This window comes from Vibrio pectenicida, from assembly GCA_024347015.1.
Taxonomy (GTDB): Bacteria; Pseudomonadota; Gammaproteobacteria; order Enterobacterales; family Vibrionaceae; genus Vibrio; species Vibrio pectenicida.
In genome coordinates this window covers 1557131-1614801 of the sequence record AP024889.1, presented here as the reverse complement: position 1 = coordinate 1614801, position 57671 = coordinate 1557131, and the positions used below count along the sequence as shown (strand labels likewise).

At 39.8% G+C, this 57671-nt stretch carries 47 protein-coding genes and 1 pseudogene (2 of these 48 running past the window's edge); 21 read left to right on the top strand and 27 right to left on the bottom strand.

Annotation, left to right across the window (positions count from 1 at the left end):
- Both OCV27_RS07550 and fabA read left to right on the top strand, forming a co-directional pair.
- On the top strand, positions 1–306 hold the end of the coding sequence (locus tag OCV27_RS07550; protein WP_125321353.1) for a S16 family serine protease. It extends 1338 nt beyond the left edge of the window; the window shows 306 of its 1644 coding nt (coding positions 1339–1644); its start codon lies beyond the left edge, outside the window; the stop codon is at positions 304–306.
- Between the two features lie 91 nt (positions 307–397).
- Positions 398–916, top strand: a complete 519-nt coding sequence (fabA, locus tag OCV27_RS07545) for a bifunctional 3-hydroxydecanoyl-ACP dehydratase/trans-2-decenoyl-ACP isomerase (RefSeq protein ID WP_125321391.1) — start codon at positions 398–400, stop codon at positions 914–916.
- 79 nt (positions 917–995) lie between these two features.
- Here the strand turns inward: fabA and rmf are convergent, their stop codons facing one another.
- The 14 genes and pseudogenes from rmf to OCV27_RS07475 all read right to left on the bottom strand — a co-directional run bounded on the left by rmf (position 996) and on the right by OCV27_RS07475 (position 21776).
- Positions 996–1169 carry a ribosome modulation factor gene (gene rmf, locus OCV27_RS07540; protein WP_114785731.1) on the bottom strand — a complete coding sequence of 58 codons (174 nt, stop codon included), beginning with the start codon at positions 1167–1169 and terminating at the stop codon, positions 996–998.
- Positions 1170–1332: 163 nt separating this feature from the next.
- The gene (locus OCV27_RS07535; RefSeq protein ID WP_125321355.1) at positions 1333–2946 is read right to left on the bottom strand and encodes a DUF3466 family protein; all 1614 of its coding nucleotides are present in this window, start codon (positions 2944–2946) and stop codon (positions 1333–1335) included.
- 6 nt (positions 2947–2952) lie between these two features.
- A complete protein-coding gene (locus tag OCV27_RS07530; RefSeq protein WP_125321357.1) occupies positions 2953–4869 on the bottom strand; it encodes an ABC transporter ATP-binding protein in 1917 nt (638 codons plus the stop codon).
- On the bottom strand, positions 4847–5089 hold the full coding sequence (locus tag OCV27_RS07525) for a glutaredoxin family protein (protein WP_125321359.1): 243 nt from the start codon (positions 5087–5089) through the stop codon (positions 4847–4849). The genes OCV27_RS07530 and OCV27_RS07525 overlap by 23 nt, the downstream gene beginning before the upstream one ends.
- An 11-nt stretch (positions 5090–5100) precedes the next feature.
- A complete protein-coding gene (gene rlmKL / locus OCV27_RS07520; protein ID WP_125321360.1) occupies positions 5101–7224 on the bottom strand; it encodes a bifunctional 23S rRNA (guanine(2069)-N(7))-methyltransferase RlmK/23S rRNA (guanine(2445)-N(2))-methyltransferase RlmL in 2124 nt (707 codons plus the stop codon).
- Between the two features lie 467 nt (positions 7225–7691).
- Entirely contained in the window at positions 7692–8243 is a 552-nt protein-coding gene (locus tag OCV27_RS07515; protein ID WP_125321392.1) for a cell division protein ZapC, read from the bottom strand.
- Between the two features lie 175 nt (positions 8244–8418).
- Positions 8419–9429, bottom strand: coding sequence for a quinone-dependent dihydroorotate dehydrogenase (pyrD, locus tag OCV27_RS07510; protein ID WP_125321361.1), 1011 nt, complete (start codon positions 9427–9429; stop codon positions 8419–8421).
- Between the two features lie 83 nt (positions 9430–9512).
- A complete protein-coding gene (locus OCV27_RS07505) occupies positions 9513–14354 on the bottom strand; it encodes an NAD-glutamate dehydrogenase (protein WP_125321363.1) in 4842 nt (1613 codons plus the stop codon).
- 187 nt (positions 14355–14541) lie between these two features.
- Complete coding sequence (locus OCV27_RS07500) at positions 14542–14760, bottom strand: DUF2835 domain-containing protein (protein WP_125321364.1); 219 nt, start codon at positions 14758–14760, stop codon at positions 14542–14544.
- Between the two features lie 93 nt (positions 14761–14853).
- Positions 14854–17460 (bottom strand): aminopeptidase N, encoded by a 2607-nt coding sequence (pepN, locus tag OCV27_RS07495; protein ID WP_125321365.1) that lies wholly within the window; start codon positions 17458–17460, stop codon positions 14854–14856.
- Positions 17461–17754: 294 nt separating this feature from the next.
- Positions 17755–18417, bottom strand: coding sequence for a hypothetical protein (locus tag OCV27_RS07490; protein WP_125321367.1), 663 nt, complete (start codon positions 18415–18417; stop codon positions 17755–17757).
- 131 nt (positions 18418–18548) lie between these two features.
- Positions 18549–20564: a carboxy terminal-processing peptidase gene (prc, locus tag OCV27_RS07485; protein ID WP_125321369.1), complete on the bottom strand. Its 2016-nt coding sequence runs from the start codon at positions 20562–20564 to the stop codon at positions 18549–18551.
- Between the two features lie 17 nt (positions 20565–20581).
- Positions 20582–21214 carry an RNA chaperone ProQ gene (proQ, locus tag OCV27_RS07480; RefSeq protein WP_125321371.1) on the bottom strand — a complete coding sequence of 211 codons (633 nt, stop codon included), beginning with the start codon at positions 21212–21214 and terminating at the stop codon, positions 20582–20584.
- Positions 21215–21314: 100 nt separating this feature from the next.
- Positions 21315–21776: pseudogene (locus tag OCV27_RS07475) on the bottom strand (GAF domain-containing protein).
- Between the two features lie 84 nt (positions 21777–21860).
- Between OCV27_RS07475 and OCV27_RS07470 the strand changes: the two are divergent.
- The 4 genes from OCV27_RS07470 (at position 21861) to rsmF (ending at position 29094) form a co-directional block, all read left to right on the top strand.
- Complete coding sequence (locus tag OCV27_RS07470) at positions 21861–23657, top strand: ABC transporter ATP-binding protein (RefSeq protein ID WP_125321373.1); 1797 nt, start codon at positions 21861–21863, stop codon at positions 23655–23657.
- 33 nt (positions 23658–23690) lie between these two features.
- Positions 23691–24962: a paraquat-inducible protein A gene (locus OCV27_RS07465; protein WP_125321375.1), complete on the top strand. Its 1272-nt coding sequence runs from the start codon at positions 23691–23693 to the stop codon at positions 24960–24962.
- A complete protein-coding gene (locus OCV27_RS07460) occupies positions 24955–27588 on the top strand; it encodes an MlaD family protein (protein WP_125321377.1) in 2634 nt (877 codons plus the stop codon). Before OCV27_RS07465 ends, OCV27_RS07460 begins: the two co-directional genes overlap by 8 nt.
- 81 nt (positions 27589–27669) lie before the next feature.
- Positions 27670–29094 carry a 16S rRNA (cytosine(1407)-C(5))-methyltransferase RsmF gene (gene rsmF / locus OCV27_RS07455; protein ID WP_125321379.1) on the top strand — a complete coding sequence of 475 codons (1425 nt, stop codon included), beginning with the start codon at positions 27670–27672 and terminating at the stop codon, positions 29092–29094.
- Between the two features lie 44 nt (positions 29095–29138).
- Here rsmF and OCV27_RS07450 read toward each other — a convergent pair whose 3' ends face one another.
- Positions 29139–29975, bottom strand: a complete 837-nt coding sequence (locus OCV27_RS07450) for a CvfB family protein (RefSeq protein ID WP_125321381.1) — start codon at positions 29973–29975, stop codon at positions 29139–29141.
- Positions 29976–30064: 89 nt separating this feature from the next.
- Here OCV27_RS07450 and OCV27_RS07445 point away from each other — a divergent pair, with 89 nt between their 5' ends.
- On the top strand, positions 30065–31450 hold the full coding sequence (locus tag OCV27_RS07445; protein ID WP_125321383.1) for a hypothetical protein: 1386 nt from the start codon (positions 30065–30067) through the stop codon (positions 31448–31450).
- On the opposite strand, the gene OCV27_RS07440 is transcribed toward OCV27_RS07445, so the two are convergent.
- Positions 31419–31898, bottom strand: coding sequence for a PaaI family thioesterase (locus OCV27_RS07440; protein WP_125321385.1), 480 nt, complete (start codon positions 31896–31898; stop codon positions 31419–31421). The genes OCV27_RS07445 and OCV27_RS07440 overlap by 32 nt on opposite strands.
- 223 nt (positions 31899–32121) lie before the next feature.
- Here OCV27_RS07440 and OCV27_RS07435 point away from each other — a divergent pair, with 223 nt between their 5' ends.
- Entirely contained in the window at positions 32122–33174 is a 1053-nt protein-coding gene (locus OCV27_RS07435) for a 3-deoxy-7-phosphoheptulonate synthase (protein ID WP_125321387.1), read from the top strand.
- An 18-nt stretch (positions 33175–33192) separates the two neighbouring features.
- Entirely contained in the window at positions 33193–33678 is a 486-nt protein-coding gene (locus tag OCV27_RS07430) for a YajQ family cyclic di-GMP-binding protein (RefSeq protein WP_125321388.1), read from the top strand.
- Positions 33679–33729: 51 nt separating this feature from the next.
- Here OCV27_RS07430 and OCV27_RS07425 read toward each other — a convergent pair whose 3' ends face one another.
- Positions 33730–34665, bottom strand: coding sequence for an NAD(P)-dependent oxidoreductase (locus OCV27_RS07425; RefSeq protein WP_125321389.1), 936 nt, complete (start codon positions 34663–34665; stop codon positions 33730–33732).
- 460 nt (positions 34666–35125) lie between these two features.
- Between OCV27_RS07425 and OCV27_RS07420 the strand changes: the two genes are divergently transcribed.
- The 6 genes from OCV27_RS07420 to OCV27_RS07395 all read left to right on the top strand — a co-directional run bounded on the left by OCV27_RS07420 (position 35126) and on the right by OCV27_RS07395 (position 40621).
- Complete coding sequence (locus OCV27_RS07420; protein ID WP_125323381.1) at positions 35126–36154, top strand: amino acid ABC transporter substrate-binding protein; 1029 nt, start codon at positions 35126–35128, stop codon at positions 36152–36154.
- A gap of 69 nt (positions 36155–36223) precedes the next feature.
- Positions 36224–37429 (top strand): amino acid ABC transporter permease, encoded by a 1206-nt coding sequence (locus tag OCV27_RS07415; protein WP_125323382.1) that lies wholly within the window; start codon positions 36224–36226, stop codon positions 37427–37429.
- 1 nt (position 37430) lies between these two features.
- Positions 37431–38528 (top strand): amino acid ABC transporter permease, encoded by a 1098-nt coding sequence (locus tag OCV27_RS07410; RefSeq protein WP_125323383.1) that lies wholly within the window; start codon positions 37431–37433, stop codon positions 38526–38528.
- 21 nt (positions 38529–38549) lie between these two features.
- Positions 38550–39296, top strand: coding sequence for an amino acid ABC transporter ATP-binding protein (locus OCV27_RS07405; protein ID WP_125323384.1), 747 nt, complete (start codon positions 38550–38552; stop codon positions 39294–39296).
- Positions 39297–39493: 197 nt separating this feature from the next.
- A complete protein-coding gene (locus OCV27_RS07400) occupies positions 39494–40162 on the top strand; it encodes a Bax inhibitor-1 family protein (RefSeq protein WP_125322820.1) in 669 nt (222 codons plus the stop codon).
- A gap of 129 nt (positions 40163–40291) precedes the next feature.
- Entirely contained in the window at positions 40292–40621 is a 330-nt protein-coding gene (locus OCV27_RS07395; RefSeq protein WP_125322821.1) for a TusE/DsrC/DsvC family sulfur relay protein, read from the top strand.
- 4 nt (positions 40622–40625) lie between these two features.
- Here the strand turns inward: OCV27_RS07395 and yccX are convergent, their stop codons facing one another.
- Complete coding sequence (gene yccX, locus OCV27_RS07390) at positions 40626–40904, bottom strand: acylphosphatase (protein ID WP_125322822.1); 279 nt, start codon at positions 40902–40904, stop codon at positions 40626–40628.
- A 176-nt stretch (positions 40905–41080) separates the two neighbouring features.
- On the opposite strand from yccX, the gene OCV27_RS07385 reads away from it, so the two are divergent.
- Both OCV27_RS07385 and OCV27_RS07380 read left to right on the top strand, forming a co-directional pair.
- Positions 41081–42274 carry a class I SAM-dependent methyltransferase gene (locus tag OCV27_RS07385; protein WP_125322823.1) on the top strand — a complete coding sequence of 398 codons (1194 nt, stop codon included), beginning with the start codon at positions 41081–41083 and terminating at the stop codon, positions 42272–42274.
- Positions 42275–42353: 79 nt separating this feature from the next.
- Positions 42354–42707 carry a DUF2750 domain-containing protein gene (locus OCV27_RS07380; protein ID WP_125322824.1) on the top strand — a complete coding sequence of 118 codons (354 nt, stop codon included), beginning with the start codon at positions 42354–42356 and terminating at the stop codon, positions 42705–42707.
- 65 nt (positions 42708–42772) lie between these two features.
- Here OCV27_RS07380 and queC read toward each other — a convergent pair whose 3' ends face one another.
- The 9 genes from queC to OCV27_RS07335 form a co-directional block, all read right to left on the bottom strand.
- Positions 42773–43456, bottom strand: a complete 684-nt coding sequence (queC, locus tag OCV27_RS07375) for a 7-cyano-7-deazaguanine synthase QueC (RefSeq protein WP_125322825.1) — start codon at positions 43454–43456, stop codon at positions 42773–42775.
- Between the two features lie 15 nt (positions 43457–43471).
- Complete coding sequence (queE, locus tag OCV27_RS07370; RefSeq protein WP_125322826.1) at positions 43472–44140, bottom strand: 7-carboxy-7-deazaguanine synthase QueE; 669 nt, start codon at positions 44138–44140, stop codon at positions 43472–43474.
- A gap of 173 nt (positions 44141–44313) precedes the next feature.
- Positions 44314–44790, bottom strand: coding sequence for a GNAT family N-acetyltransferase (locus OCV27_RS07365; RefSeq protein WP_125322827.1), 477 nt, complete (start codon positions 44788–44790; stop codon positions 44314–44316).
- Between the two features lie 95 nt (positions 44791–44885).
- The gene (locus OCV27_RS07360; RefSeq protein WP_125322828.1) at positions 44886–46763 is read right to left on the bottom strand and encodes a propionyl-CoA synthetase; all 1878 of its coding nucleotides are present in this window, start codon (positions 46761–46763) and stop codon (positions 44886–44888) included.
- Positions 46764–46822: 59 nt separating this feature from the next.
- Positions 46823–48007 carry a 2-methylaconitate cis-trans isomerase PrpF gene (gene prpF / locus OCV27_RS07355; protein WP_125322829.1) on the bottom strand — a complete coding sequence of 395 codons (1185 nt, stop codon included), beginning with the start codon at positions 48005–48007 and terminating at the stop codon, positions 46823–46825.
- An 8-nt stretch (positions 48008–48015) separates the two neighbouring features.
- Complete coding sequence (acnD, locus tag OCV27_RS07350) at positions 48016–50607, bottom strand: Fe/S-dependent 2-methylisocitrate dehydratase AcnD (protein WP_125322830.1); 2592 nt, start codon at positions 50605–50607, stop codon at positions 48016–48018.
- Positions 50608–50849: 242 nt separating this feature from the next.
- On the bottom strand, positions 50850–51977 hold the full coding sequence (gene prpC / locus OCV27_RS07345; protein ID WP_125322831.1) for a bifunctional 2-methylcitrate synthase/citrate synthase: 1128 nt from the start codon (positions 51975–51977) through the stop codon (positions 50850–50852).
- A gap of 103 nt (positions 51978–52080) precedes the next feature.
- Positions 52081–52980, bottom strand: a complete 900-nt coding sequence (gene prpB / locus OCV27_RS07340; protein WP_125322832.1) for a methylisocitrate lyase — start codon at positions 52978–52980, stop codon at positions 52081–52083.
- Between the two features lie 12 nt (positions 52981–52992).
- Entirely contained in the window at positions 52993–53697 is a 705-nt protein-coding gene (locus tag OCV27_RS07335) for a GntR family transcriptional regulator (protein ID WP_125322833.1), read from the bottom strand.
- 269 nt (positions 53698–53966) lie between these two features.
- Between OCV27_RS07335 and OCV27_RS07330 the strand changes: the two genes are divergently transcribed.
- From OCV27_RS07330 to OCV27_RS07315, 4 genes are all read left to right on the top strand, one after another.
- Positions 53967–54764 carry a hypothetical protein gene (locus OCV27_RS07330; protein WP_125323396.1) on the top strand — a complete coding sequence of 266 codons (798 nt, stop codon included), beginning with the start codon at positions 53967–53969 and terminating at the stop codon, positions 54762–54764.
- Positions 54765–54949: 185 nt separating this feature from the next.
- Complete coding sequence (locus OCV27_RS07325; protein ID WP_125323395.1) at positions 54950–56932, top strand: type VI secretion system Vgr family protein; 1983 nt, start codon at positions 54950–54952, stop codon at positions 56930–56932.
- Positions 56933–56935: 3 nt separating this feature from the next.
- On the top strand, positions 56936–57505 hold the full coding sequence (locus tag OCV27_RS07320) for a DUF6931 family protein (RefSeq protein WP_125323394.1): 570 nt from the start codon (positions 56936–56938) through the stop codon (positions 57503–57505).
- On the top strand, positions 57502–57671 hold the 5' portion of the coding sequence (locus OCV27_RS07315) for a PAAR domain-containing protein (RefSeq protein ID WP_125323393.1). The gene runs 133 nt beyond the window's last position; only the first 170 of its 303 coding nucleotides appear in the window; the start codon lies at positions 57502–57504; the stop codon falls past the right edge of the window. The genes OCV27_RS07320 and OCV27_RS07315 overlap by 4 nt, the downstream gene beginning before the upstream one ends.

Below are 57671 nucleotides of genomic sequence, written 5' to 3'. Positions count from 1 at the left end.
ATAGAAGGTTTTTATCGTGTTTGTAAACATCAAGGTTTGACTGGTAAGCAAGGTGTCATTATTCCCAAAACAAATTTGAAGCACCTCGCATTAAACAAGGAAGTAGTCACTAGTATTAAAAGTAATGAGTTTCATATCTGGTCTGTTGAGACAGTTGATGAGACGATACCAATTATCATGGGTAAACCCTTTCGTGGTGATGATGAAACAAGCGTGATTCATAAGATTGCCCAACGGATAGAAAGTTATGAAAAACATGAACATCCATTGGGAATTGTGGAACGCATCAAAAACTGGTTCTTATAGTGCAAACATTGTGCACATTGCAACTCATCGGAGTTGTTTAGCGTACACCTGTTCACTAACATGCAGCTATCAAAATTTGGAGTGATTGATGATGCAAAACAAACGTGATTCTTATAACCGTGATGATCTACTAGCCTCTAGCCAAGGCGAGCTTTTTGGCCCAGGCTACCCACAGTTGCCAGCACCCAATATGCTGATGATGGACCGCGTAGCTAAAATGTCTGAAACTGAAGGCGATTTCGGAAAAGGCTTGATTCTGGCAGAGCTTGATATTACTCCAGATCTTTGGTTCTTCGATTGTCATTTTCCTGGTGACCCTGTAATGCCAGGCTGTCTTGGTCTTGATGCTATGTGGCAATTGGTCGGTTTCTTCCTCGGCTGGGTTGGTGGGAAAGGGAAAGGTCGTGCATTAGGTGTTGGCGAAGTTAAGTTTACAGGTCAAATTTTGCCAACAGCAAAGAAAGTTACTTATGAAATACATATGAAAAGAGTTGTCAACCGCAAGTTGGTTATGGGTCTCGCCGATGGTCGAGTGCTGGTTGATGGTAAAGAAATTTACGTTGCCAAGGATCTAAAAGTAGGATTATTCCAAGATACTTCTTCTTTCTAAGTGCAGTGACTTTAGACCTTAAATAAAATAATAAAAGCCCCAATAATTGGGGCTTTGTTTCGTATGTGGATTGTGTATTTTATTTGTAGAGACCAGAGTGTCTATCTTCTCTGGCATCGCGCCAACCACCAAGCCAATGAGATCGAGCATCCATCTGTTGGTAAGGACATGAGTCCGTAGAGCGGCCATTTAAGCCTGCTTTATACCCTTGTGATTGAGCTCTTTCCATGCGGTCACGCTTTTGTCTCTTCATAGTGTCGTCCTCATACATATCGTTTTTCTAACGTACTACTATTAACTTTTTGTGGAGCTTTTGTTACTCCACAATTAAGGATCGTTCAAAATCTCACCTTTCTCAAGGTGAAAAAAAACACAGATCCAAAAATTTGAACCTGTGCCTAAGATTGAAATTTACCTTATTTTCTACGGAACCTTAGCAACCCTATGAGTGCTAAAGCAAACCAGGAAAGAGAACCACCTTTGCGATCAACTGGCGCAGGTGATAAGCCTCGTGTTTGAATATTTGATGAAGTAGCATTTTCGATAGGTACCAGCTTAACAGCAACAATTTTTTCTGCCCCTTGAGTACCACCATCGCATTTGGAATCAAGGTAGGTAGTATCATAGCCGCCAGCACAATAGTAAGCTGTTGCAGATATTACGCCTGCATCATTAATATCCGTAGCATCAATAATGCGGAATTGATTATTATTGGAGTCTGTATTTCCATCATTGGTCAAATCATCCAAATACCAACCTCTACCATTCAAAGGAGCCTTAGTTCTTGATGAATTCAAAGGTGTAATAAAACCCCTCTGACCTCTTTGATTACCATTACTACCTGTTTCCGTATGGGTTTGGTAATCAATAGAACCAACTGCTTCATCGTAATTATTGATTGCACCTGCTTTTCCGTTTGCACCTGTGAAGAAAATCGTTCCAGAGAATTCTTTAAAACTACCATTGGGATTTGTAGGATCAGTGATATAGAACAAGCTATTTGCGTAAGTACCATTGATTCGTGTTGCATATTTGGCTTCACCAATAGCGTACCCATTATTATTGATGGAAGTGAGAAGCGAATTTAAATAATCAGTGGACGAATATCGATTAATTATTGATGATGTTGCTGTTAGGTTAGTTCGGTCTACATTAAATACGGTAGCCACCGGTCTCTCTTCGGAATCTGAGTTATACCCTACCGCATATGTTATCCCCCCTACAATAGCGACATCCCTTGCACTACCTTGAGGCGCTCTTCGGTTCTCTTCCGCAGCTCCTTGCCAGGTTACTATTTTAGCGCTAGTTCCGTCATCTCTCCAAATAGTGGCATAAGAAATATAGTCGTTTCCATTCTGCGTAGATTGCTTACTAACACTGCCGACAATTATATCGTCTGAACCGCTCGATGTTTTGGCCCAAACTTTATTTTGATTGAAAGTTTGGCTGGAAGCAGTAAGAATTGGTGAGTTACCACCAGAGTATGCGACTGTTCTGTTTAATAAACTCCCACCGTAGTAGGTGCCAATTACATCGGCGGTAGACGTGAAGTTATTTATGATAACATTAGGCTGTGTATTTTGTACTTGATTAGTAGAGCTTTCTATATACGCATAAGAAGTATTACTACTTTCCTGTGCGTATCCTTTGTTATAGGCTTCATCAGCCCACCGAGAACACCCGCCATCGTTATAACCTAGAAAACTATTACAATAGCTTTTAAAACCATCGTAACCTTCTTCTAGCAAATCGTAGCCTAATGCGTATCGAAATGGAGCTTCATCTCTGTACTCAAACCCCTCATTATACAATTTTTCTTCGAATGCTATCTCATAATCCGCTTGGGAACAGTTTGTGCCATTCCAACAGTTAACTGTGCCATTTTCTGGTTTGATCGCAACTCCATAAGTCTTGGCACTCGAGTTAACGACGGGTTGGTAGTCATAAACGTTGTAAATAGCAGCATTTGCAGACAAAGAACCTACAAGTGATAAGGTAACAGATGATAGCTTTAAAATAGTCTTGCTCATATAATATTAACTTTCCTGTTGCATTGCTTCTAACGTTTCCCAACGCTCAAAAGCAATCTCAAGCTCCTGCTCTAAAGCAGCAAGCGTATCTATAATTGGTTGTGTTTCATCTATTGACTTAGAGAAAAAGTCTGGAGAATTTACCTTTTCCTGAGTTAACTCTATATCGACCTCTAGCTGTTCCAATTTTGCTGGTAACTCTTCAAGTTCGCGCTGAAGTTTATAAGATAACTTCTTCGTTTTACTTGATACTGGTTTAGTTTTAATAGATTGTTCAACGCACCTTTCAGATTGCATTTGCTCTTCCGTGTTGCGAACTTTTCGGCTTTGCTCACGTTGCTGCTGCGCATCATGGTAACCACCGACAAACTCTTCCACTTCACCTTCACCTTCAAAAATCCAACTCGTCATTACTGTGTTATCAACAAACTGGCGATCGTGGCTAACCAAAAGTAAGGTGCCCTGATAATTGGCAAGTAAATCTTCCAAAAGTTCCAATGTTTCAATATCAAGATCGTTGGTTGGTTCATCCAATATGAGTAAGTTATTGGGTTTTAATAAAATACGAGCGAGTAATAGTCTATTTTTTTCGCCACCTGATAATGCTTTAACAGGTGTCCTTGCTCTTTTAGGGGCAAATAAAAAATCTTGAAGGTAGCTCAAAGCATGTCGTTGACGACCACCAACCATTACTTCTTGTTTACCATCTGCCAAGTTATCAATAACCGATTTTTCAGGATCTAATAGTTCTCTATACTGATCAAAGTAGGCAGCTTCCAACTTAGTACCACAATGTAGCCTACCAGAGTCAACTTGGAGATCACCCAATAATAACTTTAGTAATGTGCTTTTTCCGCAACCATTTGGACCGATAAGAGCAATACGGTCACCACGCATAATGTTGAATGAAAAGTTGCTAACAATTTGTTTGCCATCGATGCTAAAGGAAATATTTTCAGCCTCAAATACAATTTTGCCAGAACGAGATCCATCATCTATTTGTATCTGAGCTTTTCCTAGAACTTCACGGCGATCATTACGTTCTTCTCGCAATTTTTTTAGCGCCCGGACCCGACCTTCGTTACGAGTTCGTCGTGCTTTAATTCCTTGTCGTATCCATACCTCTTCCTGAGCCAGTTTTTTATCAAACTCTGCATTTTGCATTTCTTCAACACGCAGCATTTCATCTTTTTCTACCAAGTAATTTTCATAATCACCAGGGAATGAAACCAGCTTACCTCGATCTAGATCAACAATACGAGTTGCCATAGACTTAATGAATGCTCGATCATGGGAAATAAAAATTATCGAGCCTCTAAAGTCTTTTAAAAAATTCTCAAGCCATTCAATGGTTGTTACATCAAGGTGGTTAGTTGGTTCATCAAGTAGTAAGACATCAGGCTCTCGAACTAAAGCTCTTGCTAATGCAGCCTTGCGCTGCCACCCTCCAGATAACTCAGTAAGCTTTGTGTTGCCATCAAGTTTAAGTGCTGCAAGCACATTTTTGATTCGGTCCTCAAAACGCCAACCTCCTGAATGCTCAAGTTGCTCCTGGATCCGAGCAAGTTTATTAATGTTTTTATCTGTTGGCGCACTCGATACCAGATCAAGCAAATCTTGATAGAGTTTTAATTGTTTACCAGCTTCAGCTAAGCCACCGGCGACATAGTCAAATACTGTACCATCTTCATTTCGAGGTGGATCTTGTTCAAGACGTGAAATTATGACGTCTTGTGTGATGTTAAGCTTGCCATCATCAAGAAATACTTCACTGGCTAAAATCTTCATCAAAGTCGATTTTCCAGCACCATTTCTGCCTACCAAGCAGACTCGCTCGTTTTCTTGAAGTGTAAAGTCAGTATGATCAAGTAAAGGATGATCGCCGTAAGCCAGCAGCCCATTATTTATGGTAAGTAATGCCATTTTTTTCTAACCACATTTGTAATTGTTGTAAATCGAACGGCCATTTAAGTTCACTACCGTTGATGCTTAATACTGGGATTGTGACGCTGTAACGTTCAAATAACTTGTCATCGGTTGCGATATCTACAATGTCGAGCATATGCTCGATATTAAGCTGTTGACAAAGATTATTCGCTAATTCACAGAGGTGACATCCTTCGGTGCTGTATAGTGTGACCATCTTTAATTCCATTAATCGCTATGAGAGACAATCCAGCAATTGTGGATATTCTTGTTGCGAGAAAAATCGAGCGGCAGTGTCAGCGAAGAGATATTTTGTGCGTCTAGATTAAGCTCTTTCATTGAATCCATATCCATTTTAAATTGCCGCTTATTATTAGAAAAAACAATCTGACCTTCAGGACGCAAAAGCCTTTTGAGATTTTTCATCAAATGGATGTGGTCTCGCTGCACGTCAAAGGTTTGTTGCATTCTTTTTGAATTGGAAAATGTTGGTGGATCAATAAATATCAAATCAAACTGAGAAGTTGTTGTTTCCAGCCATTGTAAGCAATCAGCTTGTTCAAATCTGTGTTGACGCCCTATCTGACCATTAAGTTTCATATTCTCTTGAGCCCATTCGAGATAAGTGTTCGACATGTCGATTGTCGTTGTAGATTTCGCTCCCCCACAAGCAGCATGAACTGTCGCAGAACCAGTATAAGCAAACAGATTTAAAAAATCTTTACCTGTAGCCCATTGACCAATTTTTTGACGTGTCAGCTTATGGTCGAGAAACAAGCCAGTATCTAAATAATCATGCAAGTTAACAATAAGCTTCACTCCATATTCAGATACGTTCATAATTTGTGATTGTTGTGATAATTTTTGATACTGTGAACGTCCTTTCTGCTTCTCACGTACTTTTAGGACAACCTTATTTGCTTCAGTACCAGTAACTTGAATTGATGCTCGAATGATGTCGGTAAGACGAAGTTTTGCTTTTTCCTCAGGAATATTTTTTGGTGCAGCGTATTCCTGTATAACTAGATGATCTAGGTAAACGTCAATGGCCACATTGTATTCTGGAAGATCGGCGTCATAGATTCGGTAACAATCTAATTGTTCTTTTTTTGCCCACTTTGAAATCTTGGCAATATTTTTTTTAAGGCGGTTTGAGAAATCAGGCGCTATTTTAGTTTTTGTTACAGCGTCACCATCGACAGTTCTCACCTTGCTGGAAATGGAGTAATTTTTCTGGTGACAGGGTAACGAGCCATTATCAAGCTTGTATTGTTTTTCTGCCCTCATACGTAAACAGCTGAGTAGCTCTTCGGAGCTTGAAAAAATGGAAGCCTTACAGCCTCTAAACTCTGACTTTAGTTGAGCACCGAATGCAGTATAAAGTGCTATTAAACCAGGGTGGGTACCAAGTCTTTCACCATAAGGAGGGTTGGATAAAATAGTACCTGAGTCGAAACCGGATGGTCGCTTTAAATCAGCGGCATCTTTGTGCTCGAAAGTAATTAATGAATCAACTCCAGCCCTACGTGCATTGTCTTTAGCAGTTTGAACTATGCTCGCATCACTATCGAAGCCATAAAACTTAGTGTCATTTTTTTTGACACCCTTTCTTCCTTGAACTGAGGCCTCAGTTTTAATTTCTGCCCAAGTCTGCGCTTCAAAGTCTTCTAAAGCTTCAAAGCCAAATTTATCACGTTTGATTCCTGGCGCAATGTTAGAGGCTAACATTGCAGCTTCAATAAGAAGTGTTCCTGAACCACACATGGGGTCTAAAAGAGGCTGCTGTATATCCCAACCAGAACGAAGAACAAGAGCTGCTGCAAGGGTTTCTCTTAAGGGAGCTTTACCTGATTCTAGGCGATAACCCCGTTGATGAAGGCCACCACCAACCATATCTATGCCCAGCAATGCTTTATCTTTATGAAGCCTTAGGTGAATCCTAAGATCTGGTTGATCTTTACTGATCGATGGTCTTGGTAAATCCCTTTTATTAAAGCAATCTACTATTGCATCTTTTACCTTCATTGCCCCATATTGGCTATTGCGAATTTCTCGGTTAGTCCCCTTAAAGTCGACAATAAACTTATTTGAACTATGAAATTGTTTGACCCAATTTACTGCTGAACTCGCAAGGTACAAGTCCATATCATTATTACAGGTAAACTCGGATAGGACTCGAACAAATCTCGACGCCAAACGGCTCCATAGACAACAGCGATAGACTTGTTCGTTAGAAGCATTAAATTTTACTCCAGCTTGAACAGGTTTAGCGTTTTCTATCCCTAGTTTACTTAATTCTTCAACTAACAGGTTTTCTAGTCCGTTGGATGTAACCGCAAGATATTGGTGCATAGTGTTCTTAAATAAATGGTAAACGACGAATGATTATACCTGTATCGTGTCCATTTGGTTAGCCTATTCCTTTCTATTCTTATAATGAAGCTCCCTAGTTGAGTGAAAATCATCCACCAATTAACTTAGACAGCCAATATGTTTGCAATAGATTGCTAGTGTAATTTTATTTCAATCAATATTGACTCGTTATCAAGTAGCAAACAAAAAATGCTTACTGTCACGATAGTGAATACTTATTTAATGCCAATCTGGTATATACCAGAGAGTTATTATATGGTTATTTAATTACAGAAATGGGTTAATAGAGGAATATTTAGCTTTTATGACGTTAAGGTAGGCTATTTTTGTATCAATTATTGATAAAAATAGTGATTATTTTTTACTGATTTGTTAAGTAAGGGATCTAAAATTAAAATATATCGGCACTTAGGCCCACCTAGAAGATAAAAAAGGAACGGAAAGAATTAACTCACTAATGCTATTGAATGTGAGTGTTGGTTTAAAATTTTATTTGCTGCAGACATTCGGTCATGCATCACTTTAATAGCTTGACCAAATTGAAGGAACTTAATGCCATCTAGAACAAAAGGGGCTACATCTACTGACGCACATAAGCTGGCGTTATCCCCTACTTCCAGCACAATAAAATAGCCTTCACTATGACTGTTTAAAAGCTGTACAAAATCGCCTTCTTCAGGGGAATACTCACCACAGGCGACAGGGTTAAAAAACCAGCTTTTGGGTTGAACAGGCTTGTGAAAGCGCTTAGCCGCTACGCAGTATAGTGTTAACTCTGCTTGTCTGGGTTCTGAAAGGTTAAGATGGGAGATTTGTTCTTTATATGTTTGGAAAGCAGAAGCGTCGTCAACTGAAAATTCATTAATTCCAATTGCGCAGTCTACAACCAATTTTTTTGACATATTCGTTCTGAATATGATGTCGTCACCAAGGTCCAGCATCAAGTGCTGTTCTGTGTCATCGTAATACCAAATCCACTTATCGCTCGGTTTGAGCATCATTTCAATCTCGTATAAAATTCAACTTAAGGTAAGAAAAATCCTACCCCAAAATACTACTAGTCAAATTTTATGTACTATTCAATGAAAAAAAAGAGGAAATGAATAATCATTTCCTCTTAAAAAAGCCAAGTAAATACGTTTATTTTATAGTGACATTGTCACACTTGATCGACTAAATATTTTTGACAATATCTCGAACAAGTTTAGGGCCATGGTATATAAATCCAGAATAAACCTGGATCAGCTGAGCTCCTGCCATCATTTTTTCTTTAGCTGCTACATAAGAGTCAATGCCACCCACTCCAATTACTGGAATTTGATCTTTTAGTTTGTTGTGTAATAGGCGAACAACCTCTGTACTCCTAGATTGTACAGGTCGTCCACTTAAGCCCCCTGCCTCATTTGCATACTTCATCCCCTCGACAATACTACGATCAAGTGTAGTATTGGTTGCAATTACTCCATCAATTTTATTCTTTAGCAAGGAATCACAAACCTGGTTAACTTCGTCATCACTTAAATCAGGAGCTATTTTTAGTGCGAGTGGGACATATTTTTGGTGCTTAGTGGCTAGTTCTGACTGCTTTTGTTTTAAATCGGATAGAAGTTCGTCTAATGCCTTTCCGTATTGGAGCGATCTTAACCCTGGGGTGTTAGGTGAAGATATGTTTACAGCTATATATCCAGCATACTGATATACCTTATCCATACAAATAAGGTAGTCTTCAGCTCCATTCTGAATTGGAGTGTCTTTATTCTTACCAATATTAATGCCAAGAATACAGTTAAAGTTAGCCTTCTTTACATTCTCAACCAAGTTATCAACACCCTGGTTATTAAAGCCCATTCGGTTAATAATGCCTTCTGCTTCTACTAGGCGAAAAAGTCGCGGCTTTTCATTCCCAGGTTGAGGTTTGGGTGTCACAGTTCCAACTTCAACAAATCCAAAACCCATAGCATCAAAAGCTTCTATACACTCCCCATTTTTATCTAAACCAGCAGCGAGTCCAACAGGGTTGCGAAAAGTGATTCCCATACATTCCACTGAGCGGCCAGGAAGTTGTTGGCGATACAGAAGATCGAGAGGTGTGCCGGTAAAACGTTTAAAGTTTTCAATTGCAAGATCATGTGCCTTTTCGGCATCAAGTTGAAAAAAGCCAGTTCTGGCTAGACGGTAAAGCATTGTGCCTCCGATAGAAAAAAGCCCCGTACAAACGGGGCTATATTATTTACTGTTTTACCGCATAATTCAATGAAAGATAAATACTACTCGTTAGCTGCGCAATTTAAGTTGAGTAACATCAATTCACGTAATGCAACTGAGAACTTAGCAAATTCATGTACTGATCCAACTTTGAACTCGTTAAGAATGTTTTCCCATCTGTGTAATGATACTTCGTTGCTTGAGATCCATTCGTCAAGAGCTTTCATTACATTTAAATCATCAGGGACACAATTACAACTTAGCACTTGGCCAGTTAGCTGGCGTTGCTGCCAATCCAGATCTTCTCTGAAAGCTGCTCGAGCGAGTGCTTGCCAATTGTTATCTACCGCTTGAGCATTGATTTGGTTTAGGAACCAGTGTAATGACAGCCTATCACCTAAGTTAAAGTAAAGTTTAGCCACCTGTTCAACCGAAATGCCTTTCTCACGAGATACTGTTGAGATATCCAATACAGAATAAAGGCTAGATAAACGAGATACGTAAATCGCTGTTTCTGGAGTGACTCCTTGATCAATCCAAGATTGTGCCATCTGCTTATGTTCTTCAACTTCAGCAGGGACAAGTATACTGTCCAACTTAGCATTGATATTTTCTACATCACCTTGATAAAGCTCTACAAGAGCTTTCACACATTGACGCCCTGTTCGATTTCGCAACACCCAACGGGACAGACGTCGCATGGTTCTGCGTACATAAAACATCATGTCATACTGAGCATCAGTAGAAGCCTTGTTATCAAGAGCACGTAATGATGTTAGAACTTTCTCTAAACCAAAAATCTCGCGACAAGCCGCGTAGGCATTGGCAATATCAACTATATGCGCACCTGTTTCCTCTTGCATGCGAGTTACATAGTTACAACCCATTTCATTAACCATTTGGTTTGCTAATGCAGTAGCTATGATTTCTGCGCGCAGTGGGTGATTATCCATTTGCTGAACATAGTCACGGCGTAACTTAGTTGGAAAATAGTTAACTAATTGTTGAGCATGGTAGTCATCATTGGAAATATCATCATGAACTAGATCCTCTTTCAAAACCATCTTGCCGTAGGCTACGAGAACAGCAAGTTCAGGCCGCGTAAGAGCTTGGCCTAGTTTCTCCCGTTCTAATAAAGTCTCGTCGTCTGGGATATGCTCTAAAGCGCGATCAAGATGGCCTGCTTTTTCCATATCGTGAATGAAGCGAATTTGTTCTTTAACTAGTCCCGTACCACGTTGCTCAGTTACTGAAACAGATTCTGATTGACAATAAGCATCATCTAAAACAATTTCGCCAACTTCATCTTCCATTGACTCTAGGATCTTATTGCGTTGTTTTACGGTCAAATCACCATTCGCAACAAGCCCATTGAGGAAGATTTTGATGTTCACTTCATTATCTGAACAGTCTACCCCACCAACATTATCGACAAAGTCGGTATTTACCCGGCCACCAGTTAGTGCATACTCAACTCTACCTAATTGAGTCATACCAAGGTTACCGCCTTCACCCACAACTTTGGCGCGTAAATCTCGGCCATCTATGCGTAATACGTCGTTTGCACGATCCCCTACATCAGTGTGAGTCTCGGTTGCAGACTTCACATAAGTTCCTATCCCACCGTTCCACAAAAGATCTACTTCCATTTTTAGAAGCATCTTGATCAGATCATTCGGCGCTAAAGACGTTTTTTTAGTTCCGATCATCTTTTGGATTTCAGGAGTTAGAGAAATAGATTTAGCACGACGGGGGAATATACCACCACCTTTTGAAATCAATTTGGTATTGTAGTCTTCCCAACTTGAGCGAGGAAGTTTGAATAAGCGATCACGCTCTTTCCAACTTTTCGCAGAATCAGGATTTGGGTCAATAAAAATGTGCAGATGGTTAAATGCGACTTGGAGACGGATATGCTTAGATAGTAGCATTCCATTGCCAAATACATCACCCGCCATATCACCTACACCGATTACTGTGAAATCAGTTGTCTGACAATCGATCCCCATTTCTCTAAAGTGACGTTTTACAGACTCCCATCCTCCTTTAGCTGTAATACCCATAGCCTTATGGTCATAACCATTAGAACCACCGGACGCAAAGGCATCTCCAAGCCAGAAATTATACTCATCAGAAACTGAGTTCGCCAAATCAGAGAAGGTTGCAGTGCCTTTATCAGCTGCAACAACCAAATATGGATCATCTTCATCATGTCGAATAACATTTTTGGGTGGGCTTACTTCACCTTCAACAATGTTGTCCGAAACATCAAGTAGTGCGCGTATAAAGCGCTTATAACATCGTTTGCCTTCGGCAAAAATCTCATCTCGACCGCTCAGAGTGTGTTGACGTTTACAAACAAAGCCACCTTTTGCACCTACAGGTACAATAACGGTATTTTTAACTTGTTGAGCTTTAACTAAGCCAAGAATCTCGGTTCGAAAATCTTCTTGGCGATCTGACCATCTCAATCCACCACGAGCAACTTTACCACCTCGCAGGTGTACACCCTCAATATCAGGTGCATAAACAAAAATCTCAAAAGCTGGGACTGGCTGTGGAATCTCGGGGATTTCACTTGGTTTCATCTTCAAGGAAAGCCAAGGTTTTGGTTGCTTGTTCTCATCCAATTGATAATAGTTTGTTCTCAAGGTAGCAGTGATCATTTCCATATATCGACGAATAATACGATCGTCATCAAGACTTTCAACATGATCGAGCTGTTCTGTCATGGAGTTGATCAATTCTGTCTGACCTTTTTGACTACCTTTATATTTAGGATCAAAACGTTTCACAAATAAAGCAACTAAGCATCTTGCTAATTCAGGATAATGGCTGAGGGTTTCCTCAATATATTGTTGACTAAATGGGAAACCGACCTGACGCATATATCGCGCATAAGCACGAAGGATAGAAATTTCACGACCAGTGAGTGATGCTCCTAAAACGAGTCGATTGAAACCATCACTTTCTAGATTCCCAGCCCAAATTGCGGCAAATGCTTGCTGAAAGCGATCTCTAGCTTCCCGAAGATCAACGGTTTTCTCGCTTTTGTGTAGCATTGAAAAGTCAAGAATCCAATAAATATGGCCGTCTGCTTTACGGACTTCATATGGTGATTCACCAATAACACGTAGCCCTAAGTTTTCAAGCATTGGCATAACATCGGAGAGATGAATAGGTTCATCACGATGATAAAGTTTGAATCGTACGGACTTTGAGTCTGAAGCTAGCTCTTGAGGACGGTAAAACAGCATTCCTAGCCTATTATCGTCACTCAGTGATTCTATACGTTCAATATCTGCTACTGCCGAGCCGGGTAAAACATCTTCCTTGTACGAACGCGGGAAAGCATGTAAGTATTCTTTTGCTAAAGGAAGTCCTTTGCTTTCACCAAAATTCGCTATAATCGAATCAGATAGACGATCGTCCCAAGTTGAAGATGCTTCCATTAAATTTTGCTCGATCATTTTCACGTCTACATCCATGTTGTTGTTATCAACACGGACAATGTAATGTGTCCTAGCAAGCGGACTCTCCGAGAAGTAAGTGGTAAACTCTACTTCGTTATTACAGCCAAAATATTGTTTGAGAATTTGTTGAGTTTTACGTCTTAGTTCAGTGTTATAGCGATCTTTGGTTACGTAAACCATACAGCTAAAGAAACGACCAAACGGGTCTTTACGAATAAACAAACGTAGCATATCACGATCTTGCATCTGAACTACGCCCATACCCACTTCTAACAGCTCTTCCTCATTTGCCTGAAGTAACTCATCACGTGGGTAATTTTCGAGTATATTATGTAAAGCTTTAAATGCATAAGAACCTTCACGGTATCGACTCGCTACCAATATACGTTCTACTTTTTCACGAATAAGAGGTATGCTTTCAACGCTCTGGTTATAGACCGCTGATGTGTAAAGACCTGTAAATCTGTGTTCGCCAACAACCTTACCATTTTTGTCAATTTTTTTGATACCAATGTAATCGGTATAGGCTGGTCGGTGAATGCGTGAAGGTGTGTTCCCTTTAGTCATTATCAGCAGGAAGGGTTTTTTCGCTTCAAGGCGTGCTGAATCTGGGAATTCAGATAACTTAACGCTGCGCACACGGTGGCGGTTCGCAAATAAACCTAAACCTTTATCAGCAGTCGGCCTGAGTTCTGTATCACCGTCAACGTGTACAAGGTCATATTCTTTATAACCCATAAATGTAAAGTTATGATCGCCTAACCAACGAAGAAACTTAACTGTCTCTTCATAACGGTTGTGTTCAGTTTTTATATAATCTTTCTGAGCTTCAACTTGGTTTGTAACTTCTTCAACCTTTTCTACCATGAGTAGCCAATCATGCACTACTAGAGCTGTATCTGTTATGATTTTCTCAAGCTCTTCACGTAAAGACGTCATGGTTTCTTTTGCACTGAGTCGATCAACTTCCATATGGAACAAAGATTGAAGTGTCCCTTTGCCCTTATTAATGCCAGTAATATCACCTACTTTATTACGCTCAATTTGTGTTGGACCATGAAGCATTAAGTGAGAAGCTAAATCTAATCTACTCAAGGCCATTTTCACAGAATCAACTAAGAAAGGGCTGTCCGGAACAACAATTTCTACAATGGTGTGGGTGGATTGCCATCCTTGACGACTAACAGTTGGGTTAAACACTCTCACAGAAACTTCGTCAGCTTTCTTTTCATTTATATGGTGCCAAAGGCTAATTATCGCACCGTAAAGATCAGATTCATTCCTTTCGACAAGGTCGTCATGAGAGATATTGCTAAATAAATGCTGAGCAAGTTGAGTGACAAGGGGTTGATGAGCAAGCTCGAGTTTGTCTTGAATCAGTTTGTAGACCTTTTCAAGCAGAACCGGCATCAGAGTTTCACGCGCGGTCATAATCACACTCCACAATTAGAATTTTATGTATTTTGAGGGCTGTTGTAAGCATAGTGCTTAACACGGGTAATGCCGCTTTATTGTAAAAGCATTATTGACAAATAGTTAATTCTTTTAGGAGTAGTAGGTGGTGAAATGTTTGATAATGTGACTAAGGTTCTATTTAAAGTCTTATAGAATCAAGTGCTCACAGCATTTCCAACTTTATAAACTTATTATTTTGGTCAGTTGTCAGACGAAAACGCCCACTGAGACCGATTTGGCTAAGGAATGGTCTGAACCTAGTAGCAGGTAATTGTAAACGCAAACCTTCATCTGTAACAACCAGAACATTACTCGCAGCCCCATTATAGTGTGCTAAGAAGGATTGATATGAGATGTTGAGTGAAAAATAATACTGATTCATTCTATTTATATATATGTTACAACCTGTTTCGGTTACGCCTCTATTATGGATACAAAGCAGCAACAAAAATATGCCACTGCTTTGTGATAAAACTCAAGAATCCAATGCTTTATTTACCTTTTCATAAAGATCATTGGCTAGATTATCCATGGCTTTAAGCTTTTCAAGTTCTGCTTTTATAAGGTTTTGACGCGTCTCATCAAATTTGCGGTACTTAAGTAGTGGATCAATTAGGCGAGATGCGACTTGAGGGTTACTACCGTTCAACTCTTTAAGGATCTCACCAGCAAACTGGTACCCTTCACCCGATTTAGAATGGAAACGAACAGGGTTCATATTGAGAAACGAACCTATGAGGCTTCTTATTCTGTTTGGGTTTTTGAGGCTAAATGCTTCATGATGCATGGTTGACTTAATAACCTCTAACGCATTCTTTTCAGGGTTACTTCCTTGCAGTGCAAACCATTTGTCCATGACAAGGCCATCATGCTTCCATTTTTCACTGTAGTCATCCATCAGTTTTTCACGACATTCAAGTTGAGCACTATTTGCTGAACTTATAGCTGCAATCGTATCTGTCATGTTATTGGCTGAAAAATATTGCTTCTCTATTAAAGTATTTCCTTGCTGCGTGTACGCTAGGTACGATAGAGCTGTATTACTCAAAGAACGTTTACCGATAGACTCATGTGAAATTGTATATTGTTCTTCTTTTAAACTGTGGTATAGCGCGCTAAATTCGTCCTCAAGAGCTTTAGCAAACTTAATTTTGATAGCTTTTAATACTTGTGCGATGGCGTCTACGTCAACTTGGCTGTACCAACCAGAAACTTCGTTATGGCTTGGAAGTGCCATAATTTCAGCGATGAGTGCAGGTTCTAATGTATCTGAAAGTAGTACTCCACGAAATGCATCTATTAAAGACGGCGGTAACTCAGTAATGTTGCCCGCTTGAACCGCATTAACATTACGACGAATATACTTAGCCAGCAGCATTTGTCCTGCATCCCAACGTGAAAATTCGTTATTAGCGTGTACCATTAAAAAAGCTAGTTCTTGATCGCTATAGTCATATTCCAAAATAATTGGAGCAGAAAACTCGCGCAATAAAGAAGGGATTGGTCTTTCTTTTACTTTTTCAAAAACAAAGGTTTGGCTTGATTCAGTAATATTTAAAACATTATCGGTTAGACTTCCGTTACAGTGTAACTCAATGGCTTCTCCATTTTCATTATATAACTCTACATCTAATGGAATATGTAATGGCTGTTTATTTTGCTGATCAAATGTTGCTTCAGTGCGTTGAGTCACTGTTAAAGAATATGTTTTTTTAGTCGCATCATATTCACTTTCTACCGTTACCTTTGGAGTTCCTGATTGACTATACCACAATCGAAATTGCTGTAAGTTAACAGCAGATGCATCTTCCATAGCAGTCACAAAATCTTCACATGTTGCTGCTGTACCATCATGACGGCTAAAGTACAACTTCATTCCTTTCTGAAAATGTTCTTCACCAAGCAAAGTATGTATCATTCGTATTACCTCACTACCTTTCTCATAGACAGTGAGAGTATAGAAATTATTCATTTCAATAACTTTTTCAGGACGAATTGGATGCGACATTGGGCTGGCATCTTCAGCAAACTGTGGACCACGGATAATACGAACGTTGTTTATTCTATTTACAGCACGAGAGCCCAGATCTGAGGAAAATTCCTGATCTCTAAATACAGTTAATCCTTCTTTCAGGCTCAGTTGGAACCAATCTCGGCAGGTGACACGATTCCCCGTCCAGTTGTGAAAATATTCATGACCTATAACTGCTTCTATACCTAGATAATCATTATCAGTTGCAGTTTTCTCATTGGCTAGAACAAACTTCGAGTTAAAGACATTTAGACCTTTATTCTCCATTGCACCCATATTGAAAAAATCAACAGCAACGATCATATAAATGTCCAAGTCATATTCAAGATCAAACCTTTCTTCATCCCACCTCATAGAATTTATCAAAGATGTCATGGCATGAGATGCCCTATTGAGGTTACCTTCATCCACGAAGATTTCGAGTTCGACTTTACGTCCTGATTTAGTCACATATGTATCTCGAAGAACATCAAAATTTCCTGCCACTAAAGCAAACAGGTAGGCAGGTTTAGGATGAGGATCTTGCCACTGTACCCAGTGTCGACCATTTTCTAGTGATCCCTTGGCTATTCGGTTACCATTACTTAATAAAAATGGATATTGCTCTTCATCGGCGATAACTTTAGTTGTGTACTTGGCGAGGATATCTGGACGATCTAAATAATAGGTAATTCTACGAAAACCTTCTGCTTCACACTGAGTACAAAATGCGCCATCTGACTTATACAAGCCTTCCAAAGCTGTGTTTCCTTCAGGATTTAACTCAGTAACAATTTTTAACTCAAACTCTTGCGGGAGAGATGAAATATGAAGGCCACCCTCTACTTCTTCATACCTAGTCCATATTTCTCCATTTATATCAATGCTTACTAACTTGAGATGTTCACCATCAAGGTGGAGGATATTATCTTCTTTTAGTTGTTTTACCTTAGAGGTTGCTGTAACCAAGGTGTTATTGTCATAAAGATCAAAAACCAGATCGAGTTCGGTAACTGTATGAGATGGGGATTTATAATCTTTACGGTATTTGGCTTGTGGCTTTTGAGACATATCTAAGTCCTTCTGAATAATTTGCACATAATACCAGTTTTTTTTACAAAAACGTTTGCAGAGTTTATGCTCTTCCGCTGAACATCTATTTTTTGAAACTATATTTCTGCTACCTAGCTAATTGGGAGAAAGAAAGTCTAGTCAGGAATACCATTATAAATATAGTTTCATATTTGATGCTAGAATTTGCTTCTTTCAATGAGATCTAGCTTAACCTGAGAATAAAAAAAAGACGAGGTATTATATGTCAATACATCGCCCATTATTCATGTAAAAATTTCGTATATTAGTAACTTACCTTATACGATTGAGTATCGCATAAAGCGCTCCTTCTTCCATTTCTAACGTCAGTATATCGCTATTTAGACTGTATCTAGTTTCATGTTCACCGTTTTCGTATAGTAATACTAAATGTTCACCTTCAGTGTAATATACACCTTTATGAATCGCTTCGGCCCCATCTTCATTGCTGACCCTAAACATGAATACAAAATCAGGTTGTAAAATCAAATCCACTTGCTCTACTTCACTCGCTAGAAACTCATGCCCACTCAGTTTCGCGCTAGACCACATACCTGCCAGTGCATTTGATAGTGCTTTGGTAAAAACAACCCCGTTCAAGTTAAGCATGTTATGGTTGCTCGAGTAATTATATATTTGTGGCTCCTCAGTATTGAGTCCAAGAATAAGAGTATCTTCATTCGCCGTGTATAGTCCTTCCCAATGGTCTACAGAATAATCACGCTTTTGAATATCAATTTTGAAGCTGTAGTTAGAATCTAAACTCAGCTTAATAGCCAAAAAATTTTCTTCTGATTGCTCTGGGTTAGGGTTAACAAGATACCAATCACCTAATAAAAAAGGTTGGTCAAACTGTGTTAAGTCACTATTATCGCGGACTTCATTGGCAAAACAAGACAGACTAAAACATGTAAGTAAAACGCCAATCCATCTCATAGTGCACCTCGCTCTTTTCTTTAAGCTTAGGCACTGAAGACCAAATATGCGAAAATCACGATCTAGCTCACGTTAGTCGCAAAAAAAAGCGAGCCTATAATAAGCTCGCTTTTGATGGATTTTGAATTTAATCAGATAGTTTTGTTTGGTGAAAACTTAAGCATATCAACCATTATCGCAACTGACTCATCGAGATAAACATCTGGTGCCTCATAATCTTTCGGAATATCTTCCAGTGACTTGAATGATTTCTCACCATGAGTTTTTTGCCTTTGATTTATACGTGCTAGGCGCTCATCATCGGCTTTATCACTTTCTTGTTTACGGCTTTTTTCACTAAGTGACAGAGTCTTGTCATCCTTCTCCGCTTTATATTTTGCAATATCTTCTGAAATAAATTTGAATTCAGGTTCATTCGAAACGCGAGTTTGGTGGGTAGTATTAAGCTTTTTAATTAACTTTTCGTTACGCTGTAACACCTTATAGTTTGCTTTGTCAATGCTATCCCAAGGCAAGGCATTATCTTCAACACTTTCTCCCGTTTCACTGTGAACGATAGGTGTTGGATACGCAATATCAGGTATGACACCTTTATTCTGAGTACTTCCGCCATCAATACGGTAAAATTTTTGGATCGTGTACTGAACGTAGCCTAACTCCTTATCAAACAAATCGTAAATATGATTGAGAGAACGATGTTGCTGAACAGTCCCTTTACCAAAAGAGTTCTCACCTAGAATGATTGCTCGTCCATAATCTTGCATTGCCGCTGCAAAAATCTCTGAAGCCGATGCACTGTAGCGATTAATCAGAACAGTCATTGGGCCGTCATAACTGATTTTACCGTCTGTATCGCTATTGACGTTGACTCTTCCGTAGCTATCTCGAACCTGTACAACAGGACCGCTGCTAATAAAAAGACCAGATAATGAAGTCGCTTCAGTAAGTGCTCCGCCTCCATTGTTGCGCAAATCGACAATAAGGCCATCAATGCCCTTTTCTTTCATCTCGGTAATTAGCTTATCGGTGTCTTTAGCAAGACCGACATAAAAACTTGGTACTTCCAAAATACCAATATTTTTACCATCTTTTTCTACTATATCCGACTTAACGGCTCGATCTTCTAGCCGAATTTTATCCCTTACTATGATGACAGTTTTAGCTTTTGCATCTTTCCCTTGTGGCAAAACTTGTAGGTTGACTTTACTACCTTTTGGACCTTTGATGAGCTGTACAACATCATCCAAACGCCAGCCTATAACATCAACAACATCTTCGCCATCTTGGCCAACACCGATAATACGATCACCTTCATCAAGCTGTTTACTCTTCGATGCAGGTCCGCCGGCAACCAGAGAACGAATTACAGTATAATCATCGGTCATTTGTAATACTGCACCAATACCTTCCAATGATAGGTTCATTTCAGTTTGAAATTGCTCTGCATTGCGCGGTGAAAGGTAACTTGTATGAGGATCAACCTCTCTTGCGAACGCATTCATATACAGCTGGAAGGCATCTTCATTATGAGTCTGGCTAAGGCGTTTCAAGGCATTATTATAACGCTTACCTAAAACATCTTTAATTTCATCCCAATCTTTACCTGCCAGTTTTAAATTTAATGCGTCATACTTAACCCGCTTTCTCCAAAGGTCATCTAACTCTTTAGTATCTTTAGGCCAAGCGGCTTTACTCCGATCCAACTCGATACTTTCATCAATATCAAACTTCATCTCTTTATCGAGGAGAGAAAGGGCGTAAACGAAACGTTCATAACGACGCTTCATAGACATATTGTAAACATCAAAAGCTATCTGATTGTCTCCAGACTTCAACTGATCATCTATATTAACGGCCCATTTCTTAAACGAATCCACATCTGCTTGATTGAATATGTTGCGGTTAAAATCTAGAGACTCAACATATCTCTGGAAGATAGCCTCAGAAAACCCATCATTTAAGGTAAAGTGCTTATAATGAGAACGAGTAAAACGAGATGTAACACGTTTACTTGCTGTAGAGTGTTGAGCTTCAGGGGCTAACACTGGAAGATCCTCTAAAGCAACATTTGCTTTGAGAGCATATGCTGAAGATGCTGCTAGCCATAAGCTAGCAGCAATCAGCGACATTTTTGAACGGCATTTCATGCGTAGGAGTATCTCCTTTATGCGCGTAGGTGCTCCGCTTTTACGACCATTTGTAGGCCGTTAGGCAGTTGAACACGCACATCTTCCTTATTGACTTCAACAATGGTCGCAGCCATATTCCCTTTGCCCATATTAACATTGACTTGATTACCAATGGTAATTTCTTCTACTGTCAGAGCACGTGTTTCTTGGGGGCTATTAACCTTGTTGTTCGTTTTATTTTGTTGTGGCCGACGGCTTTGTGGCTTTTTATTTGCCGGTTTTGCCTTCGTTTTACCTTCTTCTCTTACTTTCTGAGCTTGCTCTTTACGACGAGCTTGCACTTTAGCCTTGCTTTCGGCTAGAGCTGTTTTTGCATGCTCAACGTGCTCTTCCTCTAACTCACCAGCTGGATTACCATCAAGATCAACACGAATAGCACCGGCTTTAACACCATGTAGATAACGCCATGAAGAAGTATACTGTCTCAATGCTGCGCGAATCTGAGTTTTACTCACCTTTTGGTCGTCGGTAAGACGTTCCGCAAGATCTTGAAAAATACCAATTTTGAGCGGCTTTGCTTCACCTTCTAAAGTAAAGCACTTAGGGAAACATTCAGCAATATACGCAATCACTTCTTTGCTATTTTTTAACTTTTCAGTGTTTTCCATGAGGGGTCCTGGTTAAATGCGGTATCGTCCGCGAGCATTCAGATAAATATTTCAGGTATTATAGTGACCTGAAAACGAAAAACCACACTCAATATTGAATTTATGCACTGATAGCGTGTGAATTAAGCAGCTTTTCTACTTCATTCATCAAAAATGTTAAGCCATGTTCATCAATTACACCAAAGCGACCTAGTTTAGGGCTATCTATATCTAGAACCCCAGCAATACAATCACCTAGCTTAAACGTCTGAGTTACTTGCTGAATCACAGGCGATATGACCTTTAAAATGATGTACATTACCCACTCTCTGTACTTGTTTTTTTCTACCGCTGTCCCACATACACCATGCCCTACAGAAATCCTTACACATGCTGGTAAACCTTGAAATGGTCCTAAAACTAACTCTTGGCCTTGTACAAAGTAAAAACCGACCCAGTTTATTTCATCAAGCTCCATATTCAAAAGAGCGCCCAGGTTGGATAGATTAGCGATGAGATTTTTTTCTGATTCCATAAGTGCTAATGCTTGTTTGGTTAACCTTTCATATTGTTCTATTCTCATACTAGCTTTCGATTTAATAAGACTTGATTGATGAATCCACGTACAATTAATCAAACATCATAAAGAATAAACAGCCACACTATAATGTCTGAAAGAGCAAATACTATTAGCCGTCCTTGGCTGATAACTCAAGTAAAAAAACACAAGTCTCGGCTTGCTTTGGCGAATGTTATAGCAATTTTAGCTACCTTGTTGAGTGTGCCCATTCCTCTATTAATGCCACTGATGGTAGATGAAGTATTGCTAAATCAACCTGCCAAAGGTATAGAGGTAATGAATTCTATATTACCCAGTTCTCTACAAACCCCTACAGGCTATATTTTTCTGACTCTAGGACTGGTTATCCTAATGCGAACTATGAGTCAGGCACTCAATATTCTTCAAGGCCGTCAGTTCACACTGGTTTCGAAAAGCATCACCTATCAGATGCGCAGCAAAATGCTTGATAAACTTGGTCGTATAAGTATGAAGCAATACGAAACCAGAGGCAGCGGTGGTATTAATGCACATTTGGTCACTGATGTAGAAACAATAGATAAGTTTATTGGAGCTACATTGAGCAAGTTCCTCATTGGTTTGTTAACTGTACTTGGGACAGCAAGTGTGCTCCTTTGGCTTGAATGGCACCTCGGTCTCTTTATTCTTTTAGTCAATCCAATTGTCATATATTTCTCACGAAAGCTCGGTAACAAAGTTAAACACCTTAAAAAGAAAGAAAATCAATCTTTCGAACGATTTCAAAATCGATTAGTTGAGACCTTAGATGGAATCTACCAATTACGTGCAGCAAACAGGGAACGTGAATTTCTTACCGAACTAAAACAGCATGCAAACCAAATTCGTCTAGATGCTGACAAATATATGTGGCAATCAGAAGCTGCAGGACGTCTTTCTTTCCTTCTTTTTCTACTAGGATTCGAATTATTTCGCGCTGTCGCAATGCTTATGGTCTTGTTTAGCGACTTAACTATCGGACAAATTTTCGCTGTTTTCGGTTATCTTTGGTTTATGTTAGGCCCAGTCCAAGAGTTACTTGGAATTCAGTTCTCATGGTACAGTGCGAAAGCAGCCCTACAAAGAATTAATAACTTACTCACTTTAGAAGAAGAACAGCGACCTCAAAGTACTGTCAACCCATTTATTAACAACAAGCAAGTAGAAATTAACATTGAAAATGTCGATTTCTCCTACAATGATGAAGTAACTATATTTAACCACCTTAACCTCCACATTCCGGCAGGAAAAAAAGTTGCTTTGGTAGGAGCTAGTGGTGGTGGAAAGTCAACATTAATTCAATTGCTTATTGGAGTTTATCGCCAAGACTCTGGTATTATTAGGTTTAATGGTGAACCAACCAATTCTATAGGCTTTGACCTAATAAGGCAGAATATTGCTGTTGTATTACAACAACCTATATTATTTAATGACACTTTAAGGCATAATCTCACTCTTGGATCCGAGTATGAGGATGCTAAACTGTGGCATGCTCTGGAAGTTGCGCAGTTGGGTGATGTAGCCTGTCAACTCAGAGAAGGGCTTGATACACCTATCGGACGCAACGGAATTCGGTTATCTGGAGGTCAGAGGCAAAGGTTAGCAATTGCACGCATGGTCTTGACCAATCCTAAATTTGTTATTTTAGATGAAGCAACATCAGCCCTAGATACATCAACGGAATCTGCCATCCATAAAGCCCTGAATGAGTTTTTGGATGGTCGTACTACTTTGATAGTTGCACATCGTTTGTCTGCAGTTAAGCAGGCTGATTTGATCTATGTTTTAGAAGATGGCCAAGTAACACAGGCAGGAACACATGTTGAGTTGGTTAAACAAGAAGGCTTATACCAAACCTTGTATGGGAGTGCTCAATCTCACGCGTAGATGTAGTTTGTATAAGTATTATAGGTCGAACTAATGAACCCTCCCTACTCAGACTCTAAAAATATACCACAGTCGATCTCACACACTCACTTATGCCATGGTTGTGATCTTCCGATAAATTCTATCTCTTTAGGAAAAGGGAAAAGTGCCTATTGCCCGCGTTGTGGTATACATCTTTATAGAGGTGGCTCCCCTTCTCTTTCTGGTAATCTTGCTATTGCTGTCGCGTGCCTTCTATTGTATGTGCCCTCACACTTTTTTGCCTTCATTAGCATCCGCTTATTCGGTGTAATGATACCAGCAACCTTACCTTCTGGCATAATGACCCTGTATAATGAAGGATTTATTTTTCTATCACTACTAATTCTTTTTTGTAGCTCGATTGCGCCTTTTTTACTCTGTTTTTCTGTAATGGCTGCTCATATAGCACTACAATTTAATAACATACAAATCTTAAAATATGCTCTTTACACCATTAAACACTTGAAAGTGTGGGTCATGATTGATGTTTTTCTTGTTAGTATTGCGATTTCTTGTTTTAAACTTCAAGACTATTCAGACATCCATATGGGTATTGGTTTGTATGGTTTTGTCTTACTTCAGTTCATGACTGTACTTTTGGTTACTCGCGTGAGTGTTTATGGTTACTGGGAAAAATATAGAACTGAGTTTAGTTATCATTTTAATAAGAAAGAGTTACATTGCCTTCATTGCCACCTCTCACAGCCTAAAAATCATTTATGTGTTCGCTGTAAAAAACCTATTTCTCGTCGTAAACCCCGCTCGATACAGAAAACTTGGGCGTATATAACTGCTGCGACAATTGTGATCTTTCCAGCAAACTTAGTTCCAATATCAATACTGATAACCAATGGGCGGCGCATTGAAGACACTATCTTTTCAGGTGTCGTATCATTGGTCAAAAGTAATATGTGGGGTATTGCACTGATTATTTTTATAGCTAGTATTGTCGTCCCCGTTGCTAAAATTTTAGGGTTGGCCTATCTACTGCTTTCAATCAAGTTCAAACGTAGAATATTTTGTCGCCAAAGAATGACCATTTATTTCATCATTAAGTGGATAGGCCGCTGGTCGATGATGGACTTGTTCGTGATTTGTATAATGATGACGGTGATTGACCGTGGTCAAATACTAGATTTTACTCCAGGTTTTGGTGCAGTAGCATTTGGCCTTGTAGTATTACTAACTATGTTCGCAGCGGAAAGTATTGATCCTAGGCATATATGGGATGACCATTCCATAGAGCACAAAACAGAGCAAAGAGAAGAAACATCAAATGGCTAACTCAACTCCAAATCAACCCTCTTACTCACCTGATGTAAAGCCCAATAAAGGAATATCCCCTTTGTGGTTACTTCCAATATTAGCCTTGGTATTGGCAGGCTGGTTAGTTCTAAAAGCGGTTGAGGATGCAGGTGAACGTATTCAAATACATTTCTCTGATGCACAGGGGCTAGTCGCAGGTAGAACAACCATACGTTATCACGGACTTGAGGTTGGTATGGTCCGTGACATCAATTTATCCGATGACTTGGCTAGTATTTACGTTGAGGCCGAAATATATCCAGAAGCGACAAAACTTCTTTCTAAAAGAACTTTATTTTGGATGGTAAAACCAACAGCTAGTCTTTCTGGTATATCTGGTCTTGATGCTCTTGTATCTGGTAATTACATTGCAATTCAACCAAGCGACTCCCCTGCTAAGCCAGAAACAAAATTCACCGCCCTTGAGCGTCCTCCCTCTGATATTCGAGCTCCTGATGGGCTAAACATTACTCTAAGGGCCGATGAACTTGGTGGAATTTCGATAGGTTCACAGATCGTTTACAGAAAAATACCAATCGGTGAAGTTTACAGTTACCAACTTGATAAGGCAGAGAAAAATGTTCTTATTCACGCAACAATTCATGATGAATATAGGAATATTATCACCGATGAAAGCCGTTTTTGGAATGTTAGCGGTTTAGGTGCCAGTGTGGGGATTCATGGAATTGATCTCAAGTTAGACAGTCTTAGTTCATTAATTGGCGGCTCCATTGCTGTAGATTCTCCTGATGGAGGTGAACCTGTAGTCGATGATAGCCGATTTAGATTGTATCCCGATTTACAAACAGCAGGTCGAGGGATCCCCATAAAGATCACACTTCCTGAGAACAATCAAATAAGTCCTTCTGGCGCACCAATCATGTATCGTGGTATCAAAATTGGACAAATTAGTGACTTACAATTTAGTAATGGTCGAAAAGAGATAGTCGCACTAGCTGCTATTGAGCCAGCATTTTCTGATATTCTAACCAGTGGAAGTCATTTTATTCTTGAAGAAGCAAAAGTCTCACTTTCCGGCGTTAAAAATATCACGAATTTGATCAGAGGAAATTACCTAACTTTAATAGCAGGAAAAGGTGAACGCTCTCGTTACTTTACGGCAATTAGAAAAGAGCAATTTAATAAGCAACAAGCCAACTCTATTGTTATCACTTTAGTAGCAGAAAATTCTTTTGGCCTTGAGGCTGGTGCTAATGTTCTATATAGAGGTATCACTGTTGGAGAAGTGACTAGTGTGTCTTTAGTTGAGGATAAAGTTCATTTTGATTTGCTCATTAATACTAGCTATTCCTCTCTCATAAAAGCTGAAAATCGCTTCTTTGTGACTGGTAGTGCGACTGCAGAGTTGACTCAGTCAGGGCTTAATATCAACGTCCCTCCTGCTAAACAATTGCTAACCGGTTCAATCAGCTTTATCAGTGATGGTGAAAACTCTCCCCAAAGAAAGTATGTTCTATATCCCAGTCAATCACTGGCTGAATTAGCTCAGTATAATATATCAGGCTTTGAAAGCATCACACTATTAGCAGACCAGTTACCTTCTGTAAGTAAAGGCAGCCCTCTACTTTATAAGAATCTTAAGGTAGGCCACATCTCAGACTATCACCTAGTTGAAAGTGGTGTTGTGATAACGGCGAGTATAGAAAAGCAGTATAAGCATTTACTGAACAAGCAAACAGTATTTTGGAATTATTCCGGTATTGATATAGATGCGAGTCTCAATGGTATCAATGTAAAAACCGCCCCTTTAAAATCGTTAATCCAAGGCAGTATTGCTTTTGACTCACTGCCAGGGGTCGAAAACAAACGCGGTGAACAATGGTTATTATATAAAGACTTTAAAACAGCTCGAAAATATGGGCAAACTATCACATTGGTAGCCAAAGGAGAGAATCATATCTCTAATGGCACTAGCGTAAAATATAATGGCATCAAAGTTGGAGAAGCGATATCGGTTACTCCAGATTTTAACCATGATAGAGTCACTATTGAGCTTCGCCTGCTCCCCAAATATGCAGATATACTCGCTAAAGAAAATAGCTACTTTTGGATAGCTCAACCGACCTTAGGGTTAAGCGGTGTAAAGAACTTGCAAAATTTTTGGGCACCAGCGATTAATGTAAAACCGGGTAAAGGAAAGGCTACTTTTGAATTTAGTTTACATAAACAGCAACCGGATACAGACGGTATTCCGTTTACATTACAAAGTGAAACCCTTGGCTCAGTAACTATAGGCACGCCTGTTCTCTTTAGAGAAATGCAAGTTGGGCGAGTCATTAAAGTTGGTCTTGGTGAACTAGCTGACCGCGTAGTTTCAACTATCTCTATAGACCCAGAATACGCTTATCTTATAAGAGCAAACAGCATATTTTGGAATACCTCGGGTGTTGATGTTTCGATTGGGCTTGGAGGTGCCAATATCAAAGCAGGTACAATTGACAGTATCATCAAAGGAGGAATTACTTTTTCTACTCCTGATAATGTTCCACTTCAACCTATTGCAAAGCATGAACAATCTTTCTTTTTGTATTCAACACCTGAAGATACATGGAAAAAGTGGCGCACCCCAATCCCCAAGCCATAGAAATAAAAACGCAGTATTAACACTGCGTTTTGTCTTTTAATCCGTTATAATCTTTCACCTTTACGTGCACGAGACATAACTTTGCATCAAAACGTCTATTTGCCTGAAGAATTTCTGCAAGAAATACAGGCCATCATGCCCAATGGTCTAGATATTTCTGGCTTTATTGCTGCTTGCCAACGCCCACTTCGTAAAAGTATCCGTGTCAATACGCTTAAAATTTCTATTAGTGATTTTACTCAGCGTGCATCGGAAAAAAATTGGCGACTATCACCTATTCCTTGGTGTAAGGAAGGTTTTTGGATTGAAGCTGATGAATCCATCACTCCGCTCGGTAATACCGCTGAACATATGTGTGGTCTATTTTACATTCAAGAAGCCAGTTCTATGATGCCAGTATCAGCATTGTTCGATAACCTACACAATGAGTTTAATACTGTTCTCGATATGGCAGCCGCTCCTGGCTCCAAGACATCTCAAATTGCGGCACTAATGAATAACAGTGGCGTAATTGTAGCCAATGAGTTTTCATCCACTCGTGTTAAGGCGCTGCATGCCAACATACAACGATGTGGAATACGAAACACAGCACTAAGCAACTTTGATGGAAGAGTTTTTGGTGGTTGGCTACCAGAAAGTTTTGACGCTGTGCTTATCGATGCGCCATGCTCTGGAGAAGGAACAGTACGTAAAGATCCTGACGCAATGAAAAATTGGAGCAAAGAAACTGTTCTGGCTATCTCTGAGACTCAAAAAGATCTTATTGATAGTGCTTTTCATGCACTCAAAACAGGTGGAGTGATGGTTTATTCAACCTGCACTTTAAGTGTTGAAGAAAACCAGCAAGTTTGTTTGTATTTGAAAAAAAAATATCAAGATTTAATCGCTTTTGAACCACTCGATTCATTATTCGAGGGCGCAGGTAAAGCGATCACAGAACACGGCTTCCTACACATATTCCCTCAAGTTTATGACAGTGAAGGCTTTTTCGTAGCAAAGATTAAAAAATTAGGGCCAATGAAAGCACCTAAGGTTAATAAACGCCTTGGAAAATTCCCGTTCGAAAAAGCATCTGATAAAGTTCAACAACACATTGCCTACAATCTAAATGCGAGCTTAAATATTGAGTTACCAATGAATTCATGTATATGGCTCAGAGATAACGATGTGTGGTTATTCCCAAGTGCTTTGGAACCACTCTTAGGATCATTTCGATTTTCTAGAATGGGGATCAAGATAGCCGAATCCCACAAAAATGGCTATCGCTGGCAACATCAAGTTGCGACGGCTCTTGCATCAGGGCAAGAGCCTAATTGTATTGGACTCACCATTGTTGAAGCTCGAGAATGGTTCATGGGAAGAGATATTAGACCAGAAAATCAATCTGGAAAAGGTGAAGTGATTGTTAAGCTTGGTGATGACGTGATAGGTCTGGGTAAGTGGGTGGGAAATCGTTTAAAAAATGGTTTACCTAGAGAGTTGGTTAGAGACAAAAACCTATTTTAAATTAATTGCCCACTAGATTCCTAGTGGGCGGCATAACAAAAAGCTTAAGGGTTCAACCGAATCCCTTGCTCTTCTATCGTGATCTTGCCTTGTTTATACAATCCCCCGATTGTTTTTTTGAAGGTACCTTTACTGGTTCTAAAAGTAGAAAAAATACTTTCTGGAGAAGACTTATCATTTAAAGGTAAGTAACCCCCTTTCTTTTCTAGTAAATCAAGAACCTTTTGGCTTAGATCATCCATCTTAGCTGCTCCTACTTTTTGCAAAGTCAGGTCAATTTTTCCATCCTCACGAACAGCTTTAATATAACCTTTGAGCTTCTTACCAATGAATAGCTTACCGAATACATCAGACTTAAAAATCATACCCCAGTGTTGACCTTCAACTATGGCTTTGAAACCAAGATCACTACGCTCTGCAATAATTAAGTCAACTTGTTGGTTACATTGATAGTTTGACGGTGTTTTATCTAGCCATTTGTTAAATTTTGTTGTGCCAACAATACGGCCCGAAGCCTTATCTGTATATACATATACTAAAACGTTTTGCCCCGCGATAAAGCGAGTACGCTGTTCACTGAATGGAATAAGCAAATCTTTGCCTTTTATCCCCCAATCCGCAAATGCTCCAATACTATTGACACCGTCAATCCTCATTACTCCCCATTCTCCAACTTGAGCAACAGGCGTTTCTGTTGTAGCAACAAGTTGGTTGTCAGAATCAAAATATAAAAATACATCTAAGAATTGACCAATTTCAGCACTTGGTGGAACAAATCTATTTGGCAATAAGCTTGAGCCATAATCACCTGCATCAAGGAAAATACCGAAATCGGCTTTCTTAACTATTTCCAAGTGGTTTATCTGTCCAACTTTAATCATTTCAACGGTCTCTTACTAAATTTTAGGTTATTATACCGAAACTCTGTTATGCTTTCGCCAGGTAAAAAGAATTTTTTCAGGAGTATTCTTTGATCACCGTTGATAAGCAGGACGGCATCACACTTAAGATTTCCCATTCAATGGCCACATCAAAAAAGTCTGACCTTGACCTTTATTTTTTTGTCCCAGGTGAGATTGGCCTAACTCCCAACGTATTAAAAGAAACTGAATTTTATTATGAATCTATAGTACAAGAACGGGCTTATTTCAGTGATAAGACTCTTCTTCCTTTGGTCCACAGCCGATTAGCTAAGCGTGGTCGACTTTCCTCAACTCAATACCGTGTAAGTATCAGCTTATTTGCGTATCAATATGTCATTGCTTTAGATAAAGCCGTTAATGAATTGAACAAACATAACAGTGACATTATTACTAGCGAAGAAGTTGATGAAGTTATTGAACTCGCACTTGATATTTTAAAAAAGCTCAGGCGAGGTATTCCATATGAAGAAAGCTTAAAACGCTACTATGCCAATATCGATAACTACCTTTCTTGGTATACAGGACAACGCTTCATGTCATTAATCGCTCATATGCCAAGGGATAATGACTATAAGACTATCAAAGAAAGATTGCTTGCAATAGTGGAGAAAGAAGCGGCACATCGCAAGTTAAATAACTATAACTCGAAGAGTGTACGTGACGATGTAACAAGGTTGAGTAACAAAATGCGCTTACTGCGTCGATTAATTGAACATCCTGTAGTTCTAAAGGTAAAAACCCAATCTCTTGGCAAAAATATGAAACGCGTGGTAAAAGGCTCAGCAACTGGTTTTGTCATGGTTTTTGTTACCATTACGGCAATTCTTGCGCGAGATTATTGGGGTGAAATTACAGTCTCCTTCATCATATGGATGTCTTTTGTCTATGCTCTTCGTGAAATTTTCAAAGATGATCTTCGAGATGTTATGTGGCGATGGATTCGTAAGGGGCGGCCTAAATGGAGAAAGTACTACCTTGACCCCACTACAAATAAAGCCGTAGGACAAAAGCTGGAGTGGTTGGATTACAAAAGCTTACAAAAGCTCCCAGATCGTATACAAATGATTCGAAAAAAACGCGTCGTGCAAAGAGAAGAGCAAGTTCTTCATTATCGCTGTGAAACAGAGATGTCAACCTCAAAATTCATGAGTGGCTATGAAGAGACTCGCGAATCCATGATGCTTAGTATGCGTCCTCTAATGCGACTGATGGATAAAGGATCAAATAAAGTTTACACATTAAATAACAACCAAGTAAGTCAGGAGGCGGTCGAAAAACGGCATTTAGTTAATTTAATTGCTAAAGAATATAATCACAGCGGTGAACCCATCTACTACCGTTGGAAAATTGTGTTGAACAGAAACAAGATCGTAGCTATTGAGCAAGTTGAACTCGATACATCTACACAGCCACTTTCTTTAGCGACAGAGTAAGAAGAAATTCAGCCATCGGATCACTTCCGTGTAATTTGGGGCAAGTAGCGGTTATTTTTACTTGTTTATTGACTCGTTGTCCTGTGGCGATAGTTTCATCCAACATGGCATCGATTAACTCACCGTCATGACATGAAAAATGTACGTCACTTTCGGGTCTTTTATGAAACTGTCCATCTACCGCTTTAAAAGCCAAAGAGACAGTGTGCCCTCTTGATTTTGCTTTGTTCATCGCCATAAAACCTCCTGCAACGTCAGCTCCTATTGCTAAAACACCAAAGTACATGCTATTAAGATGATTCTTAGTTTTCCTTTTTAGCGGTATTTTAATTTCTACAATCTGTTCATCCAATCGCAAAATTTGGGGCCTACATAACCAAATGAGTGGAACTTTGAAAAAACCAAACAGTTTTAGGTATATATTTGCTTTGGCAAGAGTTGAAATCATAACTGGTCCGATATCTGGTTGCGTAACCCTAGTTGATAATGAATCAAAGGCAATGTCAATGGTTTGTTAACAATAATAATCTGAAATCATTATGTAAAAGTAGACAATAACTGTATTCGACATTTTAAATTAGAATAACATCAAGAATGTTATGCTAGAGGTTTATTAGTCATGAGCTTTCCGCTATCTTTACCGACTCGCGATAAAAACAACAGGCGCTTGTATGCCAATTAAAACCGATGAACTAAGAACTCAGCCATTAGGCCCAATGCCAACACCCGCAGAACTTGGGAATGCCCATCCAATAACTGAAGATGTTGCACAGCATGTCGCTGAATCCCGTCGTCAAGTAGAAAAAATGCTAATTGGTGAAGATAAACGCTTGTTAGTTATTGTCGGCCCTTGCTCCGTCCATGATACTCATGCTGCTCTCGACTACGCACAACGTTTAGTTGGTATAAAGGAAAAGTACCAAGATGAGTTATTCATCGTTATGCGTACGTACTTTGAAAAACCACGCACAGTTGTAGGTTGGAAAGGCTTAATTACTGACCCAAACCTCGATGGTTCTTACGCTCTAGAGACTGGTTTGAACAAAGCACGTAAGCTTTTGTTAGACATCAATAAACTTGGTTTAGCAACTGCGACAGAATTTCTTGATATGATTACAGGCCAGTACATTGCTGACCTCATTTCTTGGGGAGCGATTGGTGCCCGTACCACAGAATCTCAGATTCACAGAGAAATGGCATCAGCATTATCTTGCCCTGTTGGTTTTAAAAATGCTACCAATGGCAATGTGAAAATTGCTATTGATGCAACTCGTGCCTCACAAGCCTCACATTACTTTTACTCACCCGATAAAAATGGACGCATGACAGTATACCGAACAAGCGGCAATCCATACGGGCACGTCATTCTTCGAGGTGGTGACAAAGGACCAAACTATGATAGCGAGTCAGTGAACTCTGCATGTCAACAATTGGCGAATTTCGATCTTCCTGAACGACTTGTTGTCGATTTTAGTCATGCAAACTGTCTAAAACAACATAAAAAACAATTGGATGTCGCGCAAGATATTTGTGATCAAATAATATCTGGAAAGAATCAAATCGCTGGTATTATGGCAGAAAGTTTTATTGTTGAAGGTAATCAACCTATGCATGATATTGATAATTTGGCATATGGCCAATCGATTACCGATCCATGCCTTAGTTGGGAAGATACGGTCAAGATGTTAGATTTGCTATCTAATGCAATAAAATTAAGCGTTTAAATATAGGAGAAATGAGCAATGCCATCTTTTGATATTGTATCTGAAATTGATACTGTTGAGCTTCGTAATTCGGTAGACAACGCATCTCGCGAGTTATCAACTCGTTTTGATTTTCGTGGCGTCGAAGCCTCATTCGAAATGCTAAAAGATGAATCGGTCAAGCTTAATGCAGAAGGCGATTTTCAACTAAAACAAATGCGTGATATTTTGCGTTCACACCTTACTAAAAGGGGTGTTGATGTTAATGCAATGGAAGCAAAAGACGAAGAAGCATCAGGCAGAAAATGGCAACAAATAGTCATATTTAAACAAGGTATCGATACCCCTACTGCTAAAAAAGTCGTTAAAGCTATTAAAGATGCGAAACTTAAGGTTCAAGCGTCAATCCAAGGTGAAAAAGTAAGAGTGGTAGGCAAAAAACGAGATGATCTTCAAGCTACAATTGCAATGATTCGTAATGCAGAATTAGGCCAACCTTTTCAATACGAAAATTTCCGTGATTAAAGTCTATATATACATATCCCAAGCCCTAAATATGGGCTTGGGATCTTAATTTCAAATACTTCCTAAGCGGATATGCAAATCACGATTTATCAGTAGGTTATATTTGGTAGAAGTTGATGAAACAAGTACAATAACGCGTAAATTCTTTTGTCTTGCTCTGGCCAGTTTATCTGATAAATCAACATCATTAACATACTCTTGCCTTTCAGAATCTCTTCGTGTGATATCGATAAATTCAAAAGGACACTTTGAATCAAATAAAATCAATTCTGCTTGCTGCATTAATCTAAGTGCTTTCATTGGGAGCAGCTCTATATCTGGACCGAAATCAACCCAGGTTATACCAGCACCTTGATCAATTCCCTGTGATAATAACTTAGAGTATTCCATTTCTAATTGTGAACGTTCGGTTGCATTGTTAACCGCAGGGATACTAAAGAACATTTCCCAAAACTTACGACGCTCATCTACAGAAGGTAGTTGCTGTTTAATATCACTTCGTTTAGACAAACCAAAATCTGCTAATATAGATATATTAAAAGCTAAGCCTGCCTCTAACTGCTCTCTAATGTTACGTACAAGAACTGGAGATGCTCCCCCACTAGAGATAGCAATCTGAATTCTGCCGCGAGTAATCATTGAAGGTGTAATGAAATCACAATAGGGCTGGTCATCGACTACATTTACTAGGATTCCCACAGCTTTAGCATCATCATAAACGCGATGATTCAACTCTGGGTTATCTGTTGTCGCCCAAACCTGCACATATTTACTATCAAGTAACTCCTTGGAATAAAAATTTTGAATCCAGTCACATTCATTGTACTCAACTAAATTCTGTAAGAAGGGAGCTATTTGAGGTGAAACGATAGAAACTCTTGCTCCAGCTCGGACCAAACTATCGACCTTACGACAAGCGACCTCTCCCCCTCCAACGACTAAAATAAGCCGGTCTCTAAGATTCATGAACAGTGGAAAATATTGCATTTCTATCCTTAAGCAAACTTACTAACTATTACACAAGATTCTATCAAAAGTGTGATACACAAATACAGCTAGAATTGATAGCCGCAAAATTTACCACCAGATAATACACTAATAACAACATTATATCTTACCAATAAGTCGAACGATAAGTGTTACCGCTGTAAAACTAGACTTTGTGGGTATAGTTCTCCTTTGAACCATTAATGTGAAGTCTAACACTACCTCAAGGTGATTAATATTCAATCATTCTATGGTTAGAGGTAATGGCTGATTCACAAAATATCCGTTGATAAATGATATATTTGAGAATTTAGTGATCTTTTCCTACTCTTATAAATGTCTGATTTATATACAAGTCATTTTTTGAGTGATTTACCAATAAATATTGATAAAAACCACTTTTCCATTCGTTGCAACAGGTAGTACCTAATTTAACACGGATCATACAGGAAGGATTCAAATGGCAAACAAACTCATATTTATAGCTTCATTTGTAGCGGCTTCGACTGCTCTGATGTCTACGGGCGTATCTGCAGCAGATAGTACCTTAGCCAAAGTGACTAAACAGGGTTTCCTAACTTGTGGTGTCAGTACAGGTTTACCCGGGTTTTCTAACCCTAACTCCAAAGGCGAATGGGAAGGTATTGACGTCGAATATTGCCAAGCTCTTGCTGCGGCCATATTTGGTGACAAAACTAAAGTTAAATATGTACCTTTAACCGCGAAAGAGCGCTTTACTGCACTTCAGTCTGGTGAAATTGACGTTTTGTCTCGCAACACAACATGGACATTACATCGAGACACTGCACTTGGTCTGAATTTTGTCGGCGTAAGTTATTACGATGGTCAAGGTTTCATGGTCAAAAAAGAGCTTGGCCTGAAAAGTGCTAAGGAACTTAACGGCGCTTCAGTCTGTGTTCAGTCCGGTACCACTACAGAGCTCAATCTTGCTGATTATTTCAGGAACAGTGGTATGTCGTATAAACCTGTGGTTTTTGACACGGCAGCTCAAACTTCAAAAGGTTTTGACGCCGGTCGTTGTGATGTGTTGACCACGGACCAATCTGGACTTTATGCCTTGCGCCTAAACCTGCAAGATCCAGCTTCTGCTGTAGTATTACCAGAAATTATCTCTAAAGAGCCACTAGGGCCTGTGGTTCGCCAAGGAGATGACCAATGGTTCAATATTGGTAAGTGGACATTAGCAGCAATGGTGAATGCTGAAGAATATGGCATTACCTCCAAGAACGCTGAAGCGATGTTAAAATCTAAAGACCCAAATGTGAAGCGAATCTTAGGCGTTGAAGGCCCGAAAGGTAAAGGTTTAGGTATACGTGATGATTGGGGCTACCAAATACTGAAACAGGTAGGCAATTACGGAGAAAGCTTTGAGCGTACCGTCGGTAGTGGTTCGCCATTGCAAATTTCCCGTGGTGTTAATGCACTTTGGAATGATGGTGGTTTTATGTACGCTCCACCAATTCGTTAACAGGCTAAAATATAAATGGGCGGGTGTTTTCCGCCCTTTTTATAACCCAGAACCCGAGGTTATAGCGGTATGAAACCCAATAATACTACTGAACCGAATATGCAACCCAGCCACGAATCGAAAACTAGCCTTTTCTACAATCCCACGTTTAGATCAGTTGTGTTTCAGATCATTGCTATACTCGCGTTAGTTTTTTTCTTTTACACTATAGTCAACAATGCCTTAACGAATCTTGAAGCTCGAGGGATCGCCACAGGATTTGGCTTTCTTACTCAAGAGGCTGGATTTGGCATTGGATTATCACTGATTGAATATAACGAAACATTTTCTTATGGTCGCACTTTTGTTGTAGGCTTTTTGAATACAGCTTTGGTATCAGTATTAGGTATTATTTTAGCGACACTAATAGGTTTTGTTGTGGGGATAGCACGTCTATCTTCAAACTGGTTAGTTAGTAGACTAGCCGCCGTTTATATTGAGATCTTTCGCAACGTCCCCTTACTTTTACAAATATTTTTTTGGTATTTTGCTGTTCTTCAAGCTTTACCCTCAACAAGACAAAGCTTGAGTCTTGGTGAAGCTATTTTTTTAAATGTACGTGGTTTATATTTCCCTTCACCAGTCTTCGAAGATGGATCATTTATTGTTGGTTTATGTTTTGCTCTAGGTGTAATAATTACTGTATTCATTAATATCTGGGCTAAAAACAAGCAACGTTTAACTGGACAACAAACACCCATGGGGCGTGTTGTATTTAGTTTGGTGCTGGTTTTGCCTTTAGTCGTATACTTACTCATGGGTTCTCCTATCTCAGCAGAATATCCAAAGCTGCAGGGATTTAATTTCCAAGGTGGAATCAGTATTATCCCTGAGTTAGCAGCGCTCTTACTTGCTTTGAGTATCTATACTGCTTCATTTATCGCAGAAATAGTACGCTCTGGCATTAATGCAGTGAGTCATGGCCAAACAGAAGCGGCAATGTCTCTTGGGCTGCCACGCTCTAGAACATTGAAACTTGTTATTGTTCCACAGGCATTAAGAATAATTATTCCACCACTCACCAGCCAATATCTCAATTTAACCAAAAACTCATCATTAGCCATGGCAATTGGTTATCCAGATTTAGTTTCGGTATTTGCTGGAACAACTCTTAATCAAACAGGGCAAGCAATTGAGATTATTGCCATGACGATGGCAGTATATCTATCACTAAGTTTAATTACATCTGCCCTTATGAATGTCTATAACCGCAAAGTTGCTTTGGTGGAGAGATGAAATGAAAACACATCAATTTCAACCCGATTTACCCCCACCTGCCAATACCATTGGTCTTATAGGATGGATGCGAAAAAATTTATTCAATGGCCCTATCAACTCGATTGTTACGCTTATCTTGGCCTATTTAGCTATATCACTCATTTGGAGCATATTTGATTGGGCGGTTCTACGAGCTGATTGGATTGGAACAACAAAAGAAGATTGTTCACGAGAAGGGGCTTGTTGGGTCTTTATTAGTGTGCGTTGGGAACAATTCATGTACGGTTTCTATCCACAAGAAGAGCTGTGGCGCCCTCGCATATTTTATTTTACTTTAGCAATTTTTACAGCTTTACTCGCCTATGAGAAAACACCAAAACGCATTTGGATATGGTTGTTTTTTGTTACCATCTATCCTTTTATTATTGGAGCTTTACTCTATGGTGGTGTATTCGGGCTTGAAGTAGTTGATACTCACAAGTGGGGAGGACTTCTCGTCACTTTAATCATTGCTCTAGTCGGAATTGTAGTATCTCTTCCAATTGGTGTTGCACTGGCGCTTGGACGTCGTTCAGAGATGCCAATCATTCGGAGCATTTGTACCGTTTACATCGAGATTTGGCGTGGTGTCCCTCTTATTACTGTCCTTTTCATGGCATCCGTGATGTTGCCCCTCTTCCTTGCTCAAGGCTCTGAAACAGACAAACTTATTCGTGCGCTGATAGGTGTAATAATGTTCAGTGCGGCATACATGGCTGAAGTTGTTAGAGGTGGCTTACAAGCCATCTCAAAAGGTCAGTACGAAGCAGCTGATGCACTAGGGCTCAGTTATTGGAAAAAAATGGGCTTGATAGTACTACCCCAAGCATTAAAAATTACTATTCCATCAATCGTGAACACCTTCATTGGTCTTTTTAAAGATACTAGCTTAGTTCTCATTATTGGAATGTTTGATGTATTAGGTATAGGACAAGCGGCAAACACTGATCCAAAATGGTTGGGATTCGCGACCGAAAGTTATGTATTCGTTGCGTTGGTATTCTGGGTATTTTGTTTTGGAATGTCTCGATACTCCATATGGCTCGAAAACCGGCTTCACACTGGCCATAAACGATAATTTAAAACTCAAGGATATGTTATGACACAGCAAGAGTTGATGATCGAGATTAAGGATATGAACAAGTGGTACGGTGAGTTTCATGTACTGAAAAATATTAATCTCAGTGTTAAGAAAAGTGAAAGAATCGTCATTTGTGGTCCTTCAGGTTCTGGTAAATCGACCATGATCCGTTGTATTAATAGACTTGAAGAACATCAGAAAGGTCAAATCATAGTATCGGGAAATGAGCTTACTGAAGACCTAAAAAATATTGAAGCTGTCCGAAAAGAAGTCGGTATGTGTTTCCAACACTTTAATCTATTCCCACACCTCACTGTATTAGAAAATTGTACACTAGCGCCTATCTGGGTCAAAAAGTTACCCAAAAATGAAGCTAAAGAAATTGCGATGAAGTACCTAGAGCGAGTGAAAATTCCAGACCAAGCCGAGAAGTTTCCAGGTCAATTATCAGGAGGTCAACAGCAACGGGTAGCGATTGCTCGCTCCTTGTGCATGAGCCCGCAAGTTATGCTTTTTGATGAACCTACCTCCGCACTAGACCCAGAGATGGTAAGAGAAGTTCTTGACGTTATGGTAGAGTTAGCAGACGAAGGAATGACCATGCTGTGTGTAACTCATGAAATGGGATTTGCCAAAGAAGTAGCAGATCGTGTCATATTTATGGATGCTGGTGAGATTATTGAGGAAAACAACCCTGTTGATTTCTTCGAAAACCCTCAATCAGATAGGACACAAAACTTCCTTGCTCAAATTTTAAGCCATTAATTTTTAATTATAAAACCTGGCACAACGGTTCTTCATAATGAATTCAGAAATTTTGTTATATTATGTTACAACTTTATTGATACATTATTTTGCAATTCATTTATGATCTACTGTAATACATATAGCATTAAGGCTTGATTTTTTCATAGCTAGCCCCCATAAATGTAGCTATAAGCATAAACCTTACGAGGAATATTATGAACAGCCCTATGTTTACACGTTCTTCAAATGCAACTAATGCACTTGAGATCAACAAAACACTTAAGAACACCTACTTTCTTCTATCTATGACATTAGTAACTAGCGCAATTGCTGCTCTAGCGACAATGGCTATAGGTATTTCATCTATGATGGCTTTGGTAATGCAAATTGCTGCCATAGGAATTCTTTTCTTTGCACTACCAAGAAGCATTAACTCTTCGATGGGTATCGTATGGACTTTTGTCTTCACGACTCTTATGGGGGGGGCTCTAGGGCCAATGTTAACCCACTATGCATCAATAACAAACGGTCCGTCCATTATTGCTCAAGCTCTTGGATTAACTGGTATGGTGTTTCTTGGTTTATCTGCCTATACAATCAGCACTAAGAAAGATTTCTCTTTCATGCGCAGCTTCCTGATTGCAGGTCTGATCATTGTTATCGTCGCTGCTATCATCAATATTTTTGTAGGCTCGACAATTGGTCAATTGGCAATAAGCAGCATGTCAGCACTTGTATTCTCAGGGTTCATACTGTATGACACAAGCCGTATTGTACGTGGTGAGGAAACTAACTATGTTAGTGCCACGATTTCAATGTACCTAAACATTCTCAACTTGTTTACTAGCCTACTTACTATCTTAGGTATTATGAATGATGACTAATTTTTAGTCTTAATTGTTCAGATATAGCCCAGAAGATCATCCTTCTGGGCTTTTTATTTTCAGATGTATTGCGATGTTCAACCAAGCTAAGCTACTCTATTCAGCATACTAATTTAAGATAATAAATATATGTTTGAGTACAAGGGTAAAACTATCCAAACCGATGCACAGGGGTATCTTCTAGATCATACTCAATGGGAAGAAGGTATGATTACACTGCTTGCAGAGCAAGAAAACATCGAGCTTACTGAAGCTCATCTAGAAGTTATTCATTTTGTGCGTGATTTTTATGAAGAATTTAATACATCCCCTGCAGTAAGAATGCTGGTGAAGGCGATAGAAAAGGCCCATGGGCCTGAGAAAGGAAACAGCAAGTATTTATTTAAGTTATTCAAACAAGGACCTGCCAAACAAGCCACTAAACTAGCAGGTTTACCAAAACCCGCAAAATGCCTTTAGGTACTTATAAAATTTTAAAGCCCGCTATTGGCTCATAGGACACAAGCTCTGATTTGACTGATTCAACCAAAGACGTCTTAGGGCCGACTTGCAGCCATTTTTCCATTTCAACTATTTGCTGGCTAAGCCCACAAACAGCAACCTCAACATCCCCATTTTCGCGGTTCTTTGCATAGCCAGTTAATCCAAGTTTCATTCCTTGGTGAGAATTGTGGTAGTGGCAGCGGAATCCAACACCTTTTACAACACCGCTGATAATAAATTTTTTACACTGAACATTCATATTGTTGTTTCCACATAATGAATTCAAGTTATTCTTCATAAAAATGAGTAATTTGAACAAAGTATAACGGCACCAATTCCAAAAATCACATAAGGATCCTAACTTGTCGTTTTGTTTGATTTTCTCATAGACTTCCACGACAATACCCGACCTTTGATATTCGAGTGAACAATATAATGACCCCAGCTATTTATCTTGAGAAAGGCCGTGAAAAGTCTCTAAAACGAAGACATCCTTGGATTTTCTCTCGTGGTATAAAAAAAATAGAGGGTGAACCGTCATTAGGCGAAACTATGGATGTGTTTGCTCACGATGGTACTTGGCTAGCAAAAGCCGCCTACTCCCCACATTCACAAATCCGTGCAAGAATTTGGAGCTTCGATAAACAAAATATTGACTTGGACTTTTTTGTAAAACGTATCCAGCAAGCTCTGCTCTTACGTCAAGAAATTATTGAGCGTGATGGTCTTACGGGATATCGCTTAATCGCAGCTGAGTCAGATGGCTTGCCCGGAATTACAGTCGATAAATATCAGAACTACTTGGTGTGCCAACTATTAAGTGCAGGTGCAGAATACCAAAAAGAGAAACTCATTAAAGCCCTTTTAGAAGTGTTTCCCGATAACAACATTTATGAACGCTCTGATGTATCAGTAAGAAAGAAAGAAGGCTTGACTGAACGTACAGGTGTTTTGCACGGTGAAGTGCCACCACAATCGTTAGTGATAGAAGAAAATGAGATCAAAATTAGCGTTGATATTATGGGGGGTCATAAAACGGGCTTTTATCTTGATCAGCGTGACAGTCGTTACCAGGCAGTAAAATATTGTAAAGACAAAGACGTCTTAAACTGTTTTTCTTATACTGGAGGCTTCGGCTTATATGCATTAAAAGGTGAAGCCAAACGCGTTATCAACGCAGATGTATCTCAGCCCGCGCTGGATATGGCAAAACAAAACGCCGAAATTAACCAATTTGATATTACGAAAAAGCGTGCCGTATTTCTTAATGCGGACGTATTTAAGTTACTGCGTGAATATAGAGATCAGGGAACCAAATTCGATGTCGTGATCATGGACCCGCCCAAATTTGCGGAGAGCAAAGCTCAACTAAACGGTGCATGTAGAGGCTATAAAGACATTAATATGTTAGCTATGCAAATCCTAAGACCAGGTGGAACCCTTTTAACCTATTCATGTTCTGGTTTAATGGAGCAAGCTTTATTTCAGAAGATTATTGCTGATGCAGCACTCGATGCAGGCCGCCAAGTGAAATTTATTGAGCGTTTTGAGCAAGCAGCTGATCACCCAACTGATACAGCCTATCCTGAAGGTTTTTATCTAAAAGGATTTGCTTGCAAAGTCATCTAATAGAATATCTGGTTTTTTATTTAGCTTTAACGATAACAGTGCTACCCTATTCCATAATTACCATGAAGAGAAAAACGCGATGAGCAACTTAACTTCTGACATTCAAGCTAACCTAGAGCTTTTTGTGGCGGACACTAAACAAAACAATTTAGTGTGGGGACTACGTAATGACGAGGGTTGGCTATCTTGTGACTCTACCGAGTTTGAGAATAGTGAAGTTATGCCTTTTTGGTCTTCTAAAGAAGACGCACAAGCACATAATGTGGAAGAATGGGCGGATTTTGAAGTATTGGAGATTCCATTAGATATTTTTGTCGAAGACTGGCTGCTAACATTATCGGAAGATGGTGTTTTGGTGGGCACTAACTGGAACTCACAACTCGAAGGAAAAGAAATAGAACCTGCAGAGTTAGCTAAAATGTATCTGGACTAATTGAAGATCGTTTATATGCCCTCTTAGACATTCAGAGGGCATATTCATATTTTTCTTATAGTGGGTTATTGTTTGCTAACCAAAGAAGTTATCACTGCTTCACGGTTATTGAGGTAATCCTCTAAACCTGCTTTTCTAAGCCCGCATGCAGGACAATCTCCACAGCCGTCACCAATGACACCATTATAACAAGTTAATGTTTTATATTTCACCAGAGATAGAGCTTGGTATTGATCTGCAAGTGCCCAAGTTTCCGCTTTATTAAGCCACATCAAAGGAGTCGATATCTCTAACTGGTATTCCATACCTTGTACGAGGGCGGTATTCATGGATTTAACAAAACTATCACGACAATCTGGATATCCCGAAAAATCCGTTTCACATACCCCTGTAATAATGGTTGTGGCGCCAATTTGATATGCGTATATACCCGCGAGTGTTAAAAATAAAATATTGCGACCGGGGACGAAGGAGTTCGGTAAACCATTGTCCTGCAGCTCGTGAGAGACTGGAATGTCATCTCGAGTTAGAGAGCTAATCGCCAATTCATTGAGCAGGCCAACATCCATAACTTTATGAGCCGCGACCCCTAAGTCTTTTGCTAAATTTTGAGCGACTTCGATTTCTAGTCTGTGTCTTTGTCCATAATCGAAAGTAATAGCATGAACTTCATCAAAATCATTGAGGGCTTGAACTAAGCAAGTTGTAGAATCCTGTCCCCCACTAAATACTACCACGGCTTTTTTCATCGTTTTTAATTCCCTTTATGCTATGTTCAAATATTTATGAGATTGAATTGACAGTCGCCAGTTGCGTTCAATACAGGTGGTAATACAAAGTTGAGTTGCCCGAGACTTCTGGCTAATTGGCTGAAGTGCGATGACTGTTGTTTCAGGAATATCCGCGCGCTTTATCAGTTCATCTAGCTGTTCAATGTCTTTCATCGTACCAACTGGATGTTTTATTTCATTTGCACGCAATAGTGCACTATCCAATATCGGCAGTTTACCTTTCATCGCCACTTTGGGTGACACTGTCACCCAAGTGTCTTCACTAGCTAAAATAGGAGATGTACCACTAGTTTCAATTTGGCATTGGCAGCCAATTGATTCAAATGCCTCTGTCAGTGGACGTAAATCATAAATACATGGCTCACCGCCAGTTATTACAACATGCTGAGCTTGATACCCTAATTGATGATACTGTTCGATGATGTCGACGCATGACGCACTACACCAAGTTGGCAAATCTTGGGTTTTCGTCAGGATTTCTTTAAGAGAGCGCTCATCTTGAGGTGTGGCATCCCAAGTATGCTTAGTATCACACCAAGAACAACCTACAGCACACTCCTGAAGGCGGATAAACACCGAGGGGATTCCAGTAAAAACACCCTCACCCTGTATGGTTTCAAACATTTCGTTAATTTTGTACAACTTAATCTCAGCCTAAATCGTCATCTGTCTAATGCCGGACCGAGACCATAAATGACTGCAACACGAAGGTCAACTAAATCAGAAATAGATCAACCACAATATTTTCAAGTACTGTTTATTGAGCAAGCAAATATCTGACAAGGCTGTATTAGATTAGGTATGAAAAACTTAAGTTAGTTTATAGGTTTACGCAACCAATGGATATGATGTACAAACCCCAAATCTTGGTATAACTCAAGAGCGGCTTGATTAAAACCCCAAACTTCAACGAAAACTTGCTTAACACCATATTCATCAAAGCGTTTCTCAACATCACGATATAGCTGTGTCGCGATACCAAGTTTTCTTGTTTCTGGTACTACATAAAGCTCATCCACGCTCCCCATTTGAATTGGTTTACTCACGCTCGAAGTTAACTCGCAAAAATGGGCTGTAATAAATCCAACAACATTATTATCAATACAAGCAACCAATACAAAACAATCAGGGGCATTTATGTAGCGAGCGATACTTTTATCCTGCTCAATTTCTTGGGCTGTTTTAAAGTGATCCGGACATTGGTCATGATGCTCATCATGAAGCTTAAACATTAATTCATTGAGTTGTTCCAAATCATGGCTATGCGCGACTCTAATTATGACATTTTTCATAGTAAACCTTTTACAACACAATGGCGTGGTAATCGCGACTTTATGTCACTAAGTAGCCCCATATACTAGAGACTACTTATTTGATATTCAATCATTTAGCGTTCTAAAACTTTTTCGATCTCGTGTATAGTTGCAGGATCATCAATAGTAGATGGTAAAGTATACTCTTCACCATCAGCTATCTGGCGAATAGTTTTGCGCAAAATTTTACCAGATCGAGTTTTGGGCAAACGCTCCACAACTATTGCTTGTTTAAAACAAGCAACTGCTCCAATCTTCTCACGAACGACACCAACAATTTCTTCTTCTAGTTCGCTATCGCTCACCTTAATTCCATCTTTTAAAACCACAAGACCTAGTGGCAGCTGTCCTTTAATTTCATCACTTATTCCAACTACCGCACATTCTGCAATTGCAGGGTGCGCTGCCACGACTTCTTCCATTTCTCCTGTTGATAGCCTGTGGCCCGCAACATTAATTACATCGTCAATTCGACCCATAATAAACAGGTATCCATCACTGTCGAAGTATCCACCATCACCACATATATAGTAACCCGGAAATTGATTTAGATAACCAGACTCAAACCTATCATGATTGCGCCATATCGTGGGCAAACAGCTTGGTGGTAAAGGACGTTTAATGGCAATAAAGCCCTGCTGATTAGGACCTAAAATCTCACCTTGTTCATTAAGTATCTCAATGTTGTAGCTAGGTACAGGTTTTGTTGATGATCCAGCTTTAACAAGCATGGGTTCTAGTCCCATAGGATTTGCTACTATGGGCCAACCCGTCTCGGTTTGCCACCAATTGTCGATAATGGGTTTACGTGTCTTTTCCTGTGCCCAAGCTAAAGTTGGTGGATCAAGCCGCTCACCAGCCATAAAGATCGCTTGTAATTGAGATAAGTCATATTTTCCAATTTGGACGCCATCAAAGTCTTCTTTTTTTATTGCACGAAAAGCTGTGGGGGCAGCAAACAACACACTCACTTGATGCTCTGAACAAACACGCCAAAATGCGCCAGAATCTGGCGTTTTAACTGGCTTACCTTCATACAAAACACTTTTACAGCCATGGATCAAAGGTGCGTAAACAATATAAGAATGACCTAAGACCCAACCCACATCAGAGACGGCCCAGTACACACCATCTTCAGCAACATTATAAATTGCACCCATAGAGTATTTGAGTGCAACAGCATGACCACCATTGTCTCTCACCACACCTTTAGGTTTGCCTGTTGTTCCTGATGTATAGAGAATGTATAAGGGATCAGTAGCCAAAACGGGAACGCATGAATGAGGTTGGGCCTTCTCAACCTCTTGTTGCCAATCTAAATCATAAGTTTGATCTAATTCTGCTTGACACTCAAAACGCTGAAAAACAATAACTTTCTTAGGTTTCCAGTTACTTTTTTCGATAGCTTTGTCGACAAGAGGCTTATATGGAAGCACTGTTGTGAACTCAATACCACAAGATGCAGTCATAATGATTTTGGGCTGTGCATCATCTATTCGAACCGCAAGTTCATGGGGAGAAAAGCCACCAAATACCACGGAATGGATGGCACCTAGCCTTGCACATGCCAGCATAGCCATAGCGGCTTGAGGGATCATTGGCATGTAAATAATCACGCGATCGCCTTTTTCAACCCCTTTGCTAGCAAGCATTCCAGCTACTTTCGACACTTGTTCTCGTAATTGGTTATAAGTGTATCGGCTTTTGTTTCCTGTAACCGGAGAATCATAAATTAGAGCCACATTGTCACCTCGACCCTGCTCACAATGATAATCTAGCGCCAACCAACATGTATTAAGAACACCATCGGGAAACCAGCGTTCAATGCCATTGTTATCAAACTCTAAGATTTTGGTCGGTTTTTGAAACCAATCGATATTCTCAGCTTGCCTTTGCCAAAACTGTTTAGGATCTACCTTAGCCAATAAATATTCTTTCTGATAAGCAGACATATCGCTTCCTCCAGTATGCCCAGATAAGTTTGAGGCCTGTATTTGTTCACAGACTTACTCTAAAAAATATCGGAAGGGACACGAACAAAACCTTCCATAATTATTCGCGCACTTCGGCTCATCACCGCTTTTTCAACAGCCCAGCCTTTCTCACTATGGCTGGCAATAGCACCAACTTTTAATACACCAGACGGGTGTCCAAATGTGATCGAGTGTTTTTCACCTCCACCAGCCGCTAGATTCACTAGTGTTCCGGGGACGCATGAGGCAGCAGCAATAGCCACCGCAGCTGTCCCCATCATGGCATGGTGTAGTTTCCCCATAGATAGGGCCCTGACGAGTAGATCAACATCGCTTTCAGAAATGTATTTACCATTAGATGCATGGTAATTTTTAGGCTTAGATATAAACGCTATTTTGGGCGTATGCTGATGACTTTCAGCTTCTTCAATATCGCTTATGAGACCCATCTTTAACGCCCCATAAGCTCGAAGTTTCTCAAACTTATCCAAGGCATTTTGATCATTATTGATGTCATCTTGAAGTTCAGTACCCGAATAACCAAGCGAGTCTGCTTGTATAAATATGGTCGGTATGCCTGCATTTATAAACGTGGCATTGAATATCCCAACCTCTGGAACATCGAGATCATCAATTAAGTTACCGGTTGGGAACATGCAGTTATCCCCATCTGCAGGCGAAATAAAATCAACCGGTATTTCTGCCGCAGGAAAAGTAACCCCATCTAACTTAAAATCACCGGTTTCTTGCACAGCGCCATCTTTGATAGGAACATGAATAACGATAGTTTTTTTGATATTTGCTTGCCATACTCTAACTATGGCAGTGCCGTTTTGAGGAATGCGTTCTAGTGGCAATAACCCAGCGTGTATTGCAAAAGGCCCTACCGCCGCAGAGAGGTTACCACAATTACCGCTCCAATCAACGAGAGCCTTTTCAATCGAAACCTGTCCAAATAAGTAATCAACATCATGCTCAGCTTGAGTGCTTTGAGAAAGAATAACGACTTTACTGGTACTTGACGTTGCTCCTCCCATTCCATCGATATGCTTTGAGTAAGGATCAGGGCTGCCTACTACTCGTAATAAAAATGCATCACGATTTTTTCCAGCTTGCTGCACTTCAATTGGCAGATCATTTAAGTTGAAAAAAACTCCTTTACTGGTTCCACCTCGCATATAAGTTGCTGCAACCCTTATTTGGCTTGTTTGATGATTGGTCATGAGTCCCCCTACTTTGCAAGAAAGTCTTGTGCAAAACGTTGTAAGACACCACCAGCTTCGTAAACGGAGACTTCATCTTCCGTATCTAACCGGCATTTCACTGGCACTTCTATACGCTCACCATTTTTACGCGTGATGATTAAAATGAGTTCGGCTCCAGCTTTAGCATTTCCAGCCACGTCGTAAACCTCGCTGCCATCAAGCTTGAGGGATTGTCGATTTACTCCAGGCTTAAATTCGATAGGTAACACTCCCATGCCAACAAGATTGGTTCTGTGGATTCGTTCAAACCCTTCTGCAACTATGACTTCAACACCAGCCAAACGTACACCTTTTGCCGCCCAATCTCGTGACGAGCCTTGGCCATAATCTGCACCTGCAATAATGATCAAAGGTTGTTTACGCTCCATATAAGTTTCAATCGCTTCCCACATACGAGAAACTTTTCCTTCGGGCTCAATGCGAGTAAAAGATCCCTGTACCAGCTCTCCCTTGTCTTTTACCATTTCGTTGAAAAGTTTGGGGTTAGCAAATGTAGCGCGCTGCGCAGTAAGATGATCGCCGCGATGTGTCGCATAAGAGTTGAAGTCTTGCTCAGGAACGCCCATAAGAGAAAGATATTCACCCGCAGCACTGGACGCGAGTATGGCATTTGAGGGGGACAAATGGTCAGTAGTGATATTATCGCCTAGGACAGCTAACGGCCTCATTGAAGATAACGTACGTATACCAGCAAGGGCACCTTCCCAATAAGGAGGCCGGCGTATATAGGTACTCATCTTGCGCCAACTATAAAGTGGATTAGCACTAGTTTCCTGATTTCCGAGCTTAAACATTTGTATATAAACTTGTTTAAATTGTTCTGGCTTAACATAATCAGCCACAGCTTGATCAATTTCTTCATCGGTGGGCCAGAGATCTCGCAGGTAAACCGGATGACCATCTGGGTTTTGACCTAATACATCACGCTCAATATCAAATCGAATCGTACCAGCAATAGCATAAGCGACCACGAGAGGAGGAGAAGCTAAAAAGGCTTGTTTAGCATAAGGATGGATACGGCCATCGAAATTGCGATTACCTGACAGAACCGCGGTAGAATACAAATCTCTTTCTATAATTTCTTGTTGAATTTTTGGGTCCAAAGACCCACTCATACCATTACAGGTTGTACAAGCGTAACCAACAATTCCAAAACCAAGCTTTTCCATTTCTGACAGTAACCCAGCTTCTTCAAGATAGAGTTTGGCAACTTTAGAACCCGGCGCAAAAGACGATTTGACCCAAGACTTTCGCTCTAGACCTAATTGATTTGCCTTTTTGGCCACAAGTCCAGCAGCAATAACATTTCTTGGATTACTTGTATTGGTGCAAGATGTAATAGCAGCGATGATAACTGCTCCATCAGGTAAGCGCCCTTCTGTATTATCCCACTTGCCAGCAATCCCCTTTGCTGTAAGTTCTGAAGTGGGTAAACGACGATGCGGGTTAGACGGACCAGCTAAATTTCGAGTGACAGATGAGAGGTCAAATTCCAACACTCGCTCGTACTCAACTTGTTTTAAATCACTCGCCCAAAGTCCAGTTTGTTTCGCGTATTTTTCAACTAATGCTACCTGCTGTGAATCCCGCCCAGTCAATTGCAGATAACGTATCGTTTGTTCATCGATATAAAACATTCCGGCGGTGGCACCATACTCTGGCGTCATATTAGAGATAGTCGCTCTATCACCTATCGTAAGACTACTGGCACCTTCACCAAAAAATTCAAGATAAGAAGAAACGACTTTCGATTTACGTAAGAATTCGGTAATTGCTAATACTATATCCGTCGCTGTCACTCCAGGACTGCGCCTACCAATCAGCTTCACGCCTATGATCTCCGGGAGTCTCATCATAGAAGGACGCCCTAACATAACAGTTTCAGCCTCTAGCCCACCGACACCAATTGCAATTACACCAAGAGCATCAACATGGGGAGTGTGACTGTCGGTGCCGACACACGTATCTGGGTAAGCTATATCATCTTTAACTTGTACTACTGGGGACATCTTTTCAAGATTAATTTGATGCATAATGCCATTCCCAGCAGGAATGACGCTGACATTCTCAAATGCGGTTTTACACCATTCAATGAAATGAAAACGATCTTCATTTCTGCGTTCTTCAATAGCTCGGTTTTTTTCGAAAGCATCGGGGTCGTATCCACCATGCTCAACAGCTAAAGAGTGATCAACAATCAGTTGAGTTTCAACAACAGGGTTTACTTTTGAGGGATCTCCACCTTGTTCAGCAATGGCATCTCTTAAACCAGCAAGATCTACTAAAGCGGTTTGACCCAAAATATCGTGACATACAACTCGTGCCGGATACCATGGAAAATCCAAGTCTCTCTTACGCTCAATTAACTGCTTAAGTGATGCGTTTAAAGTCTGTGGATTACACCTTCGAACCAGTTGTTCGGCAAGGATTCGAGAAGTGTAAGGCAAGCGATTATATGCTCCGGGAGAGATATCATTGATGGCTTGACGAGCATCAAAAAAATCTAAATCAGATTCCGGAAGTGATTTGCGGTAGTTTGTGTTCACTGTACAACTCATAGTGTTGTTTCCATCTAAATATCGCACTGGATCGAATTTTTTTGCCACGTCAGAACGATATAGATTTGGGTAGATAAAGGAAATATTTTGGTAATGGCTAGCTTAAAAGCAGCTTTATCAAAGAGGGCCGTTGGAAGAATAAAAGCCGAAAGTAGTCTCGACTTATGGCTCAACTTGGTCTTTTACAGACAAAGAGGCTTAGTCTTCAACTCTAAACCTCTACAAAACAACCACTCTAGCTCTTACCTCTTCTCAATAGGTAACCAATCCTGAGCATCTGGCCCTGTATAATCCGCACATGGGCGAATTATTCGATTATTAGAACGCTGTTCAAAGACATGAGCAGCCCAGCCAGTAAGACGACTCATAACAAATATAGGGGTAAATAATTTAGTAGGGATATCCATAAAGTGGTATGCGGATGCGTGGAAAAAGTCAGCATTACAAAACAAACCTTTTTCACGTTTCATAACAGCTTCTACACGTTCTGAAACAGCATAAAGATGTTTATCACCAACTTGCTCAGATAACTCTTTTGACCAACGTTTAATCAATGCATTCCTAGGATCGCTTTCACGATATATAGCATGACCAAAGCCCATAATTTTGTCTTTGTTAGCTAGCATTCGCATGATATTAGACTCAGCGTCTTCAGGCGTCTGCCAATCCTGAATCATATCCATTGCCGCTTCATTCGCTCCACCATGCAAAGGGCCTCTCAGAGTACCAATCGCAGCAGTAATGCAAGAATGTATGTCAGACAAAGTTGAAGCGCAGACTCTTGCTGCAAATGTAGATGCATTAAACTCATGCTCAGCATACAAAATAAGGGAACAATGCATAACTTGTTTGTGCAGTTTGCTGGGTTCTTTATCAGTCAACATTTTTAGAAAATAACCACCAATACAGTTCTGAGATTGGTCTTCTGTATCTATTCTCACACCATCATGACTATAACGATACCAATAACAAATCATTGCTGGGAATAAAGCCAACATTCTCTCTGTTGCATTGAGCTGCTCAACGAAATTAAGTTCTTGTTCTATGTTTCCCAAAACCGAACAGCCCGTACGCATAACGTCCATTGGATGTGCGTGACATGGCAATAATTCAAGCGCTTGTTTTACCTCATTAGGTAAGCCACGTAGACTTATTATTCTTGTTTTGTAGGCATCCAACTCTTGATGAGTTGGTAAGTGACCACGTAACAAAAGGTGCGCCACTTCTTCAAACTGAGCGTTGTTTGCTAAATCTGCAATATCATATCCTCGATATGTCAGGCCTGTGCCCGTCTTTCCGACTGTACATAAAGCAGTACTTCCAGCACTTTGGCCTCTTAGACCAGCCCCAGCTAACTCTTTGGTCGACATATAGAACTCCTTTTCTGTCTGGCTTGTTCTCTTTACTGGAACCTAATGGTTACCAAAAAAATTACATTAATAAATCATTTAATAGATACATTTTTGCTTACGATCAGCTATTTCCCTGTGAAAAAAGTTGATCTAGTTTTTGTTCGTAGTCATGATAATTTAGATGCTCATATAATTCGTTTCTAGTCTGCATGGACTCAATAAGCTCTTCTTGGTTTCCCTCTTTCAATAGGTGTGCATATACGTTTTCTGCGGCCTTATTCATAGCACGAAATGCACTTAATGGATAAAGCACCATACCAACGCCTACTTCCACCAGTTGCTGTGTACTAAAGAGAGGTGTTTGACCAAATTCAGTAATGTTGGCCAATATAGGAACATCTTTACCCGTGGCTTGTTTCAGTGCTTTGGAGAATTGAGAATACTGTTCCAGCTTATTCATCGCTTCAGGAAAGACCATATCAGCTCCTGCTTCAATGCAAGCTATTGCCCTATCTATAGCTTTATCCATGCCTTCTATCGCAAGAGCATCAGTTCGTGCCATGATCACAAAACTTGGATCATGGCGAGCATCTACGGCTGCTTTGATACGATCAACCATTTCTTGTTGGCTCACTATGGCTTTATTGGGCCTATGCCCACATCGTTTTTGTGCAACCTGATCTTCCATATGCACTGCTGCAGCGCCCGCTTTTTCCATTGCCTTTATCGTACGTGCGATATTGAATGCACCTCCAAAACCGGTGTCAATATCGACTAACAGCGGGAGATCGCAAGCGTTACAAATGCGTTCAACATCGACTAAGACATCATTAAGCGAGGTTATGCCGAGATCGGGTAAACCATATGAAGCGTTTGCAACGCCTCCGCCAGATAAATAAATAGCTTGATGTCCGAGGTTTTTCGCCATCATTGCACAGTAGGGGTTTATTGTGCCGACAATCTGTAATGGACTGCTTTGCTCTATAGCAATCCTGAATTTTGCACCTTGAGATAAACTCATGACAATGTCCTTCTAATCATTGTGAGTTATTGAAATACGTTGCTCAATTAATTTTCTACTGTCTGATATATGTCGCCTCATAAGAAGTTCTGCTAATTCTTCATCACGATTTCCTATCGCTTTCAATATCAATTTGTGTTCGTTTAATGCATCTATAGGCCTTGATTGAGACCGTGGAGACTGATATCGGTACATACGCAGTAAGTGGTATAATTCATCGCATAGTAAAGATATAAGTTTGCTATTTCGACTTGCTAAAATAACGCGATAGTGGAAATCAAAGTCTCCCTGTTGATGAAAATAAGATCCGCCATCAACCTCGTCAATATGTCTAGAATGTTTTGCAAGTAAGGCTTCCAAACTTAAGACTTCATTATCCGATATATGTCTAGCGGCTAGTCTAGCAGCCATTCCTTCCAAAGCCTCCCTAACCGAATACACTTCTATCAATTTCTGAGTAGAAAGCTTAACTACTCTCGCACCGACATGCGGGATGCGCTCGATAAGCCCTAAACCTTCAATTCGCATCAAAGCTTCTCTTAATGGGCCTCTACTCACTTTTAAACGCTTGGCTAATTCTGGTTCAGAAATTTTGCTACCAGGCTCAAGCGTTCCAGCAACGATAACGTCAATCAAAAGCTCCGTTAAATTTTCAGATTTGGTACTCTCTCTTTCTTTGAGCTTAGTTTCCATACGGTAAGCGAGTTCATCGTCCATATTTACTTATGATCTTTAACTTAATTGTCTACAATAATAAGACTAAAACACAAAATATCCATAATAATTGTCAACAATCAAGATCATTGTCGACAACCAAATTAAACTGATAGCATATATCATTAATAGATCATACTTTTAAGAAACTGAACCCTTTTCGTTCAATCATTTTTGTGAACTAACTGCGCAGTAATCGAACCAAAGTTATGAATTAACACAAGTATCTGGCTACTATCTTATCTGGGATCAGTAGGGAAATTGATAGTCGAATGAATGCACTTTTTGTAACAACGATAGCTCTATCGCTGCTGGTACTAAATCTTACCGCATGCTCTTTGTTCCCTTTTACGGACCGAGAACCATACTATCCCTTATTCAGAGACAGTGTGTATACGGATGATAGTGTGACAATTATCGACACAAACAATGTTGTGAAGAAGGCAATTAAATCGAACGATTATGTTAATGTTTGGGACTACGAAGCCGTTAATGATAACGCGTCTAAAATATTTTCAGAAGCCATTGCAAGCTCAGCAACTTCAATAAAAGATATTCAAAATACATACTTTCACAGCGGATTAGAGTCAATCATAAAACAATTCACTTGTGAAATGTATGCAAGTCAACAGCCAGCTAATTCTATTCAGCTTTGCCCACTTTCATCTCAAATCATTGACAATAATCTGCAATATCTCCCCTTCACCAAAGGGCTGAGAGTAAATCACCGCTTAAGCATTACAGTACATGGTGATTCAGGAGATCTGGAATTAGAGTTTTTTTTGAAAAGTACACAAGAAAGATCTCTAAATACACTCTGGGGAGCAGTACATGAATTGGGGAAAATCCTTAATTCGAACCTTGCTGAAGATAGTTTAGTGCTCACCATTAACATGAGTGTCCATAAAAAAAACCATTTGGATACTCTCTGGCGCGCTCTTCATCATGAACCTTTGGTATTCTTTGTGATTCTCCCATCGGTCGATTCAATTTTGCAGAGTAAAAATGAAGTTGAGAGTATGGACTTTGCTTATAGAAAGGCGAAATTGTTAGTGGTAGATAGCCGTTAAATTAAAAAATATATAAAGGTAGCTCACACATTAAGCACACTTCGAATATAAATCTCATGTTCTCCCAACTAGTGGGATTTATTTACGCTTGATTTACTGCTACTTTTTATTGGTTCGCTATGTTCTATACGTATCAGCATAATTTGTAAGACTTTTATTCTGCATTAAAATTACAAGGATATTCTATGACTGATAAATATTCAGCATCGGCTAGCTTAATATCTGCAAAAGATTACAAAAACCAAGAACACTTAGTCAGTGATTTTATCGTCAATCAAGCTTTATCGGTATCTTTTGAAATCACTGCCACTATTGTGTCCTCAGCTTTTAGCGCTCAAGACCAACTTGGGCAGCTGTTAACGATCAACCGTTATAGTAATGAATCAGGCAACAACAAATTGCAACGGACCTTTAATGGTGTAATCGCGCGTATAGAGCAAATGGGATTAGATGCTAATCTAAAGTTCATGCAATATCAGGTAACACTTAGGCCTTGGTTCTGGTTACTTACCCACACTCACTCATTTCGAGTCTACCAAACACAATCTACAAAGGACATTATTAGCGATATTTTCGATACTGCTGGCTTCAAAGGCAAATATAAACTTTCTAGCCTACCTTCAACAAAAAGAGAATATTGCCTTCAGTATAACGAGTCTGACCATGATTTCGTCGCTCGATTACTTGCGGAAGAAGGACTGCATTACTATTTTGAACACCAAACTGGCGACCATACCATGGTTATTCAAGATGCAACATCTCCTTTTGATAAGGCTGATGCCGCAAAATTTGATATGCAAGAAACGCCGTCTGGTAGCCTACCATTGATACATTCTTGGATTCCAATTATGTCGTTTCATGGGGCAAGTATCGAATTAACTTCATATGATTATTCACAATCCAAGCTCATTACCAGCAAAGCCAAAAATAGCAGTCATACTATCGCTAACAATACAAAATTGACGTCCGCATTTTATCCTGAATTAGGAATTAGTCGTGACATGACAGACCTATCTAGTAACCTTGCTAAAAGACGTATTGAACACCTTGAGCAAGAATATCAGTCAGTTGTAGCGCATGCGAAACATGACATGTTCGATATTGCGACTTGGTTTAGTCTAAATAGCCATTTAGACAAAAACCAATTGGGTGATTTCTCGGTGATTGGTATCTCAACTGACTACAAAAATGATGTTCAATGTACAACAGAAGTTAAGCTTACTCCTAAATCAACACCAACCTACCCCAAACCAAGGGGAAAGCAGATAGTCAAAGGTCTGCAAAGTGCAACTGTTGCAGGATCCACTGCTGGGGAAATAAATCAAGACGAACAAGGCCGAGTTAGGATTCAATTCCACTGGGACACTGAGTCAAGTGGAGACAAAACAAGTTGCTACGTCAGAGTTGCTCAAATGATGGCAGGCAGTGGCTACGGATCACAATTTGTTCCTAGGGTTGGACAAGAAGTTTTGGTGTCCTTTATCGATGGAGATCCAGATCAACCTATTATTACAGGAAGTGTATATAACAGCGAGAATGCACCACCTTACAAAGAAGCAAATACGACTAAGAGTGGTATAAAAACAAAATTAACAGCTGAAGCAAACGAACTGTACTTTGATGACAAAAAAGATAATGAACTTATCTACCTCCATGCTGCTAAAGATATCTCCCAAGAAATTGAAAATAATCATACAGAAACCGTCAAAGGAGAACTTAATCAAACTGTGACTAAAGCTATGACAATTAAAACAGAGGATAATTACAGTTTAGATGTTACCAAAGCAATAAGTGGTTCTGCTAAGTCTATTACACTAGAAGCGGATGACTCTATTGACCTTAAAGTTGGCTCAAGCACAATATCAATATCCTCTTCTTCGATATCAATAGAAGCTACCGATATAGACATCAAAGCAAGTAGTTCCCTTAACCTAGAGGGAACCAATGTGACGAGTAAAGCCACGTCAGCAAATAAGCTATCAGGCACAACAACTGCACTTGAAGCCACAAGTTCAAACAGCATTAAGGGACTCAGCGTGGAGATAAAAGCGAATACAACGTTAAGCGCTGAAGGTTCATTAAGCGCAGAGTTTAAATCTGGCCTCAAAGGAACATTCGATGGCGGTGTATTAGGTGAGTTAAAAGGCGCAATTGTTAAGGTCAATTAAACTATGTATAAGAAAATCCCCTATCAAAGTAGTACTCAAATTATGCCAAGATTCCAAGCCTCCGATGATGCAAAGGAAATCATTGGCGAAGATCTTTCAATAGACCAAGTAATCATCCGCCTACAAGAAGCTGAGCTTAATTATGACTTAGTACAATTTCTTGCCCATGCTTTACCTGTTCGAGAAAGTATTTGGTGGGCCTTATGTTGCTTATTATCACGCAACGATATATGGAATGATGTTCAAAAAATGTCATTAAATACAGCAAAAAACTGGGCACTGGCCCCTTCAGAGGAACTTCGAAGAAAATCGGAATTACTCGCTAACAGGCTGGAGCTAAATTGTGGACCATCTTGGGCAAGTCAGGCGGTATTTTGGAATGGTTCAGGGAGTATAGTTGCACCAGACTTACCAGTAGTGTTACCTGACCCATTTTTATATTCCAAAGCCGTAGCTGGAGCCATAAACCATGCTGCTGCATTACCAAACTGGGATCAAACAACAATCTATTATGAAAATGCTATTACATCAGCGATTAATATTGCTAATGGTGGAAATGGAGGACTAGAATGACATTGCCTGCTGCCCGACTTACCGATATGCATATATGCCCAATGCAGACTCCTGCTGTCCCACCGATACCGCATGTTGGAGGGCCTATAAGTGGGCCAGGGGCGCCAACTGTATTGATTGGAAGCATGCCAGCAGCAACACTTGGGGATATATGTGTATGTGTCGG

Coding starts and splice junctions, on each gene's coding strand:
- OCV27_RS07530 (WP_125321357.1), bottom strand. CDS start 4,869: ATGGCATTACTTACCATAAATAATGGGCTGCTGGCTTACGGCGATCAT.
- OCV27_RS07470 (WP_125321373.1), top strand. CDS start 21,861: ATGTCTGAAAGAGCAAATACTATTAGCCGTCCTTGGCTGATAACTCAA.
- yccX (WP_125322822.1), bottom strand. CDS start 40,904: ATGAATGTTCAGTGTAAAAAATTTATTATCAGCGGTGTTGTAAAAGGT.
- OCV27_RS07395 (WP_125322821.1), top strand. CDS start 40,292: ATGTTTGAGTACAAGGGTAAAACTATCCAAACCGATGCACAGGGGTAT.
- OCV27_RS07465 (WP_125321375.1), top strand. CDS start 23,691: ATGAACCCTCCCTACTCAGACTCTAAAAATATACCACAGTCGATCTCA.
- OCV27_RS07415 (WP_125323382.1), top strand. CDS start 36,224: ATGAAACCCAATAATACTACTGAACCGAATATGCAACCCAGCCACGAA.
- OCV27_RS07385 (WP_125322823.1), top strand. CDS start 41,081: ATGACCCCAGCTATTTATCTTGAGAAAGGCCGTGAAAAGTCTCTAAAA.
- OCV27_RS07365 (WP_125322827.1), bottom strand. CDS start 44,790: ATGAAAAATGTCATAATTAGAGTCGCGCATAGCCATGATTTGGAACAA.
- proQ (WP_125321371.1), bottom strand. CDS start 21,214: ATGGAAAACACTGAAAAGTTAAAAAATAGCAAAGAAGTGATTGCGTAT.
- OCV27_RS07460 (WP_125321377.1), top strand. CDS start 24,955: ATGGCTAACTCAACTCCAAATCAACCCTCTTACTCACCTGATGTAAAG.
- OCV27_RS07505 (WP_125321363.1), bottom strand. CDS start 14,354: ATGACCGCGCGTGAAACTCTGATGCCGGTTCTGCTTGAAAAGGTCTAC.
- OCV27_RS07440 (WP_125321385.1), bottom strand. CDS start 31,898: ATGATTTCAACTCTTGCCAAAGCAAATATATACCTAAAACTGTTTGGT.
- acnD (WP_125322830.1), bottom strand. CDS start 50,607: ATGAGTTGTACAGTGAACACAAACTACCGCAAATCACTTCCGGAATCT.
- prpF (WP_125322829.1), bottom strand. CDS start 48,007: ATGACCAATCATCAAACAAGCCAAATAAGGGTTGCAGCAACTTATATG.
- OCV27_RS07400 (WP_125322820.1), top strand. CDS start 39,494: ATGAACAGCCCTATGTTTACACGTTCTTCAAATGCAACTAATGCACTT.
- queC (WP_125322825.1), bottom strand. CDS start 43,456: ATGAAAAAAGCCGTGGTAGTATTTAGTGGGGGACAGGATTCTACAACT.
- prpB (WP_125322832.1), bottom strand. CDS start 52,980: ATGAGTTTATCTCAAGGTGCAAAATTCAGGATTGCTATAGAGCAAAGC.
- OCV27_RS07360 (WP_125322828.1), bottom strand. CDS start 46,763: ATGTCTGCTTATCAGAAAGAATATTTATTGGCTAAGGTAGATCCTAAA.
- OCV27_RS07515 (WP_125321392.1), bottom strand. CDS start 8,243: ATGCTCAAACCGAGCGATAAGTGGATTTGGTATTACGATGACACAGAA.
- OCV27_RS07430 (WP_125321388.1), top strand. CDS start 33,193: ATGCCATCTTTTGATATTGTATCTGAAATTGATACTGTTGAGCTTCGT.
- pepN (WP_125321365.1), bottom strand. CDS start 17,460: ATGTCTCAAAAGCCACAAGCCAAATACCGTAAAGATTATAAATCCCCA.
- OCV27_RS07405 (WP_125323384.1), top strand. CDS start 38,550: ATGACACAGCAAGAGTTGATGATCGAGATTAAGGATATGAACAAGTGG.
- OCV27_RS07410 (WP_125323383.1), top strand. CDS start 37,431: ATGAAAACACATCAATTTCAACCCGATTTACCCCCACCTGCCAATACC.
- OCV27_RS07500 (WP_125321364.1), bottom strand. CDS start 14,760: ATGAATCAGTATTATTTTTCACTCAACATCTCATATCAATCCTTCTTA.
- OCV27_RS07435 (WP_125321387.1), top strand. CDS start 32,122: ATGCCAATTAAAACCGATGAACTAAGAACTCAGCCATTAGGCCCAATG.
- OCV27_RS07490 (WP_125321367.1), bottom strand. CDS start 18,417: ATGAGATGGATTGGCGTTTTACTTACATGTTTTAGTCTGTCTTGTTTT.
- OCV27_RS07320 (WP_125323394.1), top strand. CDS start 56,936: ATGTATAAGAAAATCCCCTATCAAAGTAGTACTCAAATTATGCCAAGA.
- OCV27_RS07330 (WP_125323396.1), top strand. CDS start 53,967: ATGAATGCACTTTTTGTAACAACGATAGCTCTATCGCTGCTGGTACTA.
- OCV27_RS07525 (WP_125321359.1), bottom strand. CDS start 5,089: ATGGTCACACTATACAGCACCGAAGGATGTCACCTCTGTGAATTAGCG.
- fabA (WP_125321391.1), top strand. CDS start 398: ATGCAAAACAAACGTGATTCTTATAACCGTGATGATCTACTAGCCTCT.
- prc (WP_125321369.1), bottom strand. CDS start 20,564: ATGAAATGCCGTTCAAAAATGTCGCTGATTGCTGCTAGCTTATGGCTA.
- OCV27_RS07420 (WP_125323381.1), top strand. CDS start 35,126: ATGGCAAACAAACTCATATTTATAGCTTCATTTGTAGCGGCTTCGACT.
- OCV27_RS07535 (WP_125321355.1), bottom strand. CDS start 2,946: ATGAGCAAGACTATTTTAAAGCTATCATCTGTTACCTTATCACTTGTA.
- pyrD (WP_125321361.1), bottom strand. CDS start 9,429: ATGCTTTACCGTCTAGCCAGAACTGGCTTTTTTCAACTTGATGCCGAA.
- OCV27_RS07450 (WP_125321381.1), bottom strand. CDS start 29,975: ATGATTAAAGTTGGACAGATAAACCACTTGGAAATAGTTAAGAAAGCC.
- OCV27_RS07325 (WP_125323395.1), top strand. CDS start 54,950: ATGACTGATAAATATTCAGCATCGGCTAGCTTAATATCTGCAAAAGAT.
- rlmKL (WP_125321360.1), bottom strand. CDS start 7,224: ATGCACCAATATCTTGCGGTTACATCCAACGGACTAGAAAACCTGTTA.
- rmf (WP_114785731.1), bottom strand. CDS start 1,169: ATGAAGAGACAAAAGCGTGACCGCATGGAAAGAGCTCAATCACAAGGG.
- OCV27_RS07380 (WP_125322824.1), top strand. CDS start 42,354: ATGAGCAACTTAACTTCTGACATTCAAGCTAACCTAGAGCTTTTTGTG.
- prpC (WP_125322831.1), bottom strand. CDS start 51,977: ATGTCGACCAAAGAGTTAGCTGGGGCTGGTCTAAGAGGCCAAAGTGCT.
- OCV27_RS07335 (WP_125322833.1), bottom strand. CDS start 53,697: ATGGACGATGAACTCGCTTACCGTATGGAAACTAAGCTCAAAGAAAGA.
- OCV27_RS07425 (WP_125321389.1), bottom strand. CDS start 34,665: ATGCAATATTTTCCACTGTTCATGAATCTTAGAGACCGGCTTATTTTA.